Raw genomic sequence first — 57,671 nt, 5'->3', positions numbered from 1 at the left:
AAGAATCCCTCCATTCTCCGTTTCGGCTATCGAACCGAGCCTTCCGATCAGTTGCCCGTCATCCAGTTTATTATAAGTAGAAAACTCACAACCGTCATATTGGCATAACCCATTCCAAGTAGCCATCCACAAATATCCTTTCCTATCTTGCAAAATATCCCGGACAACGCGGTGAGACAGTCCATCGGCCGTGGTATATATCTGATAATGTGTAATATTCCCGGCCAGTACATTAAAACCGGACAACAGATAAAAGACGAAAAGCAACAGGAAATATCTACACATTCTACAAACATTATAAAGAATAAACAAGAAGGAGGCTGTACTCAAACCGCACAGCCTCCATTAATTGTAAAATCTGCTCTTCAACTCACGAAAGAAAAACCTATAATCATGGCAAGTGCCAAAATGACGAGTGAAATAGAAATGATCTTGATCACACGTTTTGCCTGTTCTTCCTCCTTTTTGGTGTGTGTTACTTTTTTCTTATTCTTACCCATATGTTTTTAGCTTTAAAGTTCAACGCTAACAAAGCTAAGAATAATTATTCAAACCAACTAAAGAAGAAGAGAATTAATTTTGTTCCTCGGATGAAAATTCCATCAAATAGGCTTTAATGAAGTCTTCGATCTTTCCATCCATCACTCCATTGACGTCAGAAGTCTGATAATTAGTGCGATGATCTTTCACACGGCGGTCATCGAATACGTAACTTCGTATCTGCGACCCCCATTCTATCTTTTTCTTTCCTGCTTCCACTTTTGCCTGTTCGGCCATACGGTGCTGTAGCTCTTTATCATATAAGATAGAACGCAACTGGCGCATGGCATTTTCCTTGTTCTTAGGTTGGTCACGGGTTTCGGTGTTCTCGATCAGGATTTCCTCTTCTTCACCGGTATAAGGGTCTTTAAACTGATAGCGCAAGCGCACACCCGACTCCACCTTATTTACATTCTGACCTCCGGCACCACCCGAACGGAAAGTATCCCAGGAAATACGTGCCTGCTCGATATTCACTTCGATACTGTCGTCAACCAACGGAGTGACAAAAACCGAAGCAAAAGAGGTCATTCGTTTTCCTTGTGCATTATATGGAGAAACACGCACCAGACGATGTACCCCATTCTCCCCTTTCAAATAGCCGTAGGCATAATCGCCCTCTATCTGGATGGTACAGGTCTTGATACCTGCCTCATCACCTTCCTGCAAAGTAGAAATAGTGGCCTTATAGCCATTCGTTTCGGCATAGCGCAGATACATACGCATCAGCATGGACGCCCAATCCTGACTCTCCGTACCACCGGCACCGGAATTTATCTTCAGAACACAACTCATCTGATCGGCCTCACCGCGAAGCATGTTTTTCAGCTCCAGATTCTCAACCGCTTCCAATGCTTTGGCATATCCTTCGTCCACCTCCGCCTCGGTGACAAGATCGTCTTTATAGAAATCGAAAGCCAGTTCCAGTTCATCACTCAGTGTCCTGACATGATTATAACCCTCAATCCATTTCTGAAGATCTTTCACCTTCTTCATTTGCGCTTCGGCACGCTTCTGGTCATCCCAGAAACCCGGAGCTTGTGTCCTTAATTGTTCTTCTTCGACCTGAATTTTCTTCCCGTCGATGTCAAAGATACCTCCTCAGCGCATCAGTGCGCTCTTTCACGTCTTTAAGCTGTTCAATAGTAATCATTTCGATTTATAATTTAGCGATTTACAATTTACGATTGAAGTTACTTTATCCAATCATTTTATTAGTCTCAAGGGTGCAAAGATAAACAAAATTCTGCTACCTTTGCTTTCATAACTAAATTGTTATCATTATATGAATAAACTACTAAAATTATCCTGCCTGTCGCTATTTCTTCTGATGGCGGCAAGTGTAAGCAGCGCTTCTCTCAAAGATTACCGCTACGAGACAGTGTCCAACGATCCGTTGAAAGCACGTATTTACACACTTGACAATGGGCTGAAGGTCTATATGACCGTCAACAAAGAACAACCACGCATACAGACGTATATCGCCGTACGTGTAGGTGGTAAAAATGACCCTGCCGAAACCACCGGGCTGGCTCACTATTTTGAACACTTGATGTTCAAAGGAACCAAAAAGTTCGGAACACAAAACTATGAAGCCGAAAAACTGTTGCTGGACCAGATCGAGCAACAATTCGAAATATACCGGAAAACCACCGATGAAGCAGAGCGCACCGCCATTTACCATAAGATAGACAGCCTGTCGTACGAAGCTTCCAAACTGGCCATCCCCAACGAATATGACAAGCTGATGGCTGCCATCGGTGCTACCGGTACCAATGCTTATACCTCTTTCGACCAGACGGTTTATGAAGACGACATTCCTTCTAACCAGATAGACAACTGGGCAAAAATACAGGCAGACCGTTTTGAGAATTGCGTCATCCGTGGATTCCACACAGAACTGGAAACGGTATACGAAGAGAAAAACATGTCGCTGACCAAAGATCCGCGCAAGGTATACGAAACAGTGCTTTCTTCCCTTTTCCCACATCATCCTTACGGCACCCAGACCGTATTGGGAACACAGGAAGATTTGAAAAACCCTTCCATCACCAATATCAAAAATTATCACAAGGTATGGTATGTGCCCAATAACATGGCTATCTGCCTTTCGGGCGACTTCGATCCGGATGAAATGATCGCTACCATCGATAAGTACTTCGGTCATTTGAAGCCCAACAAGAACTTGCCGAAATTAAACCTGCCGAAAGAGACGCCGATCACGGCGCCGATCGTGCGAGAAGTACTGGGACCGGATGCCGAAAGCCTGACATTAGCATGGAGATTTCCGGGAGCCGCCAGCAAAGAATTTGAAACGCTGCAAGTGGTATCGCAGATTCTGTATAATGGCAAAGCCGGACTTATCGACCTCGACCTCAACCAGCAACAGAAAGTATTGCAGGCTTACGGTTATCCGTTAGACATGGCAGACTATTCAGCACTGATGTTACAGGGACGTCCCAAACAGGGACAGACATTAGACGATGTAAAAAATCTGTTACTTGAAGAGATCAGCAAACTTCGCGCCGGAGATTTTGACGAAAAGATGCTACAAGCCAACATTAACAACTTCAAGCTCTATGAGATGCAGAGGTTAGAGAGTAATGAAGGACGTGCAGACATGTTTGTGAATGCTTTTGTCAACGGTGCCAAATGGGAAGACGAAGTAACCGCCATCGACCGTATGGCAAAACTGACCAAAGCCGACGTCGTCGCTTTTGCCAATAAATATCTGACGGATCAGAATTATGCCGCTATTTACAAAAAGCAAGGGCAAGATCCTAACGAGAAGAAAATGACCAAACCGTCTATCACACCGATCGTAATGAATCGTGACGTAACCAGCGACTTCTTGAGTGAAATACAAAATAGTAACGTAAAACCGATCGAACCTGTATTCCTCGATTTCAAGAAAGACCTCAGCCAACTGAAAGCCAAATCGAATATCCCCGTACTCTACAAACAGAACACAAGCAACGATCTTTTCCAGTTGATCTATGTATTCGATATGGGCAATAACAATGATAAAGTGCTCGGTACGGCATTCGACTACATTGATTATTTAGGTACTTCCGACATGACTCCGGAACAATTAAAAAGCGAATTCTATCGTCTGGCATGTACTTTCCGGGTAGTCCCGGGCAACGAGCGTACTTATGTCTTACTGTCGGGACTGAACGAGAACATGCCCGAAGCAATGAAGCTTTTCGAAAAGCTGATGGCAGATGCACAAGTCAACAAAGAGGCATACACCAATATGGTGGCAGATATTCTGAAATCCCGTAAAGATGCCAAATTGAACCAAATGCAGAATTTCCGTCGCCTGATGAGCTATGGCATGTATGGTCCGAAGTCTCCGGCTACCAATATTCTGACAGAGGCCGAACTACAGAACATGGATCCACAAGAATTAATAGACCGTATCCACAATCAGAACAGTTATCAACATCGCATTCTGTATTATGGGCCAACAAGCGAAAAAGAACTATTGGCTATCATCAACAAAAATCACCAGGCGCCCAAAAAGCTGAAAGAAATTCCTGTAGGCAATGAATTCCCACGTCTGGAAACACCGGTTACCCAAATCTTTATCGCACCTTACGAAGCAAAACAGATTTATATGACCCAACTATCCAATCGTGGCGATAAATTCGATCCGATGATCGAACCGTCCCGCCAGATGTATAATGAATACTTCGGTGGGGGTATGAACTCTATCGTTTTCCAGGAAATGCGTGAAAGTCGCGGACTGGCATATTCTGCATGGGCCGGACTGAACCGTCCGTCTTATCTGAAATACCCGTATATGTTGCAGACTCAGATAGCAACTCAGAACGACAAAATGATCGATGCCATCAAAGTCTTTAACGACATCATCAATAATATGCCGGAATCCGAAGCTGCTTTCAAGCTTGCCAAAGAAGGACTTATCGCCCGTCTGCGCACAGAACGTATCATCAAAAGCGACATTATCTGGTCGTATATCAATGCCCAAGACTTGGGACAGAATGTAGATAGCCGTATCAAACTCTATAATGATGCACAGAACATGACGTTGAAAGACGTAACCGATTTTCAGAAGAAATGGATAAAAGGACGCACCTATACATACTGCATCCTCGGTGACAAGAAAGAACTGGATATGGAAAAACTGAAAGAAGTAGGACCTATTCGGGAACTGACACAGGAGGAAATCTTCGGATACTAATTAGTTGAAAGTTGAGAGTTGAAAGTTGAAAGTTACTATGCAGCATAATAGCGCAGCCTAACTTTCAACTTTCAACTCTCAACTTTCAACTCTCCTCGTACATCTTGTCTATCACCTCCTTGTAGTTTTTAGCTACTACAGGGCGTTTCAACTTCAATGTATTTGTCAGTTCTCCTCTTTCCATGCTGAACGGTTCCGGTAGAAGTGTAAAGCGTTTCACTTGTTCATAATGGGCGAACTGTTGCTGCAATGTATCGATACGGGCGCGGAACAAGCCGATAATTTTCGGGTGTTGCAATAATTCTTCCATATCCTTATATTCAATACCTTTCTCTTTTGCATAATCTTTCACAAAACCATACATGGGCACAATCAATGCAGATACAAATTTACGCTGATCAGCGATAATCGCAATCTGGTCGATATAACGATCGATGGCTAACTTTGTCTCCAACGCTTGCGGAGATATATATTTCCCGTTGGACGTTTTAAATAAATCCTTGATGCGTTCTGTCAAATACAAGCAATTTCCATTCAGATAGCCGGCATCGCCTGTATGGAACCATCCCTCCTTATCGATAGCCTCAGCCGTAGCTTCCGCTTTTTTATAATACCCCTTGGTGATTGTCTTTCCACGCAGCAGAATCTCGTTGTTCTCACCGATCTTCACTTCCACGTCCGGCATTACAGTACCCACCGAACCGATTTCATACCCTGAATTCTGAAAACATGAAACGGTTGCCGTAGATTCGGTAAGTCCGTATCCAACCAGCATATTAATTCCTACCGAATGTACGAATTCACAAATTTCATCAGGAACCGCCGCACCGGCCGTCGGGAAGAAGTTACCATTCTCAATACCGATTGTCTTCTTCAGCAATGAATAAACTGTTTTTTCATAGAACTGATATTTCAAATGAAGCATCAGGGGAGGCGTTTTTCCTTTACGCAGGTAATCTATATTGTGTATCTTACCTACACGGATAGCATCGAGCATCAACGCTTTCTTTATACCGGTAGTTTCGGCTATTTTCTCCTGTACACCGGCATAAACTTTCTCCCAGAAACGCGGTACGCTACACATCAGAGTCGGACGAATTTCCTTAATCGTCATCTGAATATCCACCGGACGGAGGTTGATGCATATCTGTACTCCCTTATGGATACAGAGATAACTCCAAGCCTTCTCGAACACATGAGTCAATGGCAGGAAGTTCATCGACACATCTTTGTCCGACATATCCACCAGACGAATATCATGAATGCGGAAAGCTTCAAGGAAGCAAGAGTGATGCAACATGACTCCTTTGGGCTCTCCCGTCGTACCGGAAGTATATAAAATATTGGCCAGATCGTCTTCCGAAGCGCGTGAAGTACGTTCTTCCACCACATCATTATGAGGCAATCCTTCACCCATTGCCAGAAAATCATCAAAATAAATGGAAGATACGTCACGCCGGTCTTTTACCACAGAACGGTCGAATATGATAATCTGCTGCAACGACGGACAAAAACCGAATACACTGAAAGCAGCATCATACTGAAATTGTTCGCCTACAAAAAGAATACGGATTTGTGCATCGTTGATAATGTATTGTGCCTGTGCGGGAGAACTCGTCGCATACAGTGGGATGGTCACCGCCCGATTGGCAAAAGCCGCAAAATCCGTAAAAAGGCATTCCGGTTTATTTTGAGAGAAAATACCGATATTCTCTTTCTCCTGTACACCGAGTGCCACCAAAGAATTAGCAGCTTGCCTGACAGTTTTAGAAAACTGGTTCCATGAAATGGGAATCCATTGTGCGGTCTGGTAATCACGGTATCGGAGCGCTGTCTTTTCGCCATACTTTTCAGCCTGACGATGAACCAAGACAGATAAATGATGATAAGTCATATCTTTTGTTGTTAGTAAATACACGGCAAAGATATTAGTTTTATTTGAAACTATCGCCTTTTTCAATAATTATCAGTAAGTTTGCAGCATGAAATACGATGTATCTTACTTAACGACAGAGGCCGTAAGCCTTCTTAAATCGCTTATAGCCATCCCCTCGGTCAGCCGCGAAGAAGCACAAGCAGCCGACCATCTACAGAATTATATCGAAGCGGAAGGTATGACAACCGGCCGTAAAGGCAACAATATCTGGTGTCTCAGTCCGATGTTCGATCTGAAAAAGCCAACCATACTACTCAATTCCCACATCGACACGGTGAAGCCTGTAAATGGCTGGCGAAAAGACCCTTTCACCCCGAGAGAAGAAAACGGTAAACTCTACGGGTTAGGAAGCAATGATGCCGGTGCCAGTGTGGTTACCCTGTTACAGGTGTTCCTGCAACTATGCAGAACACAGCAGTCATACAATCTGATCTATCTGGCTTCCTGTGAAGAAGAAGTCTCCGGTAAAGACGGAATAGAAAGTGTATTAAAAGGACTTCCTCCCATCTCATTTGCCATCGTAGGAGAACCGACAGAAATGCAACCTGCCATTGCCGAAAAAGGTCTGATGGTGCTGGATGTGACCGCTACCGGAAAAGCCGGACATGCCGCCCGTAACGAAGGTGACAATGCCATTTATAAAGTGTTGGCTGACCTTGCCTGGTTTCGTGATTACCGTTTTGAAAAGGAATCTCCCTTACTCGGTCCTGTAAAGATGAGCGTTACGGTAATCAATGCCGGCACACAGCACAATGTGGTTCCCGACCGATGTACGTTTGTGGTGGACGTACGGAGCAACGAGCTGTATTCTAACGAAGAATTATTCGCAGAGATAAAGAAACATATCTCTTGCAAAGCCGAAGCGCGTTCGTTCCGTCTTAACTCTTCACGGATCGAAGAAAAACATCCTTTTGTGCAGAAAGCCATTAAGTTAGGACGTGTTCCTTTCGGGTCTCCTACCCTGTCGGACCAAGCTTTAATGCCGTTTCCATCGGTAAAAATAGGACCGGGGCGCTCATCACGTTCACATACGGCAGACGAATACGTCATGTTGAAAGAGATGGAAGAAGCAATAGACCTGTATCTGAAATTGCTGGACGAATTGGCTCTTTAGACAGGCGGAAGGGATAAATAGTTTTTTCAACAACAGGTAATAAGAAATATGCGCATTTTTAATAAAGCACACATTAGGCACAACATCCCCATGTTTTACGGCACAATATCCCCATGTTCTGAATAACAACATCCCCATGTTTTATACAACAACATCCGGATGTTCTTATATACCAAAAATAGATTTCTGACAGACAAGAAGCCATCTCCTTGCCTATCAGAAATCTATTTGATTATGTATCTCTAAGTAGTAAGTAGTCAAGTAGTAAGCATCAGGTGATAAATAGTTAAGAAGCAAGCAGTTAAACAGAAGCATCTTGTCTAATATATTTTCCTTGACTGCTTAACTACTGATCATGAGTTATTCAGGTTAGTTTATAGAGAACTTAAAGACACAATGGCTATTGTACTTTTCACCCGGGCGTAATACAGCCGAAGGCCAATCGGGTTTATTTGGAGTATCAGGATACTTCTGTGTTTCAAGGCATACGGAAGCACGTTGATTATAAACAATACCTTTTTTACCCATTATCGTTCCGTCGAGGAAGTTTCCTGCATAAACCTGTATACCGGGTTCATTGGTATAAACATCCAATACAATACCGGTTTTGGGAGATTCTAAAGTAACACATTTATGGGTGATATCTCTTTGGGTATTCAATACCCAATTGTGGTCGTATCCGTTTCCGTTCTTTAGCTGTACAAAATCAAAGTCGTCGATACGGGCACCCACCGGAGTTGCCGTACGAAAATCCATCGGTGTTCCTTCTACAGGAGCTATTTCGCCGGTAGTCATGAAAGTACTATCCACCGGTGTATAATAATCCGCATCAATGGTCAGCAAATGATCGGAATTGCTGCCGGCATCACCATCCAGATTGAAATAAGAATGGTTCGTCATATTGACAATAGTCGGTTGATCCGTTTCTGCCTCATAGCGGATATCGATAGCGTTATCGTCCGTCAGTGTCATCAGCACTTTGCAAGTGATATTGCCGGGAAAACCTTCTTCTCCATCCTTAGAAAGATAGGTGAACTCGAGTTCCTGCGGACCAGTCTGCCGGGCATCATATACCTGATATTGAAAACCGTTCGGCCCTCCATGCAAACAGTGACCGTAATTATTACGAGGTAAGACGTATTCTACTCCGTCAAGCGTAAAGCGACCTTGATTGATACGATTCGCATAGCGTCCGATACTGGCACCAAAATCAGACGGTATGGTGATATAATCCCGGATAGAATCAAATCCCAAAACCACATCCCGCATAACTCCTTCCCTGTCGGGCACCATTACGGAAACAATACGCCCACCGAAGTTCGTAATACAAACTTCCATGTTGTTTGCATTCCGCAATACAAATAAATCCGTCTTCTTACCATCTACTTCTGTCTGGAAATTACTTTTTAATAAACCGGACGCAGTCGGTTTTTCACCGGTAGCACAGCTTGCCAGTAAAAGGGCGCTCAATGCCCACATTGAAAATCTTTTCATACTAAATTATTTCTAAAAAAAACTATTCGATACTATTCAGCAGATCGGCTTTCCCTTCGTTCACCAGTTTCAAGATCAGTTCACCAAACAAGGTGTTCTGCCAAGCAAACCATGCACGGGTAAAGTCTTTCGGATTATCCTTGTGGAAAGATTCGTGCATAAATCCCGTACCGGCATCTGTATCCATCAGCATCTTCACACAAGTCTTTATCTCTTCATCGCTCCGGCTGGTAAAAGCTTTCATCATAATGCTCATCGGCCAAATCATATTATAACCGATATGCGGACCACCGATGCCTTCACCGGCTTTCCCCTTGAAAAAATAAGGATTGTCTTCGCTCCAGACAAAACGACGAGTATTCTGATAAATCGGGTCTTTCACATCAACATCGCCCAAATACGGCATCGCCAGAAGGCTGGGTACATTGGCGTCATCCATCAATAAATGATTTCCGAAACCATCGACTTCGAAAGCATATATCTTACCATACTTCGGATGTTTGTATACGGCATATTTCTTTAAAGCCGCTTCTACTTCTTTCGCAAGATCGGTACACTCTTTTGCCAGAGCCGTTTTCTTATTCACTGTTTGCAGAATCTCGGCAGCTTTGCGAAGCGAGGAAACCGCAAAGAAATTGGAAGGAACAAGAAACTGGAAAGTAGTAGCATCGTCCGACGGACGGAAAGTAGAAACGATCAGGCCTACGGGCTTCACCGGATTTCCTAATCCGTTGTTAGTCACGGTATCGAGTGCACGGTTCGTTTTACGCTCAAACCGGTAAGGACCGACACCCTCTTTGCGCTGCTGCTCCTTAAATGTACGAAGAATATTGGTGATGGCCTGTATCCACTCTTCATCAAAAATACTGTCATCACCGGTCACCTTCCAATATTGATAAGCCAGACGCAAGGGATAACACAAAGAGTCGATTTCCCATTTCCGTTCATGCAATTCCGGTTTCATATCCGTCATATCACTCATCCAATATCCACCGACCGGTCCATCATTAAACGCATTAGCATAGGGATCAAAAACAATACTCTTAAACTGGCGGTGAATAACCCCTGCAAGCATACGTTTCAATTCCGGGTCCGAATTGGCCAATTGTACATAAGGCCATACCTGAGCTCCGGAGTCACGAAGCCACATCGCGTGTATATCACCGGTATAGACAAAAGTATCCGGTTTCCCGTCACTGCCCTCACGGAAATGAACCGTCGTATCCAATGTATTCGGGAAACAGTTGGTAAACATCCAGGCCAGACGGGCATTCTTTAATAGTTTTTGCACACGGACAATCTCATTTTCTACGGCCTGCGAACGAAACAGACGTTTATCCGGCTCCGGACGATTATCCTTTTGGATGGCATCCGTCACACACACATGTTCGGTTGAAAATACAGTAGATGCAAATGCGCCCGGAGTACAGAATAATGCACCTGTAACAATAACGCCGATAAGTTTACTCGATATTCTTTGTGACATAAATCAATAGGTTTAAAAAACTGTTTAGTTAGTTATTCATTTTATTTTCAAGCATCTTTATAAAATAGCCCCCCACAACAGAACGCGCCTGGAAAGCCCGGTGCTCCGGTTTATCGGTAAATACCCAATCGGACATCGGGATGCGGTCGGTGGTTTCGTTCATGAACAGATAAACCGGTTCGATGAATTCCTCAAAAGTAGCTTTATCCGGTGCTAACGTAGCCGTCCACATGATCCAGTCTGTTTTGGTATAGGTCTGACGGTTATCCAATGGCAGTCCGTATCTATTTTGCTTCGTCAGATAATAGGGAATCTCCGTCTTTACGATTTGTTCGGGGAATATCTGCCAATTCATTAATTTATCCCAAACCAGATTATATTTCTGACTCCATGTACCGGATTTATCAAAAGTCAACTTATAATGATCACCGTCATTGGCCATCCGTTCCCATTCGACCGCCATTTCCTTCGCCTTTTGCGTATATTGTCCGGCAATCTCTTTTTTACCTAATTTATCAGCCAGATACCCGTAGGATGCGATACCCAAAATTGCCTTGACAGAAAGATTGGCATTATGGGCAAAGTGTCCGGCAAAGTCGTCAGTACAAAGTTGGTTTTCCGGATTGAGACCATACTCTACCAAATAATTTGTCCAGGTAGTCAATGTCTCCCAATGCTTCTTTGCATAATCGGCATTTCCTTCTATGGCGGCAATGACAGCAGTTATTATCAGCATATTTCCGGACTCTTCTACCGGCATGTCACCGTTGTACGTCTGACCATTCGCTAATGGATAGGTGCCTATATCGTGCGCCGCAAAAGGTTTAGTCCATTTTCCACTTTCGCTATAATAAAAAATGTGATTGAGCAGTGCTTTGGCTATTTCCGGGTTATAAAGTAAAAAAAGAGGAGCGGAAGGATAAGTAATATCCACCGTACCGATAGAGCCGTTACTGAAATTCTCTTTTGACAAGAACAGAAGTTCTTTATCGGGTGTTTCTACCAATTTATGGGCAGCAATAGCCTGTCGATAGGCCAATGCACAGAGTTCCGCATACTTGCGGCCACCGGCTTCGGTGGCTTCTCTCATAAGTTGATTATCGAAAGCAATCGCTTTGGTCATCAGTACGTCATACTCCCGTTCTGCTTTATGAAATTGGGAAACAATCGTCTCGTTTCCACTCCGGTTCCAGTAAGGACGAAGATTCTCACCAAAATACTGAACTGAATAAATATCATCATAACCAATCAGTAAATGCCCTTCCGAAACTTTCGTTTCGCCCAAAGAACGTACCAGCGCCAAACGGTCATATCCGTCCGTTCCGGTAGCAGAGAGTTTGCCTTCAACAAAACTTTTACGCAACTCCCGGCTACTGCCAGTAGCATATTGAGTATTCTCTTTATCGGCAGCCAGATAAAAATATCCCCAATCAATACGGACATCATCTCCTTTTTTAGCCAGCACTTTCTGATCACGACTACCGGTTTTCAGAAATACAAGATTTTCATCTACAAAGCTTTCTGCCGTAGAAGGTTGTCCGGCAAGGTCCACCGCCCATTGCGGAGAAGCCTCAAAATAAAGTTCGACAGCATGCTTTTGCCCATCAGTAGAAGCCACAGTATATGAAATGTAATTTACCGGACGCGCCATCAACTCCAGATCATCCATAAAAAGCGGAGCGGTAAACGTCAAATCTAAATTCACCGGGCCACAGGCAAATTTATAAAGAGTCTGCATTGGTTGTATTTCGACAGAAAGTTGCCGGGCTATTTGCACAAAACTACGTTGCCCTTCTTTCTCTACTGCCAATCCGAAATCAAGCAATCCGCCATGTGCGCGGTTGCGACAAGAGGCGGCTATAAGATTTTCACCCGGTTTCAAAGTAGCTACGACTTCTTCCGGCAATTTTGTAACAACATGTTTTTTCCAAGCATAGCCGGTATCGACTACTTTAATACCGTTTATGTAAATAACTGCGTCATCATCATGAGAATAATCCAAATAGACCTTTCGCCCTTGCAAATCGTCGGTTATATGGATGATACGGCGTACCCAGATATGTTCTTCTCCCCATTGGGTTCTGGCAGTAGGCTCACTATCCATCGTACCGAAAGCCGCCTCTCCTTCTTTCCATGAATGATCATTAAATCCGGGGTTTTGCCAGCCATCCGCCGGCTTACGGGTAGTATATTTTCCACTCCAAAGACTTTGCTCCGAAGTTCCGGCAAGCGTAGTGAATTCTGCATCCTCAGCACCCATAAAGCGATAAACCTGTCCGTCGACTTTTGCCACACCGATCAAAGGAAAATCTTTTCCCGTCCAGTGTTTCACGGGAGCATCGTAAAGACAGTCGGAAAATGCCCATCCGCTCGTATACGGATCGATTGTCACCAACGGATATGCCGGGGGCCTTAATTCATTCTTACTATCATGTTTTATTTTAGTATCACCACAACTACTAAATAATAATACCATTACACCCCAAACGAGTGTCATCCATTGTTGTTTCATCGTTTTCAATTTTGCCGTTATATAAATTATAAAAAATGTGTTCTTCATACGGGTACATTATAATTTGCAAAAAAAGGAAAAAAACAACCGGCGTTCCGGTAAAATCCAACCAAAAAATAGTAAAAATGAACCAATCGTGATAATGATCAATCTATTTTGGAAAAATCCGAAAGTTTTTTCAGTCAATACTTCCCCCAAAAGTAGAAACAGGTTCACGCAAAGGAAATATGATTTCACAAAGGAACACCATTTTAAGCAAATAAAAAAGCATTCATCTGTTGTAAATAAAAGAAAAAAGTATCCTATTCTGCCAAAAAAGTATCAGAAAATGCCCAATAGACAAATGAGCAATTTATTGAATGATTTATTTTCTACATTTGTCTCTGTTTTCACTTAGTTTGTAATTTGAATCCTAACAAGAAAAACATGAATACCGTTACAAAACTGACACAAATTTTCACCGTTACACTGATTTTAGGAAGTACACTGAATTCATGTACATCCGGTGAAACACGACAAGAAAAAGTTTTAATGAGAGAACGCCCGGACTGTACACAAGCCAATGTTAACTATGCGGGAAACCGTTCCCCGTTAAGGCCGATGAATTTCATTAAACTTCCCGTGGGCGCCATACAACCGGAAGGATGGTTAAAAAAGTACCTGAATCTGCAAAAAGAGGGATTGACCGGACATTTGGGAGAAATCAGCGCATGGCTTGCCAAAGACAATAATGCCTGGCTCACCAACGGCGGCGATCATGGCTGGGAAGAAGTTCCCTATTGGCTGAAAGGATATGGCAACATGGCTTACATCTTAAAAGACGAAAAGATGATAAACGAAGCCAAAACCTGGATCGAAGGAGTATTCCGGAGCCAACAACCCAATGGCTATTTCGGCCCGGTAAACACCAGAAACGGTAAACCGGAGCTTTGGGCACAAATGATCATGCTATGGTGCCTGCAATCTTACTATGAGTATTCGCAGGACGAAAGAGTGATCAACTTGATGACCAATTACTTTAAATGGCAAATGACAATACCGGACGAACAATTTTTAGAAGACTACTGGGAAAACAGCCGGGGAGGCGATAATCTGCTAAGTGTTTATTGGCTCTACAATCGCACCGGAGATCGTTTTCTGTTGAAACTGGCAGAGAAAATCCACCGGAACACGGCTGATTGGACACGTCCTTCCACTCTGCCCAACTGGCACAATGTGAACATCGCACAATGTTTTCGCGAGCCTGCAAGCTATTATATGCTTACAGGCGATTCGACTCTACTGCAAGCATCCTACAATGTACACAACCTTATCCGACGGACTTTCGGGCAAGTACCGGGAGGTATGTTCGGAGCCGACGAAAATGCCCGCATGGGATACATTGATCCACGGCAGGGCGTAGAGACCTGTGGTATGGTGGAACAGATGGCTTCCGATGAAATCATGCTCTGCATGACCGGTGATCCATTTTGGGCAGAGCATTGCGAAGAAGTGGCTTTCAATACCTATCCGGCAGCTGTAATGCCCGATTTCAAAGCATTGCGGTATATCACCTGCCCCAATCACACCGTAAGCGATTCGGAAAACCATCATCCGGGAATCGACAACAGTGGTCCTTTCCTTGCCATGAACCCGTTCAGCAGCCGTTGCTGCCAACACAACCATGCACAAGGGTGGCCCTACTACAGCGAGCATCTGATACTGGCAACTCCCGACAATGGAGCCGCTATCGCATTATATGCAGCATGTAAGGCAACGCTCAAAGTAGCCGACGGACAGGAAATTACTCTTCATGAACAAACCAACTATCCTTTTGAAGAAAAAATAAGTTTCACCGTCAACACCACCGAAGATGTACGCTTTCCGTTCTACTTACGCATCCCTTCGTGGTGCGACCAACCGGAACTGGCCATCAACGGAAAACAAAAAGAGATCGATCCCATACCGGGAAAATATATTTATATTGACCGTACCTGGACCGATGGAGACAAGGTAGAATTGAACTTACCGATGAAGCTCTCCATACATACTTGGCAAGTAAATAAAAACAGTGTCAGCGTAAACTACGGACCACTGACCCTGTCACTGAAAATTAATGAGGAGTACATCCAAAAAGACAGCCGTTCCACAGCCATATACGATTCCCGCTGGCAGGAAGGAGCAGATGCCACCCAATGGCCATCTTATGAGATTTTTCCAAAATCACCCTGGAACTATGCATTGGTATTGGACTCAAAAGTTCCCTTGAAAAACTTCAAAGTCATACGAAAGGAATGGCCATCGGACAATTTTCCGTTTACTGTTTCCAACGTGCCGTTAGAGGTGAAAGCCATCGGAAAGCAAATACCTTCCTGGACACTCGACAAGTACGGATTATGCAGCGAATTGCCCGAAACCAACGCCCCCAAAGGAGACAGGGAAGAGATCACATTGATACCGATGGGCGCCGCCCGGTTGAGAGTTTCTGCTTTTCCAAACACCTACGAATAAATCAACAACCATATAAACTAATCCTACCATGAACAAATTATTAACCGTAGCGCTATTGCTACTTATCAACATCTCTGACGGATTTAGCGAAAGTACTCCCCGCCCGGAGTATCCGCGCCCTCAATTCGAACGGTCGGAATGGATAAACTTGAACGGAACTTGGACTTTTCAATTCGACTTTGGTAACTCCGGCAAAGACCGTCAACTACAATCTGCGGAGAAATTTTCCAAAAACATCACTGTACCCTTCTGTCCGGAGAGTAAATTATCAGGCGTAGAGTATACCGATTTTATCAATCAAATGTGGTATCAGAGAAAGATTTCCATCCCGACAGACTGGAAGGGAAAGAAAATTCTTCTGCACTTCGGAGCTGTGGACTATCAAGCCGAAGTATTTATCGATGGCCAATTCATCGGACGACACATCGGAGGAAGTTCTTCATTTTGTATGGATCTGACCCGCTTTGCCAAAGCCGGAAACACTCACAACCTGATCGTATACGTGAAAGACGAACAACGTTCGGGTTTGCAAACAATAGGTAAACAATGCAATAATTTTTATTCCGGTGGTTGTTCGTACACCCGAGTTACAGGTATCTGGCAGACCGTATGGTTGGAAGCTGTAGCCCCGGCCGGGTTGAAAGCCGCAGTGATCCGCCCGGACATCGATCAGCAACAGTTCGTCATAGAGCCGGAATTTTACAATGAATCAGACGGTACGCTGGAAGTCACTTTGTTGGATGGACAGAAAACTATCGGCAGAAAATCTGTAAAATGTGCCAACAGTTCTACCGTCATCCTGCCTGTAAAAAAACCGAAACTATGGACTCCGGAAACCCCACACCTTTACGACATCATCTACCGTATAAAAGATACACAAGGACATCTCATAGATGAAGTAAAATCGTATGCCGGTATGCGCAAAGTACATACAGCCAACGGACTCTTCTATTTGAATAACGAACCTTACTACCAGCGTCTTGTACTCGATCAAGGCTATTATCCCGAAGGAATATGGACTGCACCGACGGACGAAGCACTGAAGCACGACATCGAGTTGGGAAAAGAATCCGGCTTCAATGGCGCACGTCTACACCAAAAAATATTTGAAGAGAGATATTACTATTGGGCCGACAAACTGGGTTATATCACTTGGGGCGAATCACCCAGCTGGGGTTCGGACGTCAATAACGAACTTGCCGTACGCAATTTTATCAGCGAATGGAGCGAAACCGTCATACGCGACCGCAATCATCCTTCACTTGTCACTTGGACGCCTTTTAACGAAACGTGGGGAGGTGGTCCGGATACTTATGTACGATTAATTCAGGACATATATCACATTACAAAAGCCATCGATCCCACCCGCCCCATCAACGATGCCAGTGGTGATAACCATGTACTGACAGATATCTGGAGCGTGCATAACTATACACAAGAAAAAGACAAGCTCATCGATGAATTAAAAATAACAGAGGGACAAGAACCTTATCGTAACTCACGCGATAAAAAATACTTAGCAGTATATGAAGGACAACCTTACATGCTGGACGAATTCGGAGGCATCCCCTGGATGGCGGCCACAGATCGTAACAATTCATGGGGATACGGTGGAATGCCTAAAGATGAAGAAGCTTTCTACCAACGCTTGGAAGGACAGATAGACGCCTTGATTGCTTCCAAACATGTATGCGGTTTTTGTTACACCCAATTAACAGATGTCGAGCAAGAGAAGAACGGTGTCTACTATTACGACCGTCGCCCGAAGCTGGACATGAAACGCATCAAAGCCATCTTCGAGAAAATACCAAGCAGACCGGCAAAATAACACCTACCAATCAAAGACCTGTTTAAATCTGCTTCCATCTCATTTTCAAAGACAGATAAAAAACAGGTTATTAACCAAGAAATATATAAACTATAAAACAGACCAAAATGAAAAGACACATTGCCTTAATGGCAACGGCTCTACTGCTATGCGGCGGTTCCTACGCACAAAATACGCAGCCGGAAAAAAAGCCTAAAGCCTACGTGGTTGCAGATGCGCATCTTGACACTCAATGGAACTGGGATGTGCAAACCACCATCAAACACCATGTATGGAACACCATCAGTCAGAACCTTCTTCTACTGAAGCAATATCCCGACTACATCTTCAACTTTGAAGGAGGGGTGAAATATGCCTGGATGAAAGAATATTATCCGGCACAATACGAAGAAATGAAAAAGTACATCCGAGAAGGGCGCTGGCACATCAGTGGTGCCAGTTGGGATGCCAACGATGTTCTTGTACCATCTACGGAATCAGTTATCCGTAACATTATGCTCGGACAGGAATATTACCGGCAAGAATTCGGTGTTGAAAGTACCGACATTTTTTTACCGGACTGTTTCGGTTTCGGCTGGACGCTACCGACCATTGCCGCCCATTGTGGATTGATCGGCTTCTCATCACAAAAATTGGATTGGCGCAACAAACCTTTCTACGGTAAAAACAAATATCCATTTACCATCGGGTTATGGAAAGGGATAGATGGCGCTTCCATCATGTTTGCCCACGGATATGATTACGGAAAAAGATGGGACGATGAAGATCTGTCGGAAAACAAACAACTGCTTGAACTGACAACACGCACTCCCCTCAACATGGTATATCGTTATTACGGTACCGGAGACATAGGCGGTTCGCCAACAATCGGTTCGGTACGTTCCGTTGAGAAAGGCATCAAAGGTGACGGCCCCCTCGAAGTGATCAGCGCAACCAGCGACCAGTTGTTCAAAGACTTCCAGCCTTATGATAACCATCCGGAATTACCCGTATTCAACGGAGAATTATTAATGGATGTGCATGGAACAGGATGTTACACATCACAGGCAGCCATGAAACTATACAACCGTCAAAACGAGCTTATGGGTGATGCAGCAGAAAGAGCGGCCGTAACGGCTGAATGGCTGAACCAGGCAAGTTATCCCGGTTCTACCCTTTCCGAAGCCTGGAAACGTTTCATCTATCACCAATTCCATGATGACCTGACAGGTACGAGTATTCCACGAGCATACGAATTTTCCTGGAATGACGAGTTAATTTCTCTCAAACAGTTTTCAAATGTCCTCACTTCCTCCATTCGTTCCATTGCCGGTCAAATGGATACACGCGTCAAAGGAACGCCCGTGATATTATACAATGCATTGGGATTCCCGGTACAGGATATAGCAGAAGTGGAAATCACCTTACCATCGGCTCCGAAAGGTATTACTGTTTATGACATGAACGGGAAAAAGGTAGCAGCACAATTGCTGAACTATGCTGACGGAAAAGCACAACTGCTGATAGACGCTTCCGTACCGGCCACCGGCTATGCCGTATATGATATCCGCACTTCGGGCAGTACAAACAACCCGGTTGACGTAGCCAATCACACAATCGAAAACTCTATTTACAAAATAACATTGGATGAGAATGGAGACATATGCTCACTCCTTGACAAGATCAACCACAAAGAATTGGTAAAGCAGGGAAAGGTAATTCGCCTGGCACTCTTTACTGAAAATGAATCACACCCTTGGCCTGCTTGGGAAATCATCAAAGAAACCATTGACAGGGAGCCGATTTCCATCACCGGAAATGTGAAAATATCACAAATTGAAAACGGCAATCTCCGTAAAACGCTCTGCATTGAGAAAACTCATGGAGAATCGGTCTTCAAGCAATATATACGGCTTTATGAAGGCAGCCGTGCCGAACGGATCGACTTTTACAATGAAGTAGACTGGCAATCGACCAATGCTTTATTAAAAGCAGAATTTCCCTTAAACGTGGAAAACCGGGAAGCAACCTATGATTTGGGGATCGGAAGTGTGAAACGAGGCAACAATACCGACACCGCTTATGAAGTGTATGCACATTACTGGGCAGACCTGACTCACCGGGACAACAGTTATGGTGTGTCGTTCCTGAACGACAGCAAATATGGTTGGGACAAACCGAACGACCATACCCTACGCCTGACACTGCTCCATACACCGGGAACAACCCATAATTATGCTTATCAAGACCGTCAGGACTATGGCCACCACTGTTTCACTTACAGCCTCATCGGTCATTCCGGAGCATTAGATCACACGAGTACCGTAGAGAAGGCAGAACTCATGAACCAACGCCTGAAGGCCTTCCAAACCGACAAGCATAAAGGAACATTGGGTAAAGAATTCTCTTTCGTTACTTCCAACAACCGTAATGTAATTATCAAAGCAATTAAAAAAGCGGAAAGTTCGGACGAGTACGTAATACGTGTATATGAAACCGGAGGGAAAAGCATCCAACAAGCAACCTTGTCATTTGCCGGAGATATTCTCAGCGCCAACGAAGCCGACGGTACCGAAAAAAACATCGGCAACGCAACCTTTAATAGCAACCAATTGCAGATCCATATTAAACCTTACTCTATCCAAACATTCAAAGTACGCTTAAAGAAGTCAATGCAACCGGATTACCGGTCAGAATATGCCAACCTTTCGCTGAACTATGACCGGAAATGTGCCTCGTTCAATGAATTCCGAGGAGAGGCTAATTTTGAATCAGGATATTCATATGCAGCCGAGTTACTGCCGGATTCAATTTTTATCAATCAGGTACCTTTCCATTTAGGAGAGAAAGACAGTTTTAACGGCATGACCTGCAAAGGAGATACGATTCTCCTGCCATCCGGAAATACATATACACGCCTATACTTCCTGGCTGCCTCCGCATCAGACAACGACTGTGCCGCTACATTCTGCTGCGGAAAAAGCAAAACAGAACTTGTCATACCGTCGTATACAGGTTTCATCGGCCAATGGGGACACACCAATCATACGAAGGGCTATCTGAAAGATGCAGAAATAGCCTATGTAGGTACCCATCGACATTCTTCCGGTGAAGACCACCCCTATGAATTCACCTATATGTTTAAGTTCGGTATCCATATTCCCAAAGGTGCTACGAGCATTATCCTGCCAAAAAATGATAAGATCGTCTTATTCGCTGCTACATTGGCAAACGAGAACCTGCCGGAAGTAACTGCTGCATCCAGGTTATTCCGTACAGCCATTAAAGGAAACCACACCGGTGTCCCTACTGATGATAATCCCAATAAAGAGAATCTGCTTAAGACTGCCGAAATCCTGTCATATTCGGGATATGCCAACCCATATGAAAAGCCGGAATACATGATTGACGGCAACAAGGATACCAAATGGTGTGATACCGGTATGACCCCGAATTACGTAGATTTCGACTTAGGTAAACAGCAGCACATCAGTGGCTGGAAACTAATCAACGCCGGAGAAGAAAGTCATAGTTATGTGACAAAAGGATGTTTCCTGCAAGGAAAGAATCATCCGGATGAAGAATGGAAGACCCTGGACCGGATTGACGGCAACAGTCGCAATAAAGTGGAGCGCCAACTACCCCAACCCGCGCAGGCACGTTATATCCGCCTTTTAGTAACTAACCCGGTACAAGACGCCGAAGGTAAAGATGCTCGTATCTACGAATTCGAAGTATACAAATAAGAATTGACAAGAGACCGGTAATCAATGTGCCAATTAGTATGCAAACAGATCTGACTACATTACTAATTGGCACATTTTCATTATCATCCTAATTACGCCCCTACATCCGGTCACCGATTCAGCCAAGGTTCCGGATTCAACTTTTCCTTTTCTTTTCTCAATTGGAAATGCAACACGGTACGTCCGTTATCAGTAGCATCCGAAAAGACCTGCCCGATAGCCTGCTTGGTTTTCACTGTATCTCCCGACTTAACAGACGCGGAAGACAGGTTACAATAAACTGAGATATAATTGCCGTGACGGATCAGAACATTAAATAGTCCATTCAGTTGGAAAACGGCAGCCACCTTACCGTCAAATATAGCCCTTGCCTGCGCTCCCGGCTTTCCTTGAATATCGATTCCTTTATTATCCAACTTTACATTCCGCAATCCTTCGACAGCATACTGTCCATAATGACTGGTAATAATATAAGGGCCGGAAATAGGCATGGGCAATTTACCACGATTACCGGCAAAATTACCGGATAACTCACGATCGGCCTTACTCATGCTATAAGCTTCCAAAGGAGCGGCTTTCTTCGTCGTTCCTCTTGAAGCGGAAGACGATTTACCCTCCTTGCTTTCCGCTTTCTTACGAGCCGCAGCCTCCCGGCGAGCCTCTTCGGCAGCACGCTTCCGGGCACGTTCTATCTCTTCGGCTATCAGCTTATCGATACGGGCATTAAGCTGATTGGCTTCACGTCTTTTCTTGCTTACTTCATTCTGAAGCCCCTTCTGCTTTTTTTGCAGGCTGGTAATCAATGCACGTTTCTCTTTCTCTTGGCTTTCGAGTTTCTGTTTCTCCAGTTCGCGGTCCTTCAACAGATTCTCTTTAGCCTTCTTGACCTGTTGCAACTCGGCCCTTTTCTTTTTAATCTGCTCTTGCTTCTTCAATATTTCTTCTCCCTGAAGCCGTTGATAAGTGGCATATTCACGTACATAACGAAGCCGGCGATAAGTCTGTCCCAAACTTTTGGCCGAAAAAATAAACATCAGTTTTTCTTCAACCGACTTATTCCGGTACAGGTATTGCACAGACGATTCATATTTCTTTTTCTTATCCTGCAAATCACGCTGCAACGTACGAAGCTGACGCTCCAATGCATTCAATTCGCGTTCAAGGGCTTCCACATCATTGTTGATGGCAAGAATGTAGCGTTTACGTTCTTCAATCTGCCCGGTCAGCAAAACAAGACTATTTAACTGACTGCCTACGTCTTTCTTTGTATTTTTCAACAATGACTCCGTATCGGCAATTTGCTTCTGCAATTCGCCACGTTTGCTTTCCAGCTCCTTGATCAACTTACTGCTTTGGGCAGAAAGCGAAACAGCCCCCAAAAAGATACATGCCAATAATACAAAGATGCGTTTCATCATAATTTAGTCAGCATATTTAACAATTCCGTAAGCGGCACTTGAGTATATCTGTCGGAAATCTCCGTAGGAGTCATTACAAACTCTTTGGATGAAAAATCGTACAACCGCACTTTTGCTTTCTCCAAGGAAGGTATTCCTAATTCTTTACCACTCAATTCTGATTTCCCTTCAGGCAATGAAGCATCCAAAAGCAGTTTCTCCAATTTAGAAAATCGGGCCTCTTTAGGTAGAATATCATTCAATTCGCTACGCGAAGCACGAACATAACGCTTATTCATTCGGTCGACAAGCAGAATTTCATCGGGAGTTATCTCCAAGCGGGCTATCTCTGTACGTAAAATAGGCATAAGTATGGAGAGTTGCACACGCTCGCCTCCCTTCATTTTCATCGTTCCTCCGGTAGTTATACTCCCATTTGTTCCGGAAGGTATAGTCAGTTGAAGCCTTGACGACAAATAGTGTGCTGTTTCGGGAACAGCTATGCCAGCAGCCTGCTTTGAACTGCGGCAACCGGCCAACCCAACCATTAGCAGCAACAAATATAGAATCTTCCTCATTCCGCAATATATTTCTTCTTCTTTATCTTTTCTTTCAACGTTTTCGACTTGCTACCCATATCCAGAGCTTGCTGCCAATATTTCAAAGCCCCATCCACATCACCGGTCATATAATAAATATCACCACAATGCTCTACGATGACATCACTTTTTTCCTGATCGCTTTTCATCGCATTATCGATGTAGATACGCGCCTCGGCGTAATTCCCCTTTTCAAACAGTATCCAGGCATACGTATCAAGAAAAGTAGCATTATCAGGTTCGGCTTTTACCGTCTTATAACTCATTTCCTCGGCCTTGTCAAGATCACGCCGTTCTACCGACAGATAGTAAGCATAATTATTCAAAGCACCTATATTGGACGGATTGTAAACCAACGCGGAATCGTATGCATTGTATGCATCTGCCATCTGCTTTTTGGTATGATAAATATCACCCATGATAGAATAGAAATCAGACAAGACCTCTTTTTTACTGTCCGGTGTAGCATTCTCCAAAGCTTTCCGGCAGATGGCAAGCGCCTCATCATGACGCTCCGCCTGGTTATAGGCAATGGCCAGATAAAAATAGAACTCAAGCGCATCGGGAGTTGCTTCGATACCCGGTTCGCAAATTTTTATCACCTGGTCAAAATCACTCTTTTGTACGGCTATCTCCAAAAGCATCAAACGGGCAGCCTTATTAGTGGGATCGATCTGAACAACCCGTTCCAACACCGGTACGGAAGCTTCCTTCAAATTTTTAGCCCAAAGATATTGAGAATATAACATCGGAATCTGATCATCTTCCGTATCCTGCTGAAGAATCCGGTCGAAAAGCGAAATTACATCCGTACTGTCCGCTTCTGCCTGTTCATTCTGCGCAATGATCTGACGCATCACATTCAGTTTTGTATCTGCCGGCACTTTCTTATTCAGCAGTAGCGAATCGATTTGTTGCCTGTACAAATCCTTTTGCCCCGTCTGCTCATAATAAGATGCAAGAGAAAAACGGGCCATAACGTTATCCGGCTCGGAAGCAAGCACTTTTTGATAAATATCATAGGCTTCTTGCTGTTTACCATTTTGCATATATACATCACCCAAAATCACCTGATAACGCATATCCATTGGGTATTCTTTCACCAACCCTTCTATTTCACGGAAAGCGCTCTTATCATCCTTCATTTGCAAATAAATACGAAACTTCTCCATCGTAAGCTGCTCGTTTTTTCCGAGCTTCTCTTCCAGACGATCCAGTGTTTCGATCACTTTTCCATAATCTTGCTTCTGGTTGTATAAATCGATCAGAGCAAACAAGGCATCTTTCTTCGCTGGAAAACGGACTGCCATTGCTTCAAGTATATCTATTGCCTTCTCTTTCTCATCCTGTTGCTGATAAAGGCTGGCAAGTGCCTGATTGTACCAATAATTATCAGGTGCGTTCTCTACTGCCGCTTCCAAAGCAGCCTGTCCCTGCGGCACCTGCTTAAGAAACATATAATATTGAGAAATCTCATAAAGTGCCGAAGCGGCATAAGGATCGATAGTCAAGCAATGTTTCAGTAAATCAAACGCAGCATCATACTCCTTTTTTACTTTCAACCGGGTGGCTTCAAGGAAGAAATAGTCGTATTTGCGTTGTTGCTCAGGTGAAAGCGTTATCCGCTGCCGGGTTCCGGCAACATCCGCCTTTCCAATCCTGCGCGAAGAGCCACAAGAGATCAACATCCCTACCAACGTCAAAAGGAGTAACAATCTTATTTTCATTCGTTTTTCGTAATTTGTTATTTAATAATTTAGGAGTAAGTATGTGAGTAGTGTATAGTAGTCAAGTAGTTAAGTAGTCAAGTAGTAAGTAGCGGATAGTATTGACTACTTGCTACTTGACTACTTAACTACTTGACTACTTAACTACTATACACTACTCTCTACCTGTATGCCCGAAACCACCGGCACCACGTTCCGTCTCATTCAAGACATCCACTTCCTGCCATACAGCCTGCTCGTGACGGGCAATCACCATTTGTGCAATCCGTTCGCCATCTTCAATAACAAACGTCTCAGTAGAAAGATTTACTAAAATGATGCAAACTTCTCCGCGATAATCCGCATCTATAGTACCCGGAGAATTCAAGACAGTAATACCTTTCTTTAAAGCCAAACCGCTACGGGGACGTATCTGTGCCTCAAAGCCTTCAGGAAGCGCAATGTACAAGCCGGTCGGCACAAGACAACGTTGCATGGGAGCCAGTGTAAGCGGTTCCGACAGATTTGCTCTAATATCCATTCCAGCAGAGAGTCCGGTGGCATAAGCCGGAAGCGGGTGCTTCGATTTATTGATAACTTTCACGTTCATATTCAGCATGTTTACTATTTAACGGGCGAAAATACATAATTTGTATCGAATTTCCGTACATTTGCAGTTAAATAATGTGCGAAAACAGAACAAGACATCGCCAAATAGTAAATTGTAAACCGTCAAATAGTAAATAAAAAGATGGATTGGAGGAAACTGATCTCAGCAAAACGTTTCGGAATGGAAGAATTCCATGAAGACAGACAAGAAAACCGCTCGGAATTTCAAAGGGATTATGACCGGCTTGTTTTTTCGGCCCCTTTCCGCCGTCTGCAAAATAAGACACAGGTATTTCCTCTGCCCGGCAGTATCTTTGTCCACAATCGTTTAACGCACAGTCTGGAGGTTTCGTGCGTTGGCCGTTCGTTGGGTAATGATGTATCCAAAGCAATACTTACCCGCCAGCCGGAACTGTACGATTCGTTCCTGCCGGAAATAGGTTCTATCGTATCCGCCGCTTGTCTTGCACACGATTTGGGCAATCCCCCCTTCGGCCATTCCGGGGAAAAAGCGATTTCTACTTTCTTCTCCGAAGGAAAAGGGCAGTTCCTGAATGAGCAAATCTCCCCGGTGGAATGGGATGATTTGACACATTTTGAGGGAAATGCCAATGCATTCAGATTGCTTACACACCAATTCGAAGGACGGCGGAAAGGAGGATTCGCAATGACCTATTCTACCCTTGCTTCAATCGTAAAGTACCCCTTTTCATCGAGTCTTGCAGGAAATAAATCCAAGTTCGGTTTTTTCACCAGTGAAGAGGAAGGATTCCGGCGCATAGCCACAGAATTGGGCTTAATACAGCTCAACGCTCATCCTTTAAAATATGTCCGACATCCATTGGTATATCTGGTAGAAGCGGCAGATGATATCTGTTATCAAATGATGGATATCGAGGATGCCCACAAATTAAAGATTCTGACCACCGATGAGACAAAAGAATTACTTCTGGCCTACTTCAGTGATGAGCGAAAAGAACATATCCGCAAGACCTTCCATATCGTCAGCGACAACAACGAACAAATTGCCTACTTGCGTTCTTCCGTCATCGGATTATTGATAAAAGAGTGTACTAAGGTATTCCTCGAACACGAATCCGAAATATTGTCCGGAACATTTGAAAATCCTCTTATAAAAAGAATATCGGAAAGACCGGCACAGGCTTATAGACGCTGTTCGGAGATTTCGTTTGCAAAAATCTACCGGTCACGCGATGTGCTCGACATCGAACTTGCCGGTTTCCGGGTTATCAGCACATTATTGGAGTTGATGATCAATGCCGTCACCTCCCCGGACAAAGCATACTCGCAACTTCTCATCAACCGCGTATCCGGGCAATACAACATAAAATCGCCCGTACTCTATGAAAGAATACAGGCGGTACTTGATTATATTTCGGGAATGACCGATGTCTTTGCTTTAGACCTTTACCGCAAAATTAACGGCAACAGTCTTCCTGCGGTGTAAATACTTTATTAACCCCAGAGGTCAATTTACATTCGTCGGGATGATTCTCAATGAACGATTGGATGTGACGCATACGTTTATCCTCAAGGATCTCGTCTACTGCTATCAATATACCGGTTTCTTCCACGTCACCGAATTCATAATTGATAGCGGTACCGAACATACGCATGGTAGGGCTCAAACTCATATATGCATTGACTAATGGCGGGATATTATAACCCAACTTGCGGATTTCACAATTCAATATTTTATAATCATCCTTAAACGAGTCTTTACTAAAGATCCCTGCGAGTTCCTTTTCTTCCGTCTCCATAACCAACGGCTGCATCGGAGTAATCAGCTTGTCCTTATCACCGAAATGCTTCTTCAGGAAATAAAGAATCATATCGCGTCCTTGGCGGTGGTAACTCGGATACATCGTCACTTTCCCAAAGAAATACTTCACATTAGGCATTACCACAGTCAACGCTCCCAAACCATCCCATAAATTATCCAAAGCAAACAAGCCTTTGCTTCCGGCACGGGTAGACTGATATTCCAACGTAACGAACGAACGTCCCAGTTCGATGGTAGTAGGCAAATATTCTTTAAGGAACTTTTCCGAGAAATTGAACATATGGGATGTTGCCAGTATCGGCGCTCCCTTTTCATCAAACCGTACATCCGTGCCTAACAGATAACGATATCCTCCCAATATTTCTTCCGCTTCAGGATTCCATACAATGAGTTGCTTATAAGGATTCTCCATTGTATCGTATTCATCAATATCCATGGAAAGGCCTGTACCACCTCCGGCAGCACGAAAAGCTATTTCACGCAAACGGCCGATTTCTTTCATTACATTCGGAGCATTCTGAGCAGTAATAATATAAATCTGATTATTACTTTTATTGGTCATGCGCAACCGTTTATCCTCTGTCAATTCCGCTTTTAGTAGCTCTTTGCTTATCGGTTTAATAATCTCTTCCATATTCCTCGTTAGTGTAATTGTTCTTTTTCTCTTCTTACAGTTTATATACGATGTCCTTCACGTATTCCGCCCATTGCGCCGGTGTTTTCGATTTATCAAATGTCTGCCAAGGAATCGGTTTTCCAAAAGTGACTGTAAATGTCTTATGACGGTTTTTAAACATTTCATCCGCCAGATAAAGCATGGCAATGTTAAATTTAATACCCAATGCCTTGCATATATTGGCCAGATTATAAAAGAAATCGGAGTTCCGTCCTCCGAAATGTACAGGTACCACATCGCGCTGAGCCTGCACACTCTTTACTATAAATGTCTTTTTCCACTCCAAATCACGAATCACTCCGTTCCGACGCCGCGAACAAAGTCCTGCAGGAAACATAATCAACTGGTCATCCGATTTAAATCCCGCTTCCACCATCTTCGGAAAATCTTTTGCCTGTTTCCCGGTCTTATTGATAGGAATACAAAGCGGTGCCAGTCCTCTGAGATTCATTAATAAATCATTGACCAGATATTTCACCTTTCCATTGTAGAATTTACCGAGAACATAGCCCAAAGCCACTCCATCCTGTCCGCCCAGTGGATGATTCGATACAAACGTATATAATCCCTCTTTAGGTAAGTTTTCTTCTCCCCTTACTTCTACCTTGGCATCCAGAAAATCAAGCGAAGCTTCTAAAAAGTCAACACCTAACTTGTCTTTTGACTCTTGAAGAAAGACATTGATCTCCTCTTGATGCACGATTTTCTTCAAATAAGAAATCAGAAATTTAGGGATATATTTATACCGCTTCGGAGCTTTTGCCCGAAGTATCTTATCGATATCTATTAAAAACAAAGAGTCGTCAGTCATTCGTTATAGATAAAATGATTGTGCAAAATTAATTGTTCTTTTCTATTAATTGCAATAATTTGGCAGAAAATGCTGGATCAAGGTTTGCAATGCGAAAAAATAACGCCCGAAAACTATCAAAAATGACCTGAAAACTATCAATTGATAGTTTTCAGGCTAAAGAAAGATAAAATCCCCCCTATCGCAATCAGCAAAATGCCGTAAACTTGCAACATCGAAATAAACAACGATATATTCACAATTTAAAAAGCAACATTATGAAAAGTATAAGCTTCAGAAAAGATTTAATAGGAGTTCAGGATGAACTGCTGCGTTTTGCATACAAACTGACTACGGACAGAGAAGAAGCAAATGATTTGTTGCAGGAGACCTCATTAAAAGCATTGGACAATGAGGACAAATATATGCCGGATACCAATTTTAAAGGATGGATGTACACCATCATGCGCAATATCTTTATCAACAACTACAGAAAAGTAGTACGTGATCAGACTTTCGTTGACAGAACAGAGAACCTATACCACCTGAACCTCCCGCAGGAATCGGGATTCGAGAGTACGGAAAGTTCGTATGACCTGAAAGAAATGCACCGCATAGTAAACTCGCTGCCAAAAGAATACAAAGTGCCTTTTGCAATGCATGTTTCCGGATTCAAATACCGCGAAATTGCAGAAAAGCTCAATCTCCCGTTGGGAACCGTAAAGAGCAGGATCTTCTTTACACGCCAAAAGTTACAGGAAGAATTGAAAGATTTCAGATAACCATATTATATGACCTAAACCGACAACTAATCAATTTCCATATAATTTTTAGTGTAATTTTTTAGCTGCATTAATTCAGGAGCAAGAGGAAGAAACTTCCACACTTGCTCCTTTTTTTTAGTTTATTATCGTTCGGCTTCAAAAACGCTGTAAGCCGAAGCGAAAAGTAATTCGCTCCCCAATCAGCCATAAAAATAGCGAATTTTCAAAAAATGCAGTATCTTTTTCAGATAAATCACATTCAACCGGCAAAGCTGCTTGTACTCTGTATTTTTCCCGCCCCTTCGCCGGTTTCACCTTCCTTGCTCAAACATCCTATTCATAGGTAATCCAGGGCAAAGGAAAGTTTCTGCTCCCTATGCTCCGTGCAAATGTCTTCTAAGGGCCGTACATACGTTCCATAAACCTCAAGTATACGGATATCCCCATACGCCAATCAGTATCCGCAAACAAGTATTTCCGGACATAGCATACTCTACAACACATTTAACCATTTTTTACAGGGGCATTATCATCTTTTGCCAAATGTTTCCTTATATTTGAACAACAAACATGGAAGATTATTCCAAATATGGAAAAAGTAAAAGAAAACATGGAAAAAGCAGAAGAAAACTATAAAGTGCCGAACCTTGAAAAAGGGATTGCAGTCCTTGAGTATCTGTCACTTTACACGATGGGGAAAACATTGCAGGAAATCAAGTCGGAACTTGATATTTCGCAAACTACCGCTTACCGGATTCTGAATACTTTGGTCCGGTTAGGATACCTTATATATAATGAAGATACCAAGCATTACAAATTATCCCGTAAACTATTGACACTTGGATTCAGATCGCTAAACGAACACAATCTATTGGAAATTGTCCTGCCGCATCTGCGTAATTTGCGTGATCAGGTGAAAGAAACAGCCTGCTTCGGAGTATTAGGAGATCAAAAAGGCATATTTATCGAACAGGCACAAGGACACCATACCTTCCGGTTCGTACTTTCACCGGGAAAACCTTTCGAACTGCATTGTTCGGCGCCCGGAAAAGCTATCATGGCTTATCTTCCTAATACTGTCCGCGATTATTATCTGGCACAGATGGAATTTACACGCTACAACGCACGTACAATTACGACCCCGGAGGCTTACATGGAAGAGCTGGAGAAAGTACGCAGACAAGGCTATGCCATGGACAACGAAGAAGAACTGAGCGGAGTAGTCTGCGTCGGCACACCGATCTTTAATTATACCAGTTACCCGTGTGGTGCCATTTGGATTTCCGGTCCCAAAGACAGGCTATCGAAAGAGGTAATCCGCCAATCCGTAGAATATATAAAAGATACGGCACAATGTATTTCAAGAGAGTTAGGATATAGTCACATATAAGAAAAAATATATACTATGAACACCCCCAAGCAAATATTGAAAAAGATAATCGTAGCTGCTTTTTTGTGCAGTCCTCTTTCGTTTGTCTTTGCAGGAAATCCTCCACTTTTTCCTACAGATATCACCTTGAACGATAAAGGGGAAATTCTGATTACAGAAAAAGGCAGAAACCGCATCAGCATCTTCTCACCGGATGGTAAAACACTTCTGCGTACGATTCCGGTAGACGAATCTCCTACCGGTATTCTTCTGGATGCCGACAAGGCATATGTCACTACAAATGCTGCCACCGGACATTTACAGATTATTTCTTTAGAAACCGGCAAGCAGGAAACCGCCATTGCAACAGGTTCCGGTGCCTGTTATCCGATATTCGGCCCGGACAAAAAACACATATATGTATGCAATCAATTCCAGAATACGGTTTCAGAGGTCGATCCGGCAATCCACCAAGTTATCCGTTCCGTAAAAGTCTTGCGTGAACCCAAATCAGCACTGTTCAGTAAAGACGGAGAGTACCTGTTCGTGACAAATTTTCTGCCGGCCCAACGGGCGGACGTCGACTATGTGGCTGCCTGTGTATCAGTAATCAGAATGAGCGATTTCACCAAGGTAAAAGACATACAACTGGCCAATGGAAGCAATGCACTTCGCGGCATTTGCATGACTCCTGATGGTAAATATATTTATATATCACATAATCTCGGCCGTTTTACTGTTCCGACTTCCCAATTGCAACAAGGATGGATGAACACCAGTGCCTTCAGCATCATAGATGTAGCAAAACAAGAATTCATCGGAGCGGTTGTTGTTGACGAGCCGGAACGAGGAGCAGCAGGCATCTGGAGCATCGTCTGCAACGACGAAACACTATTCATCACCCACTCCGGGACCCATGAAATCAGCGTTATCGATCATAAGGCAATGCTGGACAAGTTTCTGAATTATCCCAACAAATCGATGTTGGATTATGACCTGAGATTCCTGTACGGCTTGCGCAAGCGTATTCCATTGGAAGGAAACGGCCCCCGCAAAATGATCATGGAGAATGGTAAACTCTATATTCCCACTTATTTTGCCGACATCCTAAACATCGTAGACGCCCAAACTTGCGAAATAGCCACAGTCAATCTGAATCCGGACCGGGAAGAAAGTGCGGAAAATAAAGGAGAACGTTACTTCAACGATGCATCCCATTGTTTTCAAAATTGGCAAAGCTGCAACGGATGCCATCCCGGAGACGCCCGTACCGACGGTATGAACTGGGATTTAATGAACGATGGAGTCGGCAACTCCAAAAACTGCAAGAGTCTGTTATTCAGTCATCCTACCCCTCCCAGCATGATATCCGGTATCCGTGAAACCGCCGAATGGGCTGTACGTGCCGGCTTCAAGTTTATCCAATTCTTCGATATCACCGAAGAAGACGCCGTTTGTGTAGATGCCTATCTGAAATCTCTGCGACCTGTTCCAAGCCCTTATCTGGTCGACGGCGAACTGTCCGACCTCGCCAAAGAGGGTCGAAAAATTTTTGAAAAACTGAACTGTACGGAATGCCATAGCGGCCCCTATTATACCGACCTGAAGATGCACCGTATCGGTGAAGACATCGAGTTTGAAAAAGGATGGGATACCCCTACTCTTCGTGAAGTATGGCGCACAGCACCCTATCTATTCGACGGCCGTGCCGCCACCATGGAAGAAGTGTTCGAAATACATAAACATGGAATTGACAAAAAAGTATCTAAAAAGGAAATCAAAGCACTGACAGAATACGTAAACTCATTATAAACCAAAACCACTGGAAAACATGAACTATTGCGAAAAAATACGGTATAACATATATACCACCGAAGTAGCAGATTTTACAACGATGGCAGACACCTTATTGGCGCAATTACCGAAAGACGAGTCCATATTCAGACTGGTATTCTTCGGTACTCCGGCAAACAATGAAGAATATGTCACACGACGTAACATCCTGTGGAATAAGATACAGCAACGTTATGAAGATCGTCTGCCTGTAATGAGTTATGTATCACAACCGGCGTTGGACGGTGCCCTCACTTTGGAGGTACACAGCTACCGGGCGGATGAAAATGACCACATCACTTATCATCCCAACAAAGGTTTTCCATATGTCACGCTGGAGAATGCAGACGGCCGTTTTCTTTTTGCCGGTGGTTTTCACAGCGACATACTGGATTTTAATATCCAACAACAGGCCGTTGAAATCTTCCGCTTGGCAAGCGAGGTTCTGCACAAAGAGAACTTCCCCATCGAAAATATCATCCGGCAATGGAACTATATCGAACAAATTACCAGTTTTGACGGTGCCGACCAGCATTATCAAATGTTCAACAACGTACGCAGCAATTTCTACAATCAGGCAGTATGGACGAACGGTTATCCGGCAGCCACCGGAATCGGGACAAACTTAGGCGGTGTTCTGGTAGATATCGATGCCGCCGTATTCACACGCCCTGCTTGCTTTGCTACCCCGATCGACAACAAATTGCAGATTGCCGCCCATGCCTACTCGCCGCAAGTATTGGAAACCGCCCAACAACAAAAGACGACACCCAAGTTCGAACGTGCCAAAAGTATGACGTTCGACGACAGAAAACTTATCTACGTATCGGGTACAGCCGCTATCCGGGGAGAAGAGAGCCTGACCGGAGTCGGTCTCGAACGGCAGCTTCACATCACAATGGAGAATATAGCCCAACTGACCGGAGATGCACAACTGAAAATGCTGCGCGTCTATCTGAAAAACAAATCCGACTATAAGGAAGCGTACGAAGTATTAAGCAGTTATCAACTGGCCATTCCTGTCTCTTATATGTGTGCAGATGTATGTAGAGATGAGTTATTAATCGAAATAGAAGGGATTGCCATAAAATAAAACCCAATTCCTCCAGATTACACCACAGCAAAATCACTAACCTAATAAATAAACAAAAATGAAGAGAAAGCTAACAAAATCAGTAGCCTTAGGAGTAGTTATACTCGCTATGGCTGCATGTACCGGCAAAACATCCAATTCAGAAACTACCTGTTGCGAAAACGGAACATGCACCGAACAATGCAAAAACGAATGTAATAACAACAACTGTAAAAACAAAAAAGAAATGACTTATTCCAAAAAGTACACAAATGCCGATTTCTACAAAGACGGCAAATTCCAGCAAGATGTTGCCATGGAGGCAATGAAAGACATGTTCGCATTCTATGATGTTCCTTTCACTAAATTGATGGCGACCGATATGTGGGTCACTGATTTCGGATTGGGAGACTTTGAAAATGTAGGTATGGGAGGCATCTTTTGGGTGAACAATGAAGAACAAAGATATTTTGCACACGCCATTTATCTGCTCCCCGGCCAAATGATCCCCGAGCACGCGCACGTTGCCACCAAGTTCCCCGCCAAGCACGAATCATGGATGGTTGAAAAAGGATGGGCTTACAACTTCTCGGAAATTGGAGAAGAAACTCCGAATGCACCCGCCATACCGGCTACTCACGGCCCTATCAAAAGCAAGAATTTCGTAATACAGCAAGTAGGTGAAGTATTGCCGTTGAAACAACTGACTACTTTCCACTTCCTGATGGCCGGCCCCGAAGGAGCAATCGTTTCCGAATGGGCTACCTATCATGACAATGCCGGATTGCGTTTCACCAATGCCAAAGCCGCGTTATAAATATCCAAAGCTGCATTATAAAACAAGAAAATAGCAACACCTTATTATCAACTCCATGAATAAATCTTTGCTAATAGCTCTTGCATTCTTATCGGCTTCCGCCCTGGCCTTTGCCGGGCCGAAGCCCAAGAAAGCGGAGACGTGGATCGACGCTTCAGTGAAAGCGAAATCCGAATTACGCTCGCAATTGCAAAAGGCGGGAATGCCCGTCATATCCAAATGGATGAAAGCGAAAGATAAAGCCGAACCTTTCGTAGTAGACTTGAAAAACTGTAACCAACTCATACTCATTACCTCCGGTGGTCCCGACGGTACCGGGTATGACCATGCCGTATGGGGAAACGCTCGCTTTATTACAGCCGACGGTTCTTCCGTCTGGTTGGATCAGATACCGTTTGAATACGGTGTAGCCGGTTGGGACAAACCCAGAACCAACATAAATGCCAATGGCAAACCGATCCGGATTGCAGGCAAACCTTACGAACACGGAATGTTCTGCCATGCCAACGGCACACTTATCTATCCGGTCAAAAGCGAATATGTACGTTTCGAAGCAGAAGTAGGAATCGACGATGCCTCAAATACCGGCAGTGTATTTTTTCATGCATTGAACGTACTGCCTACGGCTGCTGCCAAACAGTTATCCGAGAAATATCCGGACCAGATAGGAATGCTGAACAGCCAAATGGGAGAACTGGATACTTGGTTAGTCACTGTTGATGCGTCTATTGAAAAACAGGTAGTAGAAGGTATGGCCAACAAGCTGAAAGACAGTGCTTACTTCAAAGACCTGATCCGGCAGGTAGCAGTAGAAAAAGACATAGACACACAGATACGTAAATACCTCGAATTATTTGAGAAGATACAAAATGTCTACGAGGTACAGAGCGAACTGGAATGGCTCAACATAGAAGCCATCAAACTGGCTTTTGCCGACATGAAAAAACAACAGGGGTACGATGCCGCAAAGTACGAACCTCTATTCAATGAACTGCTGAGCCTTTCTAAAAAAGGGTTTAACGCCATTTATCAAAACAACGCACAGGCGTTGGCAGATGCCCGCAAGGCATTAGAGAACAAACAGGCCATCCTGCTCGGCAATCCTCTGTTGGATGGTGACAAAATTGTAGCTACCCGTTTCAAGTTAGGTACACGTGCCCGCACGGCCATGGCACCGGATTTAGGTACGCAATCCAATAACTGGAGCAATCAGGAGTCTGCCCGCCGTAGCGGCTTCGACGCGGAAATTGTCGAATTATCCAATTTGCGCGGTGACATCCAGATGCGCCGGGTCTATAAACCGAAAAACACTTCATCCATTGCCGACCTTAAAATGCACTGGGACGGTGACCGAGTAATGTTTACCGCAACCATGCCGGACAACCGCTGGAACATACATGAGGTAAAACTCGATGGAACCGGTTACAAAACATTAGTCGAAAACAAAGAACCGGACCTGGAATTCTATGACGGTACTTATCTGCCCGACGGTCGTCTGATTGCCATCAGCAACATTGGTTACCAAGGAGTTCCCTGCGTCAGTGGTTCCGACCCGGTAGGTAACATGGTTCTGTACAATCCCCAAAATCAGGATATGCGCCGCATCACATTTGACCAGGATGCCAACTGGAATCCGGTTGTTATGAATAATGGACGTGTGATGTATACACGCTGGGAATATACCGACCTGATGCACTACTACTCCCGTTTCGTGATGCACATGAATCCGGACGGCACAGAACAGAAAGCCCTCTTCGGAAGCGGCTCCGCCTTCCCGAACAGCACATTCGACATCCAGCCTCTTCCCGGCCACGCATCGGCTTTCGTAGGCATCATTTCCGGTCACCACGGCATTGCCCGCTCCGGCCGCCTGATACTGTTCGATCCGACCAAAGCACGTAAAGGTGCGGCAGGTATGTTGCAAGAGATTCCGTATCGTAACCGTCCGATCGTAGAGATCATAAAAGACGAACTGGTAAACGGTGTATGGCCGCAGTTCATCAAACCGACTCCGTTGGACGATAAATACTACTTGGTAGCCGCCAAACTGAATCCACAGGATTTATGGGGCATCTATTTGGTAGATGTGTTCGACAATGTGACTTGCCTGATGAAACAGGAAGGTGAAGGCTTTATCAGCCCGATCATCGTACGTAAAAATGTTACTCCGCCCGCCATTCCGGATCGTGTGAAACTGAATGAAAAGGAAGCAACCGTATTTATCCAAGATATTTATGAAGGAGAAGGCCTGCGTGACGTACCTCGCGGAACCGTGAAAGAACTCCGTCTGCATGCCTACGAATACGCCTATCTGAAAACCGTATCCGACCACAACTGGCACGGGATTCAAAGCGGATGGGATATCAAGCGCCAGTTGGGAACCGTGCCCGTGGAAGAAGACGGTTCGGTGATTTTCAAGATACCGGCCAATACGCCTATATCCATACAACCGGTCGACAAAGACGGTGCCGCCATCCAATGGATGCGTAGCTGGCTGACCGGACAACCGGGTGAGATCGTATCCTGTATCGGATGCCACGAAGACCAGAACCAAATCCCCGTACCCAAACGCGTGATTGCTTCTCAACGTGCCGCTCATTCCATCAAAGCACCCGAAGGTGGCGTTCGCTCGTTCACTTTCGACTTGGAAGTACAACCGATCCTCGACCGTGCCTGTATCGCCTGCCACAACGGTGAAAAAGCATTCGACCTTCGTGCCGGAAAGAAAGATGAACACGGCTACGGCCCTTCTTATCTGAATCTGCACCCGTATGTGCACCGCCAAGGCCCGGAAGCCGACATGGCTGTTTTGCAACCGTACGAATATCATGCAAACACCAGTGAACTGATCCGTATCCTTAAAAAAGGACATGCCAACGTAGAACTGACCGATAAAGAGTGGCGGACGTTGTACAATTGGATTGATTATAATGCTCCGGACAAGGGCTATTTCAATGCCAACAAGATTACCGATTTCCCCTACCAGGGTTACGACCAGATTGAACGCCGTACAGAGCTTACCAACAAATATGCCAATGGCATGGGAGTAGACTGGAAGAAGGAAATTGCAGACTATGCGGCTTATCTGAAGGGCAAGGGAGAGATAACTCCTGTCATGCCGGAAGCTCCTGCACCTGTGAAAGAAAAGAATATAAAGGTGAAAAACTGGCCTTTCGATGCAGATGCAATCAGAGCCATGCTGGCCGATGAAAAAGAGACCCGCAAAGAGGTGACATTGGCTCCGGGCATCCAAATCACATTTGTACGTATTCCCGCAGGAGAATTCCCGATGGGTAGCTGGAACGGCGCCGATGACAACCGTCCTGTGTCTAAAGTAAAAATCGCCAAAGGATTCTGGATGGGTGAAGTGGAAATTACCAATGAACAATACAATGTCATCTTCCCCGATCATGACAGCCGGTATGTAGATCAATTATGGAAAGACCACGTACACTTCGGTTACCCGGCCAATGAGCCGAAACAACCGGTAATCCGTGTCAGCTACAATGATGCAATGGAGTACTGTAAACAGCTGAGCGAGAAGACCGGTCTGAACATCACACTACCGACAGAGGCACAATGGGAATGGGCTTGCCGCGCCGGAAGCGACTCGGATTTCTGGTATGGCAATTCCAATACCGATTTCGGCAAACTGGAAAATCTGGCGGATGAAAGTTGTAACCAGATGGCCGTAAGCGGCATTGACCCGCAACCGATGTCGAAAAACTCACATTGGTATAAGTATTACTCTTATCTGCCTAAAGAAGAGAGTGTGAATGATGGAGCCATGAACCAGGTCGATTCCAAGAATTATCAGGCAAACCCCTTCGGTCTGTACAGCATGCATGGAAATATCGCCGAGTGGACACGTTCGGACTACCGTCCTTACCCTTATACCGAAAAGGCGAAAACACCTTCCGAGTTTAAGGTAGTACGGGGCGGTTCGTACATAGAGCGTCCCAAATTCGCGACTTCTTATGCCCGTAAAGCCTACTATCCGCATCAACGGGTGTTCAATGTAGGATTCCGTGTAATCATAGAAGACTAACCGTTGCAATACCAAACCTATGTACCCATATGCCAATTGGCATATGGGTACATTAAAACTCTTATTTATTATTCAATTGACAACCCAATGAAAGTAACCTTTAATAAATTACTCTCTTCTTATGTAACAACGGTCGTTTTGTTACTTATCTATGCTGTTGCCCTGGCTGCCGCTACTTTCATTGAGAAATATTACGGTACGCCGACAGCCAAAACAATGGTCTACTATTCTCCCCTATTCCTCCTGCTTCAATTGTTGTTAGTCATCAACTTTCTGGCAATCGTCATAAAACGTTCCTATCTCAAAAGCCGGAAATGGGGTATGCTGACTGTTCATTTTGCTTTTATCATCATCCTGCTCGGTGCGCTTACTTCCTTTTTATTCAGCGAAGAAGGTATCCTGCATCTTCGTGAAGGAGAAACAAGTAACCAAATTGCCGTCCGTACCTCTGATGACCGGACCGACATCCATATCCTCCCTTTTTCAGTGGAGCTAAAGAAATTTACACTGACCCGTTACCCCGGTTCATCCAGCCCTTCTTCCTATGAAAGTGAAGTCATTGTACACGTAGACGGCAAATCCCGTCCGGAACGAATCTTCATGAATAACGTGTTGGATGTGAAAGGTTACCGGTTCTTCCAAGCATCCTATGATCCGGATGAACAAGGAACAATCCTCTCCGTCAACCGTGACGTGGCAGGACGCAACATCACTTATACCGGCTATCTTCTGCTGGTCATCGGGCTGATCCTTTGCTTTACCGGCAAGAATTCCCGTTTCATGCATCTGAGTCGCCGGCTGAAAGAACTTCACAATGCCGGAAATATCATCGCATGTTTACTAATGATGATTCTCGCATTCCCCGTAAACAGCCAAGCAAACGATGGAAGGCGAGAGATGGGAGACGAGAGATGGGAGATTGTACAAAAATATATGGTAAATCCGGGGCATGCCGAAGTATTCGGTTCCTTACCGATGCAATCGAATAGTGGGCGAGTGATGCCAATCAATACTTTTTCGTCTCAAGTACTGCGGAAACTGCATAAGTCGGAAAAGATCGGCGGTCTCAACTCCGATCAGTTCCTGATCAGTTTGTTGATAATGCCGGATATATGGATGCAAATTCCCTTCATCACCGTTTCCAATCCGGAGTTGACAAGTTATTATAACCTGTCTGCCAAACAATGTGCATACATACAATTCTTTGACAACGGCCACTACAAACTGCAAGAAAAGTTAGAAGAGGCTTATAATAAAATGCCGAACCAACGCACGCGTTTCGATAAAGACCTGATGAAACTGGATGAGCAGATCAATATCTTTCACCAACTCATCAACCGCCAAATGTTGAACCTCTTTCCATTGGAGAATGACCCCAATCATAAGTGGTATGCTCCGGGAGATGACTTGTCCGCTTTTGCCGGAAAAGATTCCATGTTCGTATCCCGCATCATGGACTGGTATCTGGAAGAAGTGCAGGAATCGCTGAGAAGTAATGATTGGACAAAGGCTGATGAAGTAGCCGGCATGATCAATACCTATCAGCAAGCCAAGAACAAGACACTCGATATCAGTCCTAAAAAGATACAATCAGAATTAAAATACAACCGGATGGATGTGTTCAGGGCTTGCAAAATCGGCTATCTGGTTCTGGGCGGTTTATTGCTAATCTTCACATTCATTGCCCAGTTCCAGTTCCGGGAAAAACGTTGGACAAAAACACTGATCTGGATATTGGGTATTCTGGTTCTGATCGTTTTTCATTATCACATGTATGGCATGGGTATGCGGTGGTACATAGGTGGATACGCTCCTTGGAGTAACTCTTATGAGACTATGGTATATGTGGCTTGGGCTACCGTCCTTGCCGGTTTGTTGTTTGTACGCCGCAATCCCCTGACTCTTGCACTGGCCACCCTATTCGGCGGGATCATTCTTTTTGTATCCGGTCTGAACTGGATGGACCCGGAAATCAGTACGCTGGTTCCTGTCCTTAAATCTCCGTGGTTGATGTTTCATGTGGCCATCATCGTCGCTGCTTACGGTTTCTTCGGTATCAGTTGCCTAATGGGCCTGACGAATATGATAATGATCGTTTTTGCCGGAAAAGAGGATAACAATCCGTTGATCAACCGTATCAAGGGGCTCAGTATCATCAATGAAATGTCACTACTGGTAGGGCTTGCCCTGATGGCCATCGGTACCTTTTTAGGAGCAGTCTGGGCCAATGAATCCTGGGGACGTTATTGGGGATGGGATCCTAAAGAGACTTGGGCATTAATTACAATGGTTATCTATGCCATCGTCACCCACCTCCATCTGATTAAGCGCTGTAACTCCCTCTGGTTATTCAATGTCACATCGGTCATCGCCTTTTCTTCCGTCCTGATGACTTTTTTGGGAGTTAACTATTTCTTGAGCGGTATGCATTCTTACGGCCAAAATGAACATGTAAACAACATACTTATATATCTGTACTTAGCTTTCGGAATCATCATTGTTCTGGCTATGCTGTCTTATAGAAGTTGGAAAAAGAATCCGGAAAGGAGGAGGAAGTATGATAAGTAGTCAAGTAGTTAAGTAGTAAGTAGTGAGTAGAAAATAGTATAGCAAATAATAAAGTAGTAAGTGAAATGACAGTCAAGTAAGTAATAAATAATGAGTAGTTAGGGAGTAGACAGTAAGCAGTAAAAAGTAGATAGAAGACAATCAAATCGTAGAATAGAATTCCCAGACACGGAATCTATCCTACTTGACTACTTAACTACTTGACTACTTAACTACTTAACTACTAAATCACTTAACTACTAAATCCAATCACTTAGAAAAAATAACCATTTAAAACAAATCAATTATGAGAACATTCAACCATGTAGGTATCGTCACAACCGAACAAAAAGAAAATGCTTTCTTTAACGAAGGTCTCAGCGTATGGCTGACAGACTACAGTAAAAGTCCGAACAGAATCGAGTTTTTAAAATTCGAAGAAGGCAGTTGTATGCCCGAACTCGTACAGAAACAAGGACATATTGCTTATACAGTTCCTTCACTTGAAGAAGAATTGAAAGGGAAAAAGGTGATCTTCGGTCCGGCTGTTTGCGATGAACATCTCACGATTGCTTTCATTGAAGAAGAAGGCATTGCGATCGAAATAATGGAAATCAAATAAGAACTAATCAAAAAAAGGAGGACAATACCATGTCAGACATCAAAACAAAATTCATCAACGATCCGGAACAAATAACTCCCGAATTGTTGGAAGGCTACACATTAGCCTATGCCGATCAGGTAAAACTCGCAGGTGAAAACATCGTAGTACGCACCCACCCGAAAGATGAAAGCAAAGTAGCTATCGTCACATTAGGCGGCTCCGGCCACGAACCGGCATTAAGCGGTTTTGTAGGCGAAGGTATGCTGGACTGCTCGGTAGTTGGAGATATCTTCGCAGCTCCCGGCGCACAACGTCTGTTTCAGGCCTTGCAGTTAATGAAACGTGAAGCCGGTATCCTGTTAGTCGTACTGAATCATTCCGGTGATATCATGAGTGCCAACATGGCATGCCAGTTGGCAGAACGGGCAGGTATCAAAGTGAAACAAATCGTCACCCATGACGATATCAGCGCAGGAATCGATGCAAATACCGATGATCGCCGTGGTTTGGCCGGTTGTGTCCCTTTATATAAAATAGTAGGAGCCGCAGCCGAAGAAGGTAAATCTTTAGACGAACTTATCGAAATCGGTGAACGCTACAACAATCAGGTAGCTACCCTTGCCGTAGCAATGCATTCCTGCACACATCCGCAAAATGGGGCAACCATTACCGACCTGCCCGAAGGTATCATGGAAATCGGTATGGGGCAGCATGGCGAAGGCGGTGGCGGCCAAAAACCGCTTGTATCCGCTGATGATACGGCAGCCGAAATGGTGGACCTGCTCTGTCAGCAGCTCAAACCCAAAGCAGGAGACAAGATGATGCTCATCATCAATGGTGTAGGCGCTACAACTCACATGGAACTGAATATTATCTTCCGTAAAGCCTATAAAGAGTTGGAAGCCCGCGGACTGCAAGTCGTAGTCAGCCGCATACAGGAAATACTAACTGTACAGGAGCAAGCCGGTTTCCAGATGATCATGGCTATCCTCGATGAAGATCATATCGATTATTTGAAGAACAAACGTTCCGATGCACCTTACTGGACTACCATCGGAAAATAAAACAACAAAGGAAATGACACAACTGACCATTGATAATTTTAAAACAATGCTTGCCACTGCTTTATCCAACATTAAAGCACGCGAGGATGAATTTTCCAAACTCGATGCCGTCATTGGTGACGGTGATCATGGACAAGCCATCGTAACAGCTATGAGTGCAATCGTTGCCACGGCCGAAAAAGGGAAAGAGTTCAAAACGATGCTGAACGACATGGGATTCGATGTCATGATGCAAGTAAGCGGCTCGACCAGCACGTTATTAGGGGCTTTCTTCTTAGGGATGAGCGACCATGCAAGTGGTACCGAGTTAGATACCAATGCCGTAAAAGTGATGTTTGCCGGAGGCCTTGCCAATGTGCAGAAGCAAACCAAAGCCCAGAAAGGTGACAAAACAATGATGGATGCTCTGATACCCGCTGTCGAAGCTATTCAGAATTGCCTTTCCGAAGATATCAAGGACGTCTTGAACGCAGGAGCCGAAGCAGCATTGGTCGGTGCCCAGTCCACCATCAATCTGAAAGCAAATTTCGGACGTGCCCGTAATTATGGAGAACGTTCCATCGGCTACATGGATAGCGGTGCCGCTTCCTGGAGTTGTATGTTCGCTTCCTTTGCAGAAGCAGCTAAAGAAAAGTAATTTATTCAGTAGTCAAGTAGTTAAGTAGTCAAGTAGTAAGTAGTAGATAGTCAAGTATAAAAAAGCAAGTAATAAAATTGCATGTAGCAAGCAACAGTAGTAGATAATTAAATCATTAAGTATAAACTTCAGATGCAAATCTATTCTACTTAACTACTTACTAATTAACTACTTACTACTAAATTATCATTCAATAATAACAAAATAAAATGGCAGATTTAGACGATTTAAGAGAAGGCTCAAACTTCGGTTTGAATATCGCCACTCAACAACAACATTTTCATGTGAAAGGTGCAGAAAATACATCATGGGGTATGAAAGACCGTTTATCACGTATCTTCAACCCGAAAACAGGTAAATCCGTTATGTTGGCTTGCGACCACGGATTCATCATGGGCCCTACTTCCGGTCTGGAACGTATCGACTTGACAATTGTTCCGTTAATGGAATATGCAGACTGCCTGATGTGTACCCGAGGTATCTTGCAATCCGTTATCCCGGCTAACACAAAGACACCTATCTGTCTGCGTTCTGATGCGGGTACCTCTATTCTGACTGATTTGAACGACAATGTATTAATCGATATCGAAGATGCTGTCCGCATGAATGTATCGGCTATGGCTGTCATGCTGGCCATCGGTGATGAGGCCCACGAAGCAAAAACAGTAGCTAACCTGTACAAAGCAGTCGACAAAGCAAGCCGTTACAATATTCCCGTAATGGGAGTAACGGCAGTAGGGAAGCAGATGGCGCGTGATGCCCGTTATTTCGGACTGGCTTCACGTATCTGTGCCGAAAACGGTGCTAATATCGTAAAGACCTACTATTGCGACGGTTTTGAAAAAGTAGCAGCCGCTTGTCCGGTTCCGGTCGTTATTGCAGGTGGTAAGAAACTTCCGGAGAAAGAAGCTCTCGAACTTTGCTATCACGCTATTAACGATGGCGCTGCCGGTGTAGACATGGGACGCAACGTATTCCAAAGCGAATCTCCTGCTGCCATGATTCAAGCAGTACATGCCGTGGTACACGACGGACTTACTCCGGAACAGGGTTTTGAAATGTTCCAGGATTTATCTAAATAACGAAAGATTCAGAATTGGGAACCAAGTCAGACAGGTTCCCAATTTTCTATTAACACACATGCATGATGAAGAAAATATCTATATTTTTATATTTCATCCTTTTTCTTATTTCCAATACTTCCGGACAGAATAAAACGGAAAAACTACTGTTAGGTGGTTCCGGTTGGAATAAGATTGTCATCATAGACAAAGAATCGAAGCAAATAGAGTGGGAACATCCCCTACAAGAAGGATGGGAGTGCAATTCAGTAGCCGCTACACCGGACGGCAACATCTTGTTCTCCTACGGCAAGGGTGCCAAAACGATCAACCGCAACCATCAGGAAATATGGAATATCACCGTACCGGACGGATGTGAGATGCAAACAGCCCGTGTACTATCCGACGGCAATTATCTGTTGGCATGGACAGGACATCCGGCTGTGATCATGGAAGTAAGCCCGAAAGGTAAAATTCTATCGCGTACAGAATACGAAACAGGGATCGACCATCCCCACTCCCAGTTCCGCCAATTGAATAAAAATCCACGTGGAAACTATCTTATCCCGCTTATATCCACTTCCGAAGTGCGGGAAATATCTCCGGACGGTAAACTGATCAGCACTTTAAGAACAGAAGGTACTCCTTTCACAACCTTGGAATCAGTTAACGGAAATTACTGGATAGCCTGCGGTGACGGACACGCATTGGTAGAAGTCAATCCGGATAGCCGTCAAGTCATCCGCCGGTATAGCGAGAACGATATTAAAGGAGTCCGTCTCTTCTTCACTGCCGGCTTATGCAAAGGTTCCGATGGAAGCCTTTACATCTGCAATTGGCAAGGGCACAGTCATGATGCCAACGAAGCAAATAGTCCGCAGCTTTTCGAAATAAACCATAAAGGAGAAATTGTATGGAGTTTGAATGATAACCGGACATTCGGGATGATATCCACTGTCAGTATCATAAACTGATTTCCTAAAGAAAGCATATGTGCCAATACGGTATATTTCCGGTTGGCGCGTTTGCTTTATTGGGAACCTTATTTCATAGAAGATTCTCTATTAATGCTGCATTGATCGAAGATCCTTCCGGCAAGAAACAACGTATAGGAGTCAGTAATATAATTCGTGGATGAGAATTCAAAGCCTTATAACTATCTATCAGATGTTGATAATCCGCCATGAACTCATCTTTATATTTCCAATTTTGCGGCTTCGTATCATTAGTTCCCAATTTTATCAATACAATATCCGGTTGAAAATTTTGTGATTCAATGTACTCTTTCGTTTTTAACATAAGGATAATCTCCTTGAGTAAGAAGGGTTCTGCCCGATACCCCATAATTTCTGACCTCATAACCATCACCTAAATAAGCTTGCAGTTGTGCCGGATAAGAGTTTTGATCGCGATTGGCAATGAATGCTCCATAAGTTATACTGTTTCCTATACAAGCCGCTTTTACAGCCGTCTTCTGGGAAAACAGATTCGTACTCAGAAACAAGAACATCCATAAATTCAAAATGAATTTTAATCTCATTGTTATCAGTAATTTATAATTCGGTTTAACGTTTATTCCTTTTATCAGATTCTGTTCATGATACATCAAGAACAATCTTTGGCATCCTCATTTAATATTTTTGTAAAAGTACAAAAATTATATTCCGATAGACATAAACCGATCAATGTTTTTTCACAAACAGCAAAGATCACCTTGATCGTCACAAAAATAAGAAACTATTGATAAAACCAATATCAACATTCTCTCAAATACGATCAATAAAGTATCCATAATTTAAAAAGACAAACTTCAAATGCACAAAGACAATAAACAAATATTTTTTATTACAACGATCTATAAAAAAGGGGAAGAAGTGCATAGAGAAATCATACGATAATATCCGTAAATCACACCCATTTCAGATACATAATATCAAGAGCTGAAAGATATAACAGGGTTCTGAAACACCAAAAATAAATGACAAACAGTAAACCCTATAAAAAGCTATATATCAAGCAATTATATAACACTATTTTTTCTCTACGGGAAACGGGTCGAAACTCTACGAGGAACAACCCGATTCTCTACGAGTTTCGGGCCGTTTCCCGTAGAGAAAACAAACGGTCGTCCATAAGTTTAAACAAAATAGAGAGACTAATGATTAGAAAAGAACATCCAAGCGTAAAATAAAGATAAAGTGAAAAAAGAAAGTGCCTATTACCTCCCGGCAACAAGCACTCACAAAACTTTTAATACAAATCTACAATTACCTTTCTCTTGGTAAATGTTCCGTCGGATAACTGTACAGGATCCTCCACATTCCATTTCATCGACACCGATTTACTCAAATAATCAAGTATCTGAAACAACGATTCATTCCTGAATGTGGCCCGGAATGTGTAATTCTTGCCCGATTTATTATTGAAATGAATATCGACATTAAAATGCCGGGACAATCTTTTCAGCATCTCATCCAAAGAAGTATTTCTAAAAATCAGTTTACCATCCTTCCAGGCCGTTTTTTCAGAGACGTCTACCTTAGATTTCATAAACTGCAACGCTTTTTTATCAAAAAGCAGGCGTTCACCCGGATTCAAGGTCTCGGAAGTCCCGTAAACCGGCATAAACACGCTTACATGGCCGGACTCCAAGACCGTCTCAACATAGTCTTCACTTTCATAAGCACTAACATTAAAACGGGTGCCATAAACGTATACACGTATCCCCGAAGGAGTATTCACATAAAAGGGATGTTCCTTGTCGGTTTGTACATCAAAATAAGCCTCACCTTGCAAATCGACTTCACGTCCCTCTCCCCGGAACACGGTAGGATAACGAAGCGTACTTCCGGAATTCAGCCAAACAACCGAATTATCCGGCAATTCATAGCGGACAACAGAACCGACAGAAGCTGTAATATCTACATATTGCACTTTTTCCTCCGGCTCATTGAAATATAAATATCCCAATATGACAGATGATAAGAACAGTGGCAAAGTCAAGAAAGCGGCATATTTAATCAGTCGAGTTCTGATTTGCCTATTCCGTTTCTTCCTGATCCCTTTTCGAGTTCTCTGATAAGCAGCTTTCACATCGATTGCTTCCATTGCCTTTATATCATCTCCCAAAGCCAATGCATTCTGAAGATCATGAAAAAGTTTCCGGTGCTCTTCCGACTCATTCAGCCAAACCTCTACTTTCTCTTTCTCAGCCTCCGTACACAAGCCTTTACAGTAACGAAAGAATAATTCCGAATCTTGATATTCCATCTATTTCTAAATTATTTAGAAGCCTCTCCCCAACCCTCTCCGTGGGAGAGGGGGTACAGATACTATTGTCTATTAATTAGTTACAAAACTAACTTAGCTCCCTCTCCCACGGAGAGGGCTGGGGAGAGGCCTCTTTTTTATTAGTTTCTCGCTTTTTTAACCCCATTCACAAAGTGCTAAATTACCATATTATTGGCAGATACAACTGCAAGTATAAAATAAATTTGTTAATAAACAGCCAAATTGGAGATAAAATTAAGAGATTCATAACTCTACAGGAGAAATTCAACTCATGGATATTACAATCGAAACCCGGCCGGTAGGACAGCTTCCCTACTTTTTTTTGATTTCTGAAAAAAACAAATCCAATCCATGCTTTTAGAAAATAGTATTTATTATTTTTGTAACGCCATCAAGCCGATAAGAACTTTAATTGTATATAATGAGAATATCCCTACACGAAAGTAACGACGAAAAAGAATTCCGGAAGCTGTATGAAGAATATTATGCTCCCTTTTGCATCTACGCAAAAAGGTTCATAAACGATATGGCTATTTGTGAAGATATCGTTTCTGATGTATTTGCCTCTCTTTGGGATAAACGAAACTCTATTGAATTAAAGAAAGATACCGCAACCGCATATCTGAAAATATGTGTACGCAATAGTTGTCTCAACTATTTAAAACACTTGGAATACGAATGGAATTATAATGAACTCTGCCAAAAGCAACCACCTGTCTATGCCACAGAATCAGATAGCGTATATACCTTAAACGAACTTTATGATATGCTGTTCAAAGCATTAGAGCGACTCCCTCAAAACTACCGCATTGTTTTTACTAAAAATTTCTTTGAAGGAAAGACTCATGCGGAAATAGCGGAAGAATTAAACCTAAGCGTAAAATCAATCAACCGATACAAACAAAAAACAATGGATATGCTCAGAAAAGAGTTCAAAGAATACCTGCCCGTATTGCTATACCTCATCGTCGTACAAAAAGAAATGCAGTCTATTATATAAAAATGGCTACAAACCATATTTTCAACAGTTTGTAGCCATTACAATCAACTTAAACCAACTCTTTATTTCTTTATAATTTTAGCTGATTTCAAGATCATATCATTTTTCATGACTTTCAGCAGATAGATACCGGAAGTTACATCCAAATCAATATGAACCGTCTCGTTATTCACACAATCTTTCTGTAATCTTTTTACCAACATACCTTTTGAATCGTAAACAGTCATAGTATAAGTACCTGCATCTATCAGACCTACGGCAACATTATCCGTAAATACCGTCGGGGTAATCGTTACATAATCTTTATTGATATCTTCAATACCGACTCCACCTTTTTCAACCTTTACAGTTACTTCTTTCACATCCGTACCATAGGCATTTGTAACTGTCAATGTTGCCGGATAATTTCCTTCTTCTTCATAAGTGACTACCGGAGCTTCGATATTTGACAAATCGACATTAGCAGCTCCCTTGAAGTCCCAAGTCAACGTAGCTTCCACTTTAGTATTACCGGAAAGCCAGGTAGAACCCGGAACAATCGAAGGAGTCAGATTATCATTATCGTTCATAGTCGTCCCTTTAAAGACACCACCCGGAAACTCTTCACCGGCCTTACCCAAATTGGGGAATTTCTTGTCATTATCAGCACACTTGTCTTCAAATATCCAATATCCCTGTAATCCTGCCGGTACTTTGTCCGGAGTATAGCCGTACATAGCCACTGCCATCTCTTCGTCAGTCAATGCCTTATTCCAGAACTGAACCTCATCGATCGATCCCTGGAATCCTTCCGTACCCAAAGAATACAAATCATAAGAAGTTTTAAATGAAACGCTCTGCTCAGCAACACGCTTACCATTTACATACAGACGAACTTCTCTATTATCTCTATCCAATACCATAGCGATATGATACCAAGTTCCGATCTTCACTTCTACTCCGGAGAACATGTCCTTAAAGTCTGAGCCACGATCACGTCCCATTAAACAGAATTGTACTTGACCGGTCGTCTTTTCTTTCTCCAGATAAATCCAGGTAGATCCCCAACTCGGGTTTGTACCCAAATCACGCAAAGACATCACCTGTCCGGCCAGATTAGTCGGTTTCACCCAAGCAGCCATAGTAATAGTAGAAGGAGTCCCCAAAACCGCCGGATCGGCAGCAAAGAAATGAGTACCGTCAGTCAAGTCGATAGCATTGGAAGTATAACCTTCACCCTTAATACCGTTAAATGTAAATGTTACATTCTGAGGTCCTTCAGAGATATCGATATCTTCATCAAAAGTAAAGTCAGCTTTCGGATAGCGTCCGGTCGCTTCAGGAGTAACAACCACCAGCCCGTCATATGTTTTCTGATATACGGCATCTGGGTCTTCCGGTGACGGATTATCAAAACTTACACTCAGATTATACAAACCTACAGATGGGCAGGAAGCAGTAATAGCCTGTCCGTCTTCTTCCTTGACAGTAGTTCCGTCTTCTGCTGTTAAAATCCAATGAGCAGTCGGTATTGTAGGGTCTTCCAACGAGATAGTAAACTCTTCATCCGGAACGATTTTACGACCGTCAAATACAATACCCGTCTTGTATTCATACTTATGTTCGAATACCTGATCAAGCCAAGCGATTTCCGAACGGGTAACACCGTCGGGGGCCACTGCACGAACTCCCATTTCAAATGTCTTGCTGGTAGCAGTCAGCTGTACCACCGTTACGGCTGCCCATGAAGTCGTACGGTTCACCATTTTAGGTTCACCTCCGTCCTCACGTACCATTACTTCATAATACCAAGTATCAACATCATCATTATACACGGTAGTCCATGGGTCTTCGCTGTCTTTAGCTTTCCAGATCAGTTTGATTGTTTCATAATTATAAGCAGAATGATTCATTTGCATCTCATAACCGTCTGTTATAATAGTCGGTTTTACAGGATTGAATGTCTTGGCAGGATCAACAATTGAAAGTTCTCCTACATTCACGGCATATTTCTCATCCGTATTCTCTATGGTTACTCCCAAGCAAGCAATTACATCTCCATTATTGATTCCCCAGTCACTCAGTTTCCAGGTAGCAGTAGACCATTCGCCCGCTTTTGCCGCAGGAACAACTACTGATTTAAACTGATCTTCCGATCCTTGCAGGCTATATGTCAACTTCATTTTGGCATCCGTTCCTTCTTTAACTTTATAAACCAAAGTCGCTTTTTCAGAACCTTTCACCGCAAACTGAGTCTTAAACAAGCGAACATTCGATTTAGCAGTCTTGCCACTAAATTTCAAGCTGTTAGCTCCCATATAAGCCTCATCATAAGAAAGATCACATTTTATCGCATCAGCAGGTACGTTTCCGTTATCGTCTATTACCCACCATCTCCAAGTCGGCATAAAGTCCTGCATACCCAGATTATACCATTGGAAATCACTGAATTTCTCCCCTTTTTCATAGTTACAAAGCCCGTTACCCAAGCTAAAATAAGTGACAAAAGGCAATTCATTCAAAGTACTCTGCGCAACAACCTTTGTAGCTACACCATTAAATTTCTGCATATTGGCATAAGAAAGGTCTCCTCTCGACGTGATATATTCAGGGGTATTTTTCGGATTACGGTTACCACCGCTGAAGAACATTTCCAGTTTCTCCGTATACACCTGCGACTGAATCTCAGGAGCCGATCCCTTATCCGTACTGTTATAGAAAATATTATTTTGGCTATGTTCACCCCAGGTACCGATAGAAATTTCGTTCTCCATGATAGATTCCCAGCTATCGCCTAATCCACGAGTTCCGATGTGCTGCCCCGTATACACATCAAAAGGACTATGTCCCAATGACTTGGCTGTTCTCACCGCATTAGTAATCTGGCCGGATCCATGATTATAATTCAAAAAGAAATGATCGGCAACCTGTTTCGTCCTATCATCACGGTAAGCAAACCAGTTTTGATTGCTTGAATACAAAGTATTCATAGAAAAAGAAACACCACCGGAGTTCAGCATGGAATCATACCAACATAAGTTCCACTGATCTCCCCATCCTAATTTTTCAGCAGCCTCACGACAAGCAACCAGGAAGTCCTGCAATTTATTTGCCGTATCCTGAGTCATACTCACCTCCGGATTGATGCTCCAACCACTAATTCCATAATAACGGAACATCTTCACCAGTCTTTCCGCATTCACAAACTTTCCGCCTTCTTCTTTAAACAACATGGCAAAAAACTTAGAAGGAGCATTTTGTGACGGCTTGGTGTAATCAATCGTACTTCCGGAATCAAAGAACACAAGCACGGAATTCCGGACACCGTTTTTATGGCAAACATCTCCAAATGTACCGGAAGAACGCAACATCGGTTGATTCCATCCACCATGTACATCCAGATAAGACCACATACTGAATATATCGTTTCGCATAGTATAAGACGGCAAATTCAATGTCCAATCACCATTAGAGACAGGCATCCACCAAAGTACCTTCTTTCCTTTAGCATCCTCGGCAGGATACACCTGTGTTTTTTCATTTACAAAACGCTCACGCGGGCGAACGCGGGAAATAAAGAAGTTTTCTTCCGGATTCTGTCCGGGTTCCCAAGATTCAAAATTCTGACTGTCATACCATTCCCCACTGTTGAAAAGAGGTACATACATGTCCATCCGCACTTCCGTCTGTGCGCAAACAGAAGATGCCAGTAAAAGTGCAGCACTGCACAATAAACTAAACCTGTTTTTCATAATTAATTTAATTAAATTGATAAACTAAAATATTTCTATCCGTATATTATTCAAAATTTCCTTTGTCTACATCCCACCATAAACGGGTACCCCCATTGTCCGGCCCTTTCAGCAAGCCGAGTGCCTTATTCACTTCCTCCGTATTACCTCGATATTCGCTTTGTGTAAAAGGCAAGCGGCGTATCTGAAGTTCCGTATCGATAGCCCCGTTACTATAATTCAAGTCCGAAGGGATAGGTATCAATTTAGGATAACCTGTACGGCGATATTCCGTCCATGCCACAGAAGACAAAGTAGGAAAGAAAGAAATCCATTTTTGAGTGATGATGCGTTGCAATTTCTTTTCCGGAGAATCTTCATCATGCCACCTTACCGAAATGCGATTGATACCGACCTGCTTACCATTCTCCTCGATATAATAATTATATTCCTGATTACGATAATTGATATAAGGAGCAGAACCGAAACCACCTTCAAACAGTTCCCAATCAAAATCACCGCCTTCTTCAGTATTGATAAACCCGTTGATATAGCTTTCGTAAGTACCGGCCCATCCGGATTCATCTCCCAATACACTGGCCCAAGCACTGTGAATTCCTTCGTTATACAGGCTTTCCGGAGTTCCGTCTCCCATATTCCAGTTCCTCAACATACCTTCCGCACGGAGAAAATAAGCCTCAGCCACACGCAATACCGGCCGGGGTCCCTGTTCCGGAATACCGACACGGCTCGTTTTAGAGTATCCTTGATATTCGGTACGGGTCATCGGCACTCCCTGCCGTACTCCCAGATATTTGGTAGCTTTCTCCACAACAGGAGACAACTCATCATCCGTACTATAGATATCCGCATTATTAGTAGCAAACCATCTTTCCAAGCGAGGGTCTGAGTATCCTTGTAAGATAGAGATTATATTAGCATTGGCACGGGTATCATTCCATAAGTCTTCAATACGGAAAAGCATCAAACCGGATTTCAATACCACATCCGAATCCGAATTTGTCAACACTCCGTCTCTTACAGCATCTTCGGCTTCTTTCTGAGAGTCCGGATAAACCTTCACCAACTGCATGGCAATACGCAAACGCAATGTATTGGCAAATTTGATCCATTTATCGATATCTCCGTCACAAACCTTATCCGCCCGTTTAAAATCATCCAAGAGGTCCTGAGAAGGACTACTGTCACGAAAATCTTTCAACCATTCAACAGCCTCTTTCAGGTCTTGAAACAGACGCTTGTAAATTGTTTCTTCAGAATCATAATAATACGTATCCGAACCTTCCAACACACAAGAATACTGTGCAGGACCATAAGAAGTAACTACCGGTAAAATAGCAGCTACATTGGCAATCTGCATCATGGCTGCCAGTTCAAAGCGTTCCAGTGCTTTACACTGCGGTATATATTGGCTGGTATACTTAAACACATATAAATAGAAGTCATCATATGTCTGAGCACAATGGTCCGGTCTGAGTTGATAATTATAATTATTCGATCCACCGAAATCATTCACCCCCATCATAAAACCGGCAAAGATATCCGTAGTAAGATTCGCCCAAAGTTGATAGCGATGTTCCTGGGGAGGAATAATATTGTCCAACGGACTTTGAATCTTATCCACCATATCGGTTACCGAATCATCGACACCTTTCGGGTCCGTATTAATTTCTTCAAACTTATCAGTACACCCCGTAGACACAAGGCACAAACCAATAAAAGCCGTAGCCAAATGAGATTTATATTTAAATAAACAATTCTTCATATCGTTTTTATCTTATGTATTAAAAATTCAGCTTCAAGTTTAGTCCCCAGCTACGTGTAGCAGGCAGACTGAATACGTCGATACCCTGCCATCCATTTCCCGTAGAACCGGAAATATCAGGATCACAAGGAGACTTTTTATACAAGAAGAATAGATTACGACCGACAACAGAAGCAGTCAGGTTCTTATTCATTCCAAATAAATTCTCGAATGTATATCCGACAGAAAGTTCCCTCAAGCGGAAATTAGTGGCAGAATACATATACTCCATAGCATTAAAACCGGCATTTTGTGCACGCCCTCCTACTCTCGAATAATATTTCTCCGCATCGATCATGGAACCGTCCTTATTGGGTACTCCGCCGTTCAAACGAGCATCTCCTGTCGCCTTAGATACTCCGTATCCATCCATAATCGCTTCGGTCATAGAAAGCACTTTACCTCCGATTTTACCGTCAACCAAAGCATAGATATTCAGATTCTTCCAATTGATCGTATTAGACCATCCCAAATGGAATTTCGAGTTAAAGTTTCCGGCATAGGTATCGGCATCACTTGTCAACAGAGGTGCTCCGGTGTTATCCAATTTTATATTTCCGTTGTCGTCATATTGGAAATCATACGTATATATATCACCATAAGAGCCACCCTTTTTCAACTTCATAATGAAAGCGGAAGCCTCGGCAAGATTATACTCTTCCAACCCCGGACAAAGTTCTTTTATCTCGTTCTTGTTATAGGAGAAATTGATTCCCGGCGTCCACGACCAATCATGGTTGAAATCAAGACGATAACTTACAGAAGCCTCGATACCTAAGTTCTCCACATTACCGGCATTAATATTTCTTTTGCTATATCCCGATGCTACCGGTGCCGACACCTGGAAATACTGGTTCTTCGTATTGGCCTTATAGAAAGTAAACTCCGTGCGTAAACGGTTGTGCAGCATTGCCAAGTCAAAACCGGCCTCGATAGAGAACGTTTTTTCAGGTTTCCAATCCGTGAACGGCATAACCGTCGGCAATGTGATGGTCAATTTAGACAAAGTGGCTACCGGACGGGAGTAATATGCCGGAATATCGTTACCTACTACCGAATAAGAAGCACGCAACTTCACCATATCGAACAGATCGTCATTCATATGGAACATCTCGTCCAACAAGAAAGTAGCACCTACCGAAGGATAAAAGAAACTCATACTTTCTGTAAACGCCAACGCGGAAGACCAGTCGTTACGAGCGGTAAGATCGAGATATACCATATCCTTATATCCGAGTTGCAATGTACCGAATACGGAGTTCAATCGTTTCTTGGTATAATTCTCCTGATAGTAGATATCATAATAGTTATCCCGATGGAAGATATTAGGGAAATATACGTTACCTTGAGGCATCTTATACGTAATACCGTTCGCATCCGTCACATCCACTTCATAATATTGGTCTCCTTCCGCATTCAGATAAGTACCGTGCGTCACCTCTTTAGTAAAGCTGGCACCTGCCGTTGCCGCCACTGTAAAATCATTCCATGTCTTATTAAAGCTCACCAAAGCATCTCCAAACAAATGCTCGTAGAAATTCATCGTCTCACTGTACGCTCCCATAGAAAGACGGTAAGTACTGGCATACTTTTCTCTTCTGAAGTTTGTATTATCACGTTCATAACTCAAACGTCCCTGAATACTTAGGCAATCCAATATCTGATATTTCAATGTACCGGAAGTTGTAAAACGATGACGAATTGACTTTCCGATTCCACGGTTCAGCATCCAATAGGGGTTTTGATTATGCTCTTCCAAAGAAGTATAATCCTCTACAATCCAATTTTGAGTAGGCACGGTAGGACGTTCGGCATTAAACAATTCATAGTTATCTCTATAATAGCCGTAATCCACGTTTCTGGGAATTACATACAACCCTACCAACGGATTATCCAACATACCGCCACCCGGTTTGTTTTTCGTTTCCGAATAGGTATACGTACCCGAGAAATCCATAGTCAACTTTTCATTGAAGGCTTTAAAAGTCTGCCGTCCGCTAAGGTTATGGCGCACAAATGTATTGGTAGGCATCACTCCGCGGGAAGAGGTGTTTCCATAAGAGAAGTAACTTTGTGAATTCTGAGAACCGCCACTTACAGCCACACTGTTATTAAAATTATATCCCACCTGATAGAAATCTTTTATCTGATCGAATCCGTCTATATCCATCTGATCTCCCCAACTGTAAAAAGTAGAAGGTTTACCGGTTTTAGAATTCATCGGTACCCCGAACGTATTTTGCAACTCTGGCAGATTAAAAACAGTTTCCGCCGTCATATTGCTGGACACATCGATTCTGATCTTTCCTTCGCGTCCTTTCTTGGTAGTAATCATAATTACACCATTGGCAGCCACCGCACCATATAAAGCAGCAGCCGAAGCGCCTTTCAAGATACTGATACTTTCAATGTCATCCGGATTCATTGTAGACAGGGCGTCTCCCTGGTCAGTACCACCGCCATACACGACGCTTCCCCCATCATTGGTATTATTAGCCATCGGCACACCATCGATAACAATCAACGGATTATTACCACCCTGGATCGATTTATTACCGCGCAATAATATTTTGGAGGAACCACCGGCACCATTGGCATTCGGGGTAATAACCAAACCGGCAGACTTACCTTGCAAAGAATTTATCAAGTTCGCATCTTTTACACGGGTCAGTTCTTTTCCTCCAACAGTCTCAGCTGTATAAGACAGCGTTTTAGACAGGCGCTGAATACCCATTGCCGTAACGACTACTTCGCCAAGCATTTCCGTATCCTCTTTCAAGACTATAACCAGCGGCTTATTTCCGACAACAGTAGCAGTCTGAGATGCATAACCTACATAAGAGAACTCTAACACATCACCTTTTTTCACTTTTATGGTGAAATTTCCGTCAATATCCGTAATCGCTCCGGAAGACGTTCCGCGAACTACAACATTCACACCGATCAAGGCCTCTCCCATAGCGTCCCGAACCTGTCCTTTCATGTCAAAAGAAAGGTCTTGCTGGGCTGCTTCCACTTTTTTGGGAGATAGTATGATCTGTTTATCTACGATTGTATAGGATACCGGAGTTCCCTCAAAAATTTCATTGAGGATCTGGGATATGTTGCCTTGTGGA

General features: G+C 43.5%; 37 protein-coding genes (2 of these 37 cut by a window edge). 19 read left to right on the top strand and 18 right to left on the bottom strand.

What is annotated here, in order from left to right:
* The 3 genes from RB604_RS05940 to prfB form a co-directional block, all read right to left on the bottom strand.
* Positions 1-285 carry the start of a helix-turn-helix domain-containing protein gene (locus tag RB604_RS05940; RefSeq protein WP_229103542.1) on the bottom strand. The gene continues 1,998 nt to the left of window position 1, outside the view, so only the first 285 of its 2,283 coding nucleotides appear in the window; the start codon lies at positions 283-285; the stop codon falls past the left edge of the window.
* Between the two features lie 80 nt (positions 286-365).
* Positions 366-500, bottom strand: a complete 135-nt coding sequence (locus RB604_RS05935) for a hypothetical protein (RefSeq protein ID WP_005927054.1) — start codon at positions 498-500, stop codon at positions 366-368.
* Positions 501-573: 73 nt separating this feature from the next.
* Positions 574-1,693 (bottom strand): peptide chain release factor 2 gene (gene prfB / locus RB604_RS05930; RefSeq protein WP_122282116.1). Its coding sequence is split into 2 segments (ribosomal slippage): positions 574-1,629 and positions 1,631-1,693, totalling 1,119 coding nucleotides; the frame shifts between segments, so codons are not numbered across the junction.
* Positions 1,694-1,825: 132 nt separating this feature from the next.
* On the opposite strand from prfB, the gene RB604_RS05925 reads away from it, so the two are divergent.
* Entirely contained in the window at positions 1,826-4,747 is a 2,922-nt protein-coding gene (locus RB604_RS05925; RefSeq protein ID WP_055293363.1) for a M16 family metallopeptidase, read from the top strand.
* An 85-nt stretch (positions 4,748-4,832) separates the two neighbouring features.
* Here RB604_RS05925 and RB604_RS05920 read toward each other — a convergent pair whose 3' ends face one another.
* The gene (locus tag RB604_RS05920; protein WP_055293360.1) at positions 4,833-6,641 is read right to left on the bottom strand and encodes an AMP-dependent synthetase/ligase; all 1,809 of its coding nucleotides are present in this window, start codon (positions 6,639-6,641) and stop codon (positions 4,833-4,835) included.
* A gap of 88 nt (positions 6,642-6,729) precedes the next feature.
* On the opposite strand from RB604_RS05920, the gene RB604_RS05915 reads away from it, so the two are divergent.
* Complete coding sequence (locus RB604_RS05915) at positions 6,730-7,797, top strand: M20 family metallo-hydrolase (protein WP_005927066.1); 1,068 nt, start codon at positions 6,730-6,732, stop codon at positions 7,795-7,797.
* A gap of 369 nt (positions 7,798-8,166) precedes the next feature.
* Here the strand turns inward: RB604_RS05915 and RB604_RS05910 are convergent, their stop codons facing one another.
* From RB604_RS05910 to RB604_RS05900, 3 genes are read right to left on the bottom strand one after another with little or no spacing between them, the layout of a single operon-like run.
* Entirely contained in the window at positions 8,167-9,291 is a 1,125-nt protein-coding gene (locus RB604_RS05910) for an aldose epimerase family protein (protein WP_055293358.1), read from the bottom strand.
* A 22-nt stretch (positions 9,292-9,313) separates the two neighbouring features.
* Entirely contained in the window at positions 9,314-10,777 is a 1,464-nt protein-coding gene (locus RB604_RS05905; protein WP_005927072.1) for a glycoside hydrolase family 125 protein, read from the bottom strand.
* Positions 10,778-10,805: 28 nt separating this feature from the next.
* Entirely contained in the window at positions 10,806-13,289 is a 2,484-nt protein-coding gene (locus RB604_RS05900; RefSeq protein ID WP_055293355.1) for a glutaminase family protein, read from the bottom strand.
* Positions 13,290-13,715: 426 nt separating this feature from the next.
* Between RB604_RS05900 and RB604_RS05895 the strand changes: the two genes are divergently transcribed.
* From RB604_RS05895 to RB604_RS05885, 3 genes are all read left to right on the top strand, one after another.
* The gene (locus tag RB604_RS05895) at positions 13,716-15,779 is read left to right on the top strand and encodes a beta-L-arabinofuranosidase domain-containing protein (protein WP_007479088.1); all 2,064 of its coding nucleotides are present in this window, start codon (positions 13,716-13,718) and stop codon (positions 15,777-15,779) included.
* Positions 15,780-15,807: 28 nt separating this feature from the next.
* A complete protein-coding gene (locus RB604_RS05890) occupies positions 15,808-17,607 on the top strand; it encodes a glycoside hydrolase family 2 protein (protein ID WP_007479089.1) in 1,800 nt (599 codons plus the stop codon).
* A 107-nt stretch (positions 17,608-17,714) separates the two neighbouring features.
* The gene (locus tag RB604_RS05885) at positions 17,715-21,332 is read left to right on the top strand and encodes a beta-sandwich domain-containing protein (RefSeq protein WP_007479090.1); all 3,618 of its coding nucleotides are present in this window, start codon (positions 17,715-17,717) and stop codon (positions 21,330-21,332) included.
* 110 nt (positions 21,333-21,442) lie between these two features.
* On the opposite strand, the gene RB604_RS05880 is transcribed toward RB604_RS05885, so the two are convergent.
* From RB604_RS05880 to dut, 4 genes are all read right to left on the bottom strand, one after another.
* The gene (locus tag RB604_RS05880; protein WP_007479091.1) at positions 21,443-22,750 is read right to left on the bottom strand and encodes a murein hydrolase activator EnvC family protein; all 1,308 of its coding nucleotides are present in this window, start codon (positions 22,748-22,750) and stop codon (positions 21,443-21,445) included.
* The gene (gene lolB1, locus RB604_RS05875) at positions 22,747-23,307 is read right to left on the bottom strand and encodes a lipoprotein insertase outer membrane protein LolB1 (protein WP_007479092.1); all 561 of its coding nucleotides are present in this window, start codon (positions 23,305-23,307) and stop codon (positions 22,747-22,749) included. The genes RB604_RS05880 and lolB1 overlap by 4 nt, the downstream gene beginning before the upstream one ends.
* Positions 23,304-25,055 (bottom strand): tetratricopeptide repeat protein, encoded by a 1,752-nt coding sequence (locus tag RB604_RS05870; protein ID WP_044093616.1) that lies wholly within the window; start codon positions 25,053-25,055, stop codon positions 23,304-23,306. The genes lolB1 and RB604_RS05870 overlap by 4 nt, the downstream gene beginning before the upstream one ends.
* Before the next feature lie 154 nt (positions 25,056-25,209).
* On the bottom strand, positions 25,210-25,644 hold the full coding sequence (gene dut / locus RB604_RS05865; protein WP_005927097.1) for a dUTP diphosphatase: 435 nt from the start codon (positions 25,642-25,644) through the stop codon (positions 25,210-25,212).
* A 141-nt stretch (positions 25,645-25,785) separates the two neighbouring features.
* Here dut and RB604_RS05860 point away from each other — a divergent pair, with 141 nt between their 5' ends.
* Complete coding sequence (locus RB604_RS05860; protein ID WP_005927100.1) at positions 25,786-27,111, top strand: deoxyguanosinetriphosphate triphosphohydrolase; 1,326 nt, start codon at positions 25,786-25,788, stop codon at positions 27,109-27,111.
* Here the strand turns inward: RB604_RS05860 and glsB are convergent.
* Positions 27,083-28,081 carry a glycine N(alpha)-acyltransferase GlsB gene (gene glsB, locus RB604_RS05855; RefSeq protein ID WP_005927104.1) on the bottom strand — a complete coding sequence of 333 codons (999 nt, stop codon included), beginning with the start codon at positions 28,079-28,081 and terminating at the stop codon, positions 27,083-27,085. The two genes, RB604_RS05860 and glsB, sit on opposite strands and share 29 nt — an antisense overlap.
* A gap of 34 nt (positions 28,082-28,115) precedes the next feature.
* Complete coding sequence (glsA, locus tag RB604_RS05850) at positions 28,116-28,934, bottom strand: lyso-glycine lipid O-acyltransferase GlsA (RefSeq protein ID WP_005927108.1); 819 nt, start codon at positions 28,932-28,934, stop codon at positions 28,116-28,118.
* Positions 28,935-29,191: 257 nt separating this feature from the next.
* Between glsA and RB604_RS05845 the strand changes: the two genes are divergently transcribed.
* From RB604_RS05845 to RB604_RS05790, 12 genes are all read left to right on the top strand, one after another.
* Complete coding sequence (locus RB604_RS05845; protein WP_055293353.1) at positions 29,192-29,695, top strand: RNA polymerase sigma factor; 504 nt, start codon at positions 29,192-29,194, stop codon at positions 29,693-29,695.
* A 571-nt stretch (positions 29,696-30,266) separates the two neighbouring features.
* Positions 30,267-31,067, top strand: a complete 801-nt coding sequence (locus RB604_RS05840; protein WP_044093619.1) for an IclR family transcriptional regulator — start codon at positions 30,267-30,269, stop codon at positions 31,065-31,067.
* Between the two features lie 15 nt (positions 31,068-31,082).
* Entirely contained in the window at positions 31,083-32,858 is a 1,776-nt protein-coding gene (locus RB604_RS05835; RefSeq protein ID WP_055293351.1) for a YncE family protein, read from the top strand.
* Between the two features lie 19 nt (positions 32,859-32,877).
* Positions 32,878-33,972, top strand: coding sequence for a chorismate transformation FkbO/Hyg5 family protein (locus RB604_RS05830; RefSeq protein WP_055293349.1), 1,095 nt, complete (start codon positions 32,878-32,880; stop codon positions 33,970-33,972).
* 58 nt (positions 33,973-34,030) lie between these two features.
* Positions 34,031-34,768 carry a cupin domain-containing protein gene (locus tag RB604_RS05825; RefSeq protein WP_007479104.1) on the top strand — a complete coding sequence of 246 codons (738 nt, stop codon included), beginning with the start codon at positions 34,031-34,033 and terminating at the stop codon, positions 34,766-34,768.
* A gap of 55 nt (positions 34,769-34,823) precedes the next feature.
* Positions 34,824-38,816, top strand: a complete 3,993-nt coding sequence (locus RB604_RS05820; RefSeq protein ID WP_021936510.1) for an SUMF1/EgtB/PvdO family nonheme iron enzyme — start codon at positions 34,824-34,826, stop codon at positions 38,814-38,816.
* A gap of 87 nt (positions 38,817-38,903) precedes the next feature.
* Positions 38,904-41,384: a cytochrome c biogenesis protein CcsA gene (locus tag RB604_RS05815; protein ID WP_007479107.1), complete on the top strand. Its 2,481-nt coding sequence runs from the start codon at positions 38,904-38,906 to the stop codon at positions 41,382-41,384.
* A 286-nt stretch (positions 41,385-41,670) separates the two neighbouring features.
* Positions 41,671-41,985 (top strand): hypothetical protein, encoded by a 315-nt coding sequence (locus RB604_RS05810; RefSeq protein ID WP_005927131.1) that lies wholly within the window; start codon positions 41,671-41,673, stop codon positions 41,983-41,985.
* Positions 41,986-42,014: 29 nt separating this feature from the next.
* Positions 42,015-43,031 (top strand): dihydroxyacetone kinase subunit DhaK, encoded by a 1,017-nt coding sequence (locus RB604_RS05805; protein WP_005927134.1) that lies wholly within the window; start codon positions 42,015-42,017, stop codon positions 43,029-43,031.
* Positions 43,032-43,044: 13 nt separating this feature from the next.
* Complete coding sequence (locus RB604_RS05800) at positions 43,045-43,668, top strand: DAK2 domain-containing protein (protein WP_007479110.1); 624 nt, start codon at positions 43,045-43,047, stop codon at positions 43,666-43,668.
* A gap of 209 nt (positions 43,669-43,877) precedes the next feature.
* On the top strand, positions 43,878-44,750 hold the full coding sequence (gene lsrF / locus RB604_RS05795; RefSeq protein WP_007479112.1) for a 3-hydroxy-5-phosphonooxypentane-2,4-dione thiolase: 873 nt from the start codon (positions 43,878-43,880) through the stop codon (positions 44,748-44,750).
* A 65-nt stretch (positions 44,751-44,815) separates the two neighbouring features.
* On the top strand, positions 44,816-45,703 hold the full coding sequence (locus RB604_RS05790) for a beta-propeller domain-containing protein (RefSeq protein ID WP_007479115.1): 888 nt from the start codon (positions 44,816-44,818) through the stop codon (positions 45,701-45,703).
* A gap of 299 nt (positions 45,704-46,002) precedes the next feature.
* Here the strand turns inward: RB604_RS05790 and RB604_RS05780 are convergent, their stop codons facing one another.
* Together RB604_RS05780 and RB604_RS05775 are read right to left on the bottom strand one after the other, a co-directional pair.
* Positions 46,003-46,269: an SGNH/GDSL hydrolase family protein gene (locus RB604_RS05780; RefSeq protein ID WP_007479118.1), complete on the bottom strand. Its 267-nt coding sequence runs from the start codon at positions 46,267-46,269 to the stop codon at positions 46,003-46,005.
* Between the two features lie 710 nt (positions 46,270-46,979).
* Positions 46,980-47,999: a FecR family protein gene (locus RB604_RS05775; RefSeq protein ID WP_021936515.1), complete on the bottom strand. Its 1,020-nt coding sequence runs from the start codon at positions 47,997-47,999 to the stop codon at positions 46,980-46,982.
* A 442-nt stretch (positions 48,000-48,441) separates the two neighbouring features.
* Between RB604_RS05775 and RB604_RS05770 the strand changes: the two genes are divergently transcribed.
* Complete coding sequence (locus RB604_RS05770; RefSeq protein WP_007479122.1) at positions 48,442-49,020, top strand: RNA polymerase sigma-70 factor; 579 nt, start codon at positions 48,442-48,444, stop codon at positions 49,018-49,020.
* A gap of 62 nt (positions 49,021-49,082) precedes the next feature.
* Here the strand turns inward: RB604_RS05770 and RB604_RS05765 are convergent, their stop codons facing one another.
* The 3 genes in view from RB604_RS05765 to RB604_RS05755 are tightly spaced (at most 46 nt apart) and all read right to left on the bottom strand, a layout consistent with a single transcriptional unit that may run on beyond the window.
* A complete protein-coding gene (locus RB604_RS05765; RefSeq protein ID WP_055293347.1) occupies positions 49,083-52,751 on the bottom strand; it encodes an endo-beta-N-acetylglucosaminidase in 3,669 nt (1,222 codons plus the stop codon).
* A gap of 46 nt (positions 52,752-52,797) precedes the next feature.
* Complete coding sequence (locus RB604_RS05760) at positions 52,798-54,516, bottom strand: SusD/RagB family nutrient-binding outer membrane lipoprotein (RefSeq protein WP_005927160.1); 1,719 nt, start codon at positions 54,514-54,516, stop codon at positions 52,798-52,800.
* A gap of 19 nt (positions 54,517-54,535) precedes the next feature.
* Positions 54,536-57,671, bottom strand: the 3' portion of a protein-coding gene (locus RB604_RS05755; RefSeq protein ID WP_055293634.1) for a SusC/RagA family TonB-linked outer membrane protein. It continues 203 nt past the right edge of the window; the window shows 3,136 of its 3,339 coding nt (coding positions 204-3,339); its start codon lies beyond the right edge, outside the window; it ends in the stop codon at positions 54,536-54,538.

The sequence above is a fragment of the Bacteroides salyersiae genome, assembly GCF_031172035.1.
GTDB classification, from domain to species: Bacteria; Bacteroidota; Bacteroidia; order Bacteroidales; family Bacteroidaceae; genus Bacteroides; species Bacteroides salyersiae.
This window is presented reverse-complemented; position numbering and strand designations above follow the sequence as displayed.

What these genes read in the sequence shown, in the direction of transcription:
- RB604_RS05840 (WP_044093619.1), top strand. Translation starts at nt 30,267, where the DNA reads ATGGAAAAAGTAAAAGAAAACATGGAAAAAGCAGAAGAAAACTATAAA.
- RB604_RS05880 (WP_007479091.1), bottom strand. Translation starts at nt 22,750, where the DNA reads ATGATGAAACGCATCTTTGTATTATTGGCATGTATCTTTTTGGGGGCT.
- RB604_RS05825 (WP_007479104.1), top strand. Translation starts at nt 34,031, where the DNA reads ATGAAGAGAAAGCTAACAAAATCAGTAGCCTTAGGAGTAGTTATACTC.
- RB604_RS05860 (WP_005927100.1), top strand. Translation starts at nt 25,786, where the DNA reads ATGGATTGGAGGAAACTGATCTCAGCAAAACGTTTCGGAATGGAAGAA.
- RB604_RS05815 (WP_007479107.1), top strand. Translation starts at nt 38,904, where the DNA reads ATGAAAGTAACCTTTAATAAATTACTCTCTTCTTATGTAACAACGGTC.
- RB604_RS05820 (WP_021936510.1), top strand. Translation starts at nt 34,824, where the DNA reads ATGAATAAATCTTTGCTAATAGCTCTTGCATTCTTATCGGCTTCCGCC.
- RB604_RS05800 (WP_007479110.1), top strand. Translation starts at nt 43,045, where the DNA reads ATGACACAACTGACCATTGATAATTTTAAAACAATGCTTGCCACTGCT.
- lolB1 (WP_007479092.1), bottom strand. Translation starts at nt 23,307, where the DNA reads ATGAGGAAGATTCTATATTTGTTGCTGCTAATGGTTGGGTTGGCCGGT.
- RB604_RS05920 (WP_055293360.1), bottom strand. Translation starts at nt 6,641, where the DNA reads ATGACTTATCATCATTTATCTGTCTTGGTTCATCGTCAGGCTGAAAAG.
- RB604_RS05780 (WP_007479118.1), bottom strand. Translation starts at nt 46,269, where the DNA reads ATGAGATTAAAATTCATTTTGAATTTATGGATGTTCTTGTTTCTGAGT.
- dut (WP_005927097.1), bottom strand. Translation starts at nt 25,644, where the DNA reads ATGAACGTGAAAGTTATCAATAAATCGAAGCACCCGCTTCCGGCTTAT.
- glsB (WP_005927104.1), bottom strand. Translation starts at nt 28,081, where the DNA reads ATGGAAGAGATTATTAAACCGATAAGCAAAGAGCTACTAAAAGCGGAA.
- RB604_RS05915 (WP_005927066.1), top strand. Translation starts at nt 6,730, where the DNA reads ATGAAATACGATGTATCTTACTTAACGACAGAGGCCGTAAGCCTTCTT.
- RB604_RS05925 (WP_055293363.1), top strand. Translation starts at nt 1,826, where the DNA reads ATGAATAAACTACTAAAATTATCCTGCCTGTCGCTATTTCTTCTGATG.
- lsrF (WP_007479112.1), top strand. Translation starts at nt 43,878, where the DNA reads ATGGCAGATTTAGACGATTTAAGAGAAGGCTCAAACTTCGGTTTGAAT.
- RB604_RS05835 (WP_055293351.1), top strand. Translation starts at nt 31,083, where the DNA reads ATGAACACCCCCAAGCAAATATTGAAAAAGATAATCGTAGCTGCTTTT.
- RB604_RS05830 (WP_055293349.1), top strand. Translation starts at nt 32,878, where the DNA reads ATGAACTATTGCGAAAAAATACGGTATAACATATATACCACCGAAGTA.
- RB604_RS05910 (WP_055293358.1), bottom strand. Translation starts at nt 9,291, where the DNA reads ATGAAAAGATTTTCAATGTGGGCATTGAGCGCCCTTTTACTGGCAAGC.
- glsA (WP_005927108.1), bottom strand. Translation starts at nt 28,934, where the DNA reads ATGACTGACGACTCTTTGTTTTTAATAGATATCGATAAGATACTTCGG.
- RB604_RS05805 (WP_005927134.1), top strand. Translation starts at nt 42,015, where the DNA reads ATGTCAGACATCAAAACAAAATTCATCAACGATCCGGAACAAATAACT.
- RB604_RS05895 (WP_007479088.1), top strand. Translation starts at nt 13,716, where the DNA reads ATGAATACCGTTACAAAACTGACACAAATTTTCACCGTTACACTGATT.
- RB604_RS05775 (WP_021936515.1), bottom strand. Translation starts at nt 47,999, where the DNA reads ATGGAATATCAAGATTCGGAATTATTCTTTCGTTACTGTAAAGGCTTG.
- RB604_RS05845 (WP_055293353.1), top strand. Translation starts at nt 29,192, where the DNA reads ATGAAAAGTATAAGCTTCAGAAAAGATTTAATAGGAGTTCAGGATGAA.
- RB604_RS05810 (WP_005927131.1), top strand. Translation starts at nt 41,671, where the DNA reads ATGAGAACATTCAACCATGTAGGTATCGTCACAACCGAACAAAAAGAA.
- RB604_RS05900 (WP_055293355.1), bottom strand. Translation starts at nt 13,289, where the DNA reads ATGAAACAACAATGGATGACACTCGTTTGGGGTGTAATGGTATTATTA.
- RB604_RS05890 (WP_007479089.1), top strand. Translation starts at nt 15,808, where the DNA reads ATGAACAAATTATTAACCGTAGCGCTATTGCTACTTATCAACATCTCT.
- RB604_RS05770 (WP_007479122.1), top strand. Translation starts at nt 48,442, where the DNA reads ATGAGAATATCCCTACACGAAAGTAACGACGAAAAAGAATTCCGGAAG.
- RB604_RS05870 (WP_044093616.1), bottom strand. Translation starts at nt 25,055, where the DNA reads ATGAAAATAAGATTGTTACTCCTTTTGACGTTGGTAGGGATGTTGATC.
- RB604_RS05765 (WP_055293347.1), bottom strand. Translation starts at nt 52,751, where the DNA reads ATGAAAAACAGGTTTAGTTTATTGTGCAGTGCTGCACTTTTACTGGCA.
- RB604_RS05790 (WP_007479115.1), top strand. Translation starts at nt 44,816, where the DNA reads ATGAAGAAAATATCTATATTTTTATATTTCATCCTTTTTCTTATTTCC.
- RB604_RS05935 (WP_005927054.1), bottom strand. Translation starts at nt 500, where the DNA reads ATGGGTAAGAATAAGAAAAAAGTAACACACACCAAAAAGGAGGAAGAA.
- RB604_RS05885 (WP_007479090.1), top strand. Translation starts at nt 17,715, where the DNA reads ATGAAAAGACACATTGCCTTAATGGCAACGGCTCTACTGCTATGCGGC.
- RB604_RS05760 (WP_005927160.1), bottom strand. Translation starts at nt 54,516, where the DNA reads ATGAAGAATTGTTTATTTAAATATAAATCTCATTTGGCTACGGCTTTT.
- RB604_RS05905 (WP_005927072.1), bottom strand. Translation starts at nt 10,777, where the DNA reads ATGTCACAAAGAATATCGAGTAAACTTATCGGCGTTATTGTTACAGGT.